This window comes from Cupriavidus sp. FW305-F7 (genome assembly GCF_058782875.1).
On sequence record NZ_JBYSYC010000021.1, the window covers coordinates 1 to 56,099 of the forward strand.

A 56,099-nucleotide genomic window follows, 5' to 3' on the forward strand; every position below is an offset into this window, starting at 1 on the left:
CGCCGAAAGGACGCCGACGGCGTCCGCGCTATCCTTCTCCGGCCTAAAGGCCGAGGCTTGCCGCGCACCTGGTCAAGCGGCGGAGCTCCTTCCGTCAACGGGTAGTGCTATCGGTCAGCGCGTCGCAGCTGCGCTCGCAGGCCTGCCCTGCGATGCGGGCAGAAGTCAGGGACTGGCGCATCAATCCTTGTTACGGTCTCTGCCGCGACCGTTGCCACCGTCGGCATCACGATTCCGCCCACGGTCATCACCGCGGTTACCGCCACGGTCATTGCCCCGGTCCTCGCCACGCTCGCCTCGCCGGTCCCGGCCGCGATTCTCCGCGCGCACATCGCCGCGATTCCATCCACGCTTCTCGCCGCGGTTTTCACCTTGATCTCCGCCACGGTTCCAGCCGCGGTTATCACGATCGCTCCAATCACGGCCCCTGTTTCGCTTCTCGTCCCGGTCCCAGCCCCGATCCCAGTCACCGCCCCACTTTCGGTTGCCGCCGTAGTACCTCGCGCCGTCCCAATCGGAGTAACCGCCGCCGTAAATGGGACGCGAGTAGCCGCCGTGGTAGTAGCCGTCATCATAGGGAGCGATGGCGCAGCCGGTGAGAAGTGCTGCCGTGGCTACGGTGAGCACAAATAGGGATTTCATGGTGACCTGCGCTTGCAGTTGGCGAATTTGCCGCAAGGATACCGACGGGCACCTCCCCCGGTTGTAAGAAATGGTGTCCCACAGCGCGGGGGCGGAGCTAGCTGTAGTCGTCAACCCGCGCCGATGACGGCAGCACCGGTCGCCAGCGTGCCTGAGATGGCGAGCCAGTCGGCGAAGGAATCGAAGCGATTTGGGGTAGCCGCATGGGGCTACAAGCCGGTCTTGGTGTTCTCGACGCAAGCCTTTGCGTAAGCGATTGCTTCGGTCATTGCCTCGTCCTCGCTATTGAACGAGGCTTTGATCTTGTGCCGCAAGCCTGGGACAAACTCGTTCGCGTGATCGATTCTTCGCTCGAACAATACCGATGCATCCCAGGTCCCGGATTTGGACTTCCAGACCGTGCAGTGGCAGTAGTACTCCCCTTCTTCGACCCAGGCATGGCTCGACATGGCGACCTCCCATCGTTTCGAGGAATCCTAGCATGACAAAAGACGCCTCATCCGGCATCAACTGCGGCGGCGCATAGGCTGCCAATCCGTAGGTCTGGGGGTCGATTTCAGAGGGGTTCAGCCGTGATCATCTACCCACGCTTTCGCCCAGGCAATGCCGGCTGCCGCAGCACGCTCAAACGAGGGGTAGTACCCCAAGGGATCCGATCCTTCCTCGATGCGGCCGTCCTTCTCAACTGCACCGGATGCCTCGAAGGATCCGTCGCCAAGCTGCTTGGCAAAGCCGCGGACGATGTAGCCCTGGTAGCTTTCGATTGTCATGACGACCTCCGATTCAGATAGGAAAATCGTAGCATGAAGACACCGGTCAACCCGCAGTGCGCGCTGTGCATCAAGCGCGCCGGACGATACGTGTCCTGACGGAAATGGGGTTCACACGCTGCAGGGAAGCTACACTGGCAAGCTCGGGCTCTATCTAACTCACGCTTGGAGGAACCACGATGGCAAAGCTGATGGTGCTATACAAGAAGCCTGCGGACACGGCGGCGTTTGATTCCTATTACTTCTCGACCCATGTTCCGATCGCCAAGAAGATCGCCGGCCTGCGAAGCTACGAGGTCAGCAGCGGCCCGGTTGCAAGCCCAGCCGGCGATTCGCCGATTCACCTGGTTGCGGTGCTGAGCTTCGATTCGCTGGCGGCTCTCCGGCAGGCAATGGCTTCGCCTGAGGGCGCCGCCGCAGCAGCTGACCTGGCCAATTTTGCCCAGGCCGGCGTTGACATGCTGATATTCGACACGAAGGAAGTTTAGGTCGGCGCTTCGCGGCCCCACTGCGGCACAGAGGAGGCGAGAGATCGGCGGCGGTGCAAAGCACATGGCCGCCTCCAGCGCTCCACCTCTTCTGGCTTTCCAGGAGCCAAAGCCGACTTAATTTGCAGCCGCCTTTGAGGCCTGTGCCGCACGACGTTGCATGCCTTTCGAGGCCACCTGCGCAGCAGTATTGAAGCTGCTCTCGGCCACTTGCACGGCCTGCTTTGCCGTCGTTTGCATCGACTCATAGAGCGTAGTGGTCGCGTTGACTGCCTCCTGCCAGGCAGCCAATGGCGCCGCCGCCGTGCCGGCTGGCGTTTGGCTCACCACGCTTCCAAGGAAGTCTTGCAGACCCTGCTTGCCTGCCGTGTATTGGACCTCGGCGACCTTCTCGAACTCCGCCCGGGTGGCGGCGAGGATGTCGTACAGTTGACGGCGATACGCCAAGACATTGTCGGCTGCGGGTTGAAATAGCTCGATTTGCAATTCGACCAGTTCTTGCGGGTCCTTGGCTGAGAGCGCTTTCCTGGCGCCTTCTCGTGAATCAGCCAGCGCCGTCTTCATCGTTTGCAGATTCAGCTCCAGCAGTTTTTCGAAGCCCTCAAAGGCCTTGCCGGTCAGCCCGGTCAGGGCTTCAATGCCTGCCATCTGGACCTTCATGAATTGCTCGGGGGACCACTGAGTCATCTTGCGTCTCCTAAGTACGACCCGCCACCTGAGCCATCCGATGAGAGCTCCGACGGGACGTGAATCGATTGGAAAACGATGGCTGCATTGTGACCCTGGCAGGCCACGCCGATCAGCCGAAAGCGCGCCAACGTCCGCAGTCACTACCAGCTAAAGCAATACGCTCATAAGCAGGCCTGGCGAGCCTGACCTTCCCTTGCGCGAACTCGGCCGAGGGATTTCAGAAAAGCGTAGCCCTGGATTGTCACCTGAGGGCGGCTTTGGTTTGGCCCAAGGCGCTCAAGCGTAACCAGTTGATACGCGAGCAGCGTATCCATATCCGCGCGGTCCAGCTCCGTTGGGTCGGAGCTGCCGCTTACCAGCACAAGCGTGGCGAATTCATGATGACTCAGCACAGTCGTCTCCCAAGCTGTAGGTTTACTTTTGCTACGGGACTTCACTACCGTCCGTGACAGCCGGCCTGGTTTGCACAGGCCGCTTGTTTCGCCTCGGACGCGAGGTTCTGGCTGGCGGGTGCTTGTTCTCGCACCCGGAACGTTCATCTTAGTTGCTCGCCACCTTGTGTTCAATATGATTGGAAGCATGTCTGACGTAATCCCCAGTATTTTCTCCATTGCCAAAACGTGCGCAGGGGAAGCTCGACGAATATCGCAACGTGATATGCATCCAGGTTCAGGAGCATTCATTCGCCGACCGGCCGGACGGCTTGCATTAGCACCACTCGGCGAGGTCCGCTACCAATATGCCGCTGCTGGGGAAAGGCATTGAGCTTCAGGCCGAATGAGGACCACTCTGTGTCAAAAAAAAACCCGCGTCGCCGGAGCGGTTGCGCGGGTGGTGGTAGCAGGACTACAGGGCGATTCTATATTGACTTAGATTTTTCTTACGTCAGAATTAAGCAGGATCTTGACTCCAAATCTGAAGCCAAGAGTCATGAGCGGGGCGACGTGGCGTTGAGTTCAGTAGCACGTTGAAGCAGGCCGGCGACCCCCGCGCGGGAAGGTGTGAGTGGAGGCAGAAATGACAACGGCTCGGGCTGGAACCAAAGGGGAAGCTATCAGGCTCCTGGAGGCAGAGGGGGTCGCGCTGGTCGAGCTCGACTATGAGTCAGGCTGGCAGGATGCCATTGAGCTCGGGCGCCTGGGTAATAAGGTAGGGATACGGGTGGAGTATCGCGGACACGAAAGCATCGCCGTGAAGTCCCTCGCGGCGCTCATTGCCGGCCTCAGCCGGCCGAAGGTGTCCTTCCGGCAACGGAACCTTTACTGCCAGTTTGCATTGGACCAGCTGGCAGCCAACGAGTTGGTGGCCCTGGAGACAAAGGCCATGAAGGCTGGCGACTACATCCTGGCCGGACACCTGTTGCGGGACGTCGATGCCGTCTGGACTGAGTAAGCCTGGATCGGGGGGATTTCCTCGGATTCGGCGCTCGGAAATTTGCGCACCCCGCCCGTATCGCGACTCGCCCGCCTCATCTTCAGCGCTCTCACCCAGAGGTTAACCCGCAGATACTGCCCGCCCTCCTCTTCGGTATGCTAGGGGTTCGGCGCGCCGTATCGCGTTCAACCATATTCTGGCGACGGGGCGATTCTGGGGCGGGACTTCTCAGCACGCAACCTGTGTGCACTAAATGTCGAGGACGAGATGGCGACTGGCATCGTGAAGTGGTTTAACAGTGAAAAGGGTTATGGGTTCATCACGCCGGATGATGGCGGCAAGGACTTGTTTGCCCACCACAGCGAAATCCAGGGCACCGGGTTCAAATCGCTGGAGGAAGGCGCGAGGGTGGAATTTGAAGTCACGCAAGGTCAGAAAGGCCCACAAGCGTCACAGATTCGCCCGCTATAGTCGCCCTGCGCCGCCTGACGGCCTGAATTGACAAAGCCCTCCACGAATTGCGAAGGGCTTTTCTGCTTTCCGGCTCGTGGCGACCCCATCCTGGGGATCGCTATTTCCTGCGCCAATATCGACTGACAACAGCATTCCGGGCTCAGCGCGACAGGTCTCGGGCTCATGGCGACGGAGGTAGTCGACCACCGTTGCGAGTTTCAAACGGAGCCGCTTGCCGCCCCGTGTAAACTCCTGCATCGGCGGATCGCCAACCATCCCCTATTGAGGAAGAACATGACTCGACAATCACTTCGTACGCTGTGCCTGACCCTGCTGCTAGCCGCTGCCACCACACCGGCGCTGGCCGATGACCTGAAGAACGCCGTGGGAGGCGGTCTGGGCGGTGCCGCGGGCGCGGCCGTCGGTGGCGCACTGGGCGGCAGCACGGGTGCCGTGATCGGCGGCGCGGTGGGCGGCGGTGCGGGCGGCGCGGTGACTGCCAACAAGAAGGAACGGACTGGCGCCGTCGTGGGTGGCGCGCTGGGCGGTGGCGCCGGCGCGGCGGCCGGCAATGCCCTGGGCGGCCGGACCGGCGGCATCGTCGGTGCCGCGGCCGGTGGTGCAGCGGGTTCGGCGCTGGGCGGCAATGTGTCGCGCAACAACTATGCCGATGACCACAGGAACGGCAATGTGTCGCGCAACAGCTATGGCGACGACAAGAACGGCAATCGGGGCAAGCACAAGGGCCAAAAGAAGCATCGTCACGACGACTGAGCGAGGCGACGCGCGATGGCGCCCGTCATTGGGGCATCTGTCCCATCGCGCGCTTGACCGCGTCGCGCGCCGGGTTCCGGACGGCCGCCGCTGCGGTCGACCGGCTCGGGTCGCGCTGCGTCGGCGGAAGCTGTGAAGGCGAATTTCGCGTCCGCCAGCGTCGGCGTCAAAACCTCCAGAACAGGAAGTGCCGATGCTGTTGCGCCTGGACCTTGCGAGGAGCCCTGGTCTCAGGGGTGAGCCGCGCGTCCGGATCGATCACCCGCGCACGCAGCGCCATATCGTAGAACGCGCCCACCATCGGCAGGGCGCTATGCGCGCCCTGGCCCCAGTCGTTGCCGAGCGTCACACGTCCATCGTCAAAACCCACCCACGCGCCCGCGACCAGTTGCGGATGCATCAGGATGAACCAGCCATCCGCGTTGTCCTGCGTGGTGCCCGTCTTGCCGGCCACGTCGGCGCGAATCCCGAAGCGCGTCCGGATACCTGCGCCGGTGCCCCGGATAACGACGTCGCGCATCACATCGACGAGCGTTTGCGCGGCGGCGGCGGGCAGTGCCTGCTCCGGCGCTGCGCTCGCAAATTCGGCGAGCACCTTGCCGTCGTGATCCTCGATGCGGGTAACCATGCGCGGCTCGACATAGGCGCCACGGTTCGCGATCGTGCTGTACGCCGATACCATTTCCTTGAGCGTGACCGGGCTCGTGCCGAGCGCGAGCGACGGCACCGCTTCGAGCGGACTGTCGCGCACGCCCATCGCGCGCGCAAGCCGTGCGACCTTCTCGGGGCGTTCCTTTTGCATGAGCTGAGCGGTGACGCGGTTGCGCGAATACACTAGCGCGTCGCGCAGCGTCATCGGTCGGTCGGTGGGCGGCGCCGCGTCGGTAGGCCGCCAGGTCGCCTGGCCGGCCAGTGGAATGGCGACGTTCCGGTCTACGATCGTATCGCTTGGCCGCGCGCCGTCCGCGAACGCCGCCCCGTAGACGAACGGCTTGAAAGTCGAACCCGGCTGGCGCCGGGCCTGCTGAACGTGATCGAACGGTGCGTCACTGAAGTCGCGACTACCGACCCATGCCTTGATATCGCCGTTGCGCGGATCGATCGCGACAAAACCCGCCTGGACCTGAGTCTTGCTCCGGCAGAGTGCGCGGACGAACGTCGGGTTGGTGCCGAGTTTCCTGAGCGCCGCCTGATCCGATTGACCAGCATCGCGTGCGGCGCGATAGTCGGGCGTTTGCCGGATGAACGTCCGGAACAGGTCGTTGCCAGGCCAACAGCCCGTGCGTTCGTTCCACGCCCCGTTCGCGATCCATTGCAGCTGGCTCGCCTGCCAGTCCATCGCCTGCACCGCCATCGCCTGCAGACGGTAATTCATGGTCGTGCGCACGACCAGCCCGTCGGCGTATATGTTGTAGCCATTGCGGCTGGCCCATGCGATCAGCCATTTGCGCAGCAGCGCGGAAAAATGCGGCGCCGCGCTTCGTGGCGCGGTCTGCAGTTCGAAATTGACGTTAAGCGGTTGCCGGCTCAACCAGGAGTAAGCATCGGGCTTGAGCTTGCCGTACTTGTTCATCTGCCCGAGCACCGTGTTTCGCCGCTCCAGTGCGCGCTCGGGATTCAGGACCGGGTTGTAGGTGCTGTTGGCCTTCAGCATGCCGACGAGTGTCGCGCTTTCGAGGATGTCGAGCTGATGCGCCGATTTGCCGAAGTAGGTGCGTGCGGCCATTTCCACGCCGTAGGCGTTATACAGGAACGGCACATTGTTCAGGTACGTCTCAAGGATCTGGTCCTTGCTGTACACGGCTTCGATCTTGAGCGCCGTGATCGCTTCCCTGATCTTGCGCGCGAGGGTCGGCGCGCGGCCGACTTCGTCGGGATACAGGTTGCGCGCGAGCTGCTGCGTGATCGTCGAGCCTCCCTGCCGGTCGCCAGAGAACGTATGCAGCGCGGCCGACGCGGTACGCAGCCAGTCGATCCCGTAATGCTCATAAAAGCGGCGATCTTCGGTGGCGACCAATGCAGCCACCATGTGCGGCGAGATCTGCCCGAGCGATACCCACTCGCGATTGACCGGTTTGAATTCGTCGATCACTCTGCCGTCGGCCGATACGATCAGCGCTGGGCGGTCGATGCGGGCTTTGCGGATGTCGCCGATGCCCGGCGTAAACGGCACGAGCGCCAGCACGTACAGCAGAAACAGCGCCGGCACTGCGGCGAGCGTCAGCATGATGCCGCGTCGCGTCGGGTGGCGAAGCCGGCGCAGCGCGCCGGGAAAGACGCGCCTGGCTATCGTGACGCTGGCAGCGGCCAGCGATTGGATGCGGATGAGCCACCGTGCGCAGTACTCACGACAAAACAATAGACAGCGGCGATTCACGGTGGCGGGACGCTTTGCGGAAAGAGCGGGATCGTACCAAAGCGGAAGGAAGCATCTGTTGTCAATACGGGGCTGCGCGGGCGGCATTAACAAACGATTACATTTGTTTCGTACGGCCAACGTGCGCTACCTGTGCTCCTGGCTTTGCGGCGGTCATTTTTGCGATCAATGCCGGCGGGCGGCGTATGGCATGCGAGCGCGCGTCGGCGATCCGAACGCCTGCGCTCGATCGCATAGCGAACTGAGGTAGTGAAGCAATCGCCTGACCTCTGACGCGCTTCAGCGGCCCATGCGGCGGTTGTAGCTGCGCGAAATGCGCGCCATCAACGCCGGATCAGGTGCAGCCATGCCGTCGAATTCCACCCGTACGAAGCCGTCTGCCTGCTGGTGAACTCCGGCCATCACCGTGCTGGTATCCAGACTGCCGACGACCACGCCATTGACCGGGTCCTCGACGCTGATCGCCAGGCCCTGGTCGCGCATTGCCTCGGCGGCTGCGGTGAAGGTGCGATCGAAGCTGGCCGGCCCCATGACGGTAAAGGCGCCTGTTCCGGCCGGCTCCAATGTACATGCCGAAAGCGCCAGCATGGCGCCGCAGACTATCAGTGAGAGTCGCATGATGATGACTCCTTCTGCCAGCCCCGGATCGAAAATGTACGCGTTGCGACTTCAGGCGAGTTTTCCACTCCCCGGTCGCTAAATTACAAGATTAGGCGACGTCGGCGCATAGACACAGCTTGCCAGGTGCGCGCCCGCACCCTGCGGACGCCGACCTGCTCACCTGACCGGCTGCCCGATCGCCGCCAATGCCAGCGCCAGCCTTGCCCCCACCTCGGCGTTGTGTTTTACGAGCGCGATGTTTGTCGCCAGGCTGCGTCCGCTCGTCAGCGCCTTGATGCGAGCCAGCAGGAAAGGCGTCACGGCCTTGCCGGTGATCCCCTGCGCCGTGGCCTCGGCGAGCGCCTGCTGAGTCAGCGCGTCGATCTCCCCGGACGTCATCGCTGCCGCTTGCGGCACCGGTGTGCTCAACACCACGCCGCCCGCCAGGCCCAAGTCCCACTTGGTGCGGATGAAGCGCGCCTGCTCCGCCGCGTTGTCCAGCCTGAAGTCAGCACGAAAGCCGCTGTCGCGCGTGTAGAACGCAGCAACATTGTCTTGCTCACAGCTGAGCACCGGCACGCCGTGTGTTTCCAGGTATTCCAGCGTGAGTCCGATGTCCAGGATGGACTTCGCCCCGGCACAGACCACCACCACCGAGGTCCTGGCCAGTTCCTGCAGGTCGGCCGAGATGTCAAAGGTCTCCTGCGCACCGCGGTGCACGCCTCCAATCCCGCCGGTGACGAAGACCTCAATGCCCGCCAGCGCGGCACATATCATCGTGCCGGCCACTGTCGTGGCGCCGAGCCCGCCACCGGCCAGCACGGCTGGCAGGTCGCGGCGGCTCACCTTGTGCACCCGGTCCGAGCGCCCGAGCAGTTCCAGTTCGTCGTCCGAAAGCCCGATGCGGATTCGTCCGCCAATCAGCGCGATCGTCGCAGGCTCGGCTCCCAGGTCGCGGATCAGCGCCTCCACTTCGCGCGCAGTGCGAACGTTCTCCGGGTAAGGCATGCCGTGGGCGATGATGGTCGATTCCAGCGCCACGAGCGGGCGGCCGGCAGCCTGTGCAGCGGCCACAGGCGCACTGAAGGTCAACCAGGAGCGGGCAAGGTCGGCAACCATGTCGATGCTTTCGATGGCGGGAGCCGCATAGTGTGCAGCACAAGGCTGGTCCATGAGGGGCAAGCGCGGGACCACCTCAAGGCACCAATGGTACAGCGAGCCCCGGGCCTGGAATATCGTTTCATAGCCGGGCGGGTGCTGCCGGAAACCTCACGCTAAGGTATGCTGCCGCTTTCGGATCGATTCTCTCCAGAGGGGCAAATGCGGCGCGTCGTCTTCAATCAGAAGGGTGGGGTCGGAAAATCGACCATTGTATGCAATCTCGCGGCGATCAGCGCCAGCGAGGGCTTGCGCACCCTGGTCATTGACCTCGATGCACAAGGTAACTCCACCCAGTACCTGCTTGGCGCGCAGGCCGCGGAGGCAAGTCCGACCGCGGCCAATTTTTTCGAGACCTCCCTGACCTACAACTTCAGGCCGGTGGAATTTACGTCCTTTGTCCACCCGACGCCGTTCGAGAACCTAGATGTGATGCCGGCGCATCCTGACCTGGATTCCCTCCACGGCAAGCTCGAGTCCCGCTACAAGATCTACAAGCTACGCGACGCCTTGCTCGAACTGGAGGCAGTCTATGACGCCATTTACATCGACACGCCACCGGCCCTGAATTTCTATACCCGCTCCGCACTGATCGCCGTGGAGCGCTGCCTGATCCCGTTCGATTGCGATGACTTCTCGCGCCGTGCCCTCTACACGCTGCTCGATAACGTGAAGGAAATCCAACAGGACCACAACGACGGGCTGCAGGTCGAGGGGATCGTGATCAACCAGTTCCAGCCGCGAGCCAGCCTGCCGCAGAAGCTCGTCGACGAACTGGTAAGCGAGGGCCTGCCGGTACTTGAATCGCGGCTGTCTGCATCGGTGAAGATCCGCGAATCGCATCAGCATGCCACCCCCATGATCCATCTGGATCCGCGCCACAAGCTTGCGCAGGAATACGTGGCGTTGCACCGCGAGCTGGCTGGTTGAAGACGAGACCCTCGCGCGAACCTAAACCGCAATTAAAACAAGTAGATAGGAAGGGATTTCGGGAGAAACCCCAGACGGCCCTGCGACAGCCTGAATGTGTCGGAGCCGGCTCGCGGATGTGGAGGCGTGCGATGCGTGGGATGGGCCATCCGGCTCACTCTTCCTCCCACCGCAACGCCCCCAGGCAAGCAACCAGCGCCGTCACCACATCATCGTCCACCGCCTGCCGCCGCCACATCACCCCCACCGGTGGCAGATCCCAGCTAAGCGCATGCGGCAACGCAGTCGCCCCCTTGGAATCGGCCAGTTCGCTGGCCACCGCCTTCGGCACGATGGTCGTTGCCGCCGGATGCTTGCGCATCAGCGTAGCCATGGTCTTGATCGAATAGGTCTCGACGATCGGCGTGGGCTGCGCCACCCCCGCCACCGCAAAGATGGTGTTGATGGTGCGCCGGATCGGCGTGTTGGGCGGTGGCAGTATCCAGTCGCGCTCGGCCAGCTGGCGCCAGTCGAGCGGGCCGCGCGCCAGCCGGGCCGCTGCCGCGGTGGGCACAACCAGCGCCGGTTCTTCGCGATACAGCGGCTGCTGCGCGATGTCCGCGCCCGGCGCATAGAAAGTGCGCGCCACCACGCAGTCCAGTTCGTGCTCGCGCAGTGCGCTGACCAGTTCGTCGGTGGTGCCTTCGCGTACCAGCACCGAGATCCGCGGTGTCTGGGCCAGGCCGAAGGTGCAGGCGGCGTCGAGCACGCTGCGGCTGATGTACGGAATCACGCCGATGCGCAGCCGGCCCGACAGCCCGGACTCGATCGCTGCCAGTTCGCGCCCCAGCGCATCGGCATCGGACAGCGTCAGCCTGGCATGCGCCAGCACCGCACGGCCGGTGGGCGTGGGCTCCAGTCCGCGCCGGGTGCGGGTGAACAGCGGCGCCATGAAGATGTCTTCAATCTCGCGCAGGGTCTTGGTGACGGCCGGCTGCGACAGGTTGAGCTCGGCAGCCACCCGCGACACCGAGCGCTGGCGCTCCAGCGCCAGCAGCAGCGGCAGGTGCCTGAGGCGCAGGCGGGACACCAGGTTGTGGACCAGCTTGTCGGGGGCGATAGACACGGGGCCTTCCTGCAATGGAGGAGCAAGTCGCATTACCGGATGGTAATACCACAATAACCAAAGAGGCACTGCTGGTTATTCGCCAATCCTATACTGGCTAGCATCACAGGAGCTGCAAGCCATGTTCACCACCCGTCCCGAGATCGTTGGCACCTTTGGCGTCGCCGCCTCCACGCACTGGCTGGCGACGCAGACCGCCATGGGCGTGCTCGAGCGCGGCGGCAACGCCTTCGACGCCGCTGTCGCCGCCGGCTTTGTGCTGCAGGTGGTCGAGCCTCACCTGAACGGCCCCGGCGGCGAAGTGCCGATCGTCTACTGGAACGAGCGCGAACGCGCCATGCGCACTGTCTGCGGCCAGGGCCCGGCCCCGGCGCTGGCCGATCCGGGCGCGCTGCGCGCCATGGGCCTGGACCTGGTGCCCGGCATCGGCCTGATACCTGCCGCCGTGCCCGGGGCCTTCGGTGCGTGGCTGACGATGCTGCGCGAGCACGGCACGTGGTCGCTGGCCGACGTGCTGGCGCCCGCCATCGGCTATGCCCGCGACGGCTTCCCGCTGGTGCCGCGCATCTCGCGCGCGATCCTGGCGGTGCAGGCACTGTTCCGCGACGAGTGGCAAAGCTCGGCACGGACGTGGCTGCCGGACGGCAAGGTGCCGCGCCCCGGCAGCCTGCATACGATGCCGGCGCTGGCCGCCACCTACACCCGCATCATCGAGGAGGCCCAGCGCCACAGCGACACCCGCACCGGCCAGATCGATGCGGCGCTGGACTGCTGGTACCGCGGCTTCGTCGCGCAGGAGATCGACGCGTACTGCCGCAATACGCCGGTGCGCGATACCACCGGCGACAAGCACACCGGCCTGCTGCGCTACGACGACATGGCCAGCTGGGCGCCGGAGATCGAGGCCCCGGTCACGCTGGACTTCGGCCGCTACACCGTGGCCAAGTGTGGCGTCTGGAGCCAGGGGCCGGTGTTCCTGCAGCAGCTGGGCATGCTGCGCCACGCCGCTCTGGAGCAGCACGCGCCAGACTCGCCGGAATTCGTGCACCGCATTGCCGAGGCCACCAAGCTGGCCATGGCCGACCGGCTGGCGTGGTATGGCGATCCGCATTTTGCGCCGAGCCCGCTGGCGGCGCTGCTCGACGATGGCTACCTGGCGGCGCGCGCGCAACGCATCGGCACACGTGCGGCGTTGTCGCTTGACCCGGGCATGGTGAACGGCATGGCACCGCGCCTGCCCGACCTGGCCGCGGCCGAGCGCACGCTGCAGCGCGCCGACGTGCGCTTCGGCGTGGGCGAGCCGACCTTTGCCGAACTGCCGCCGGTAGCTGAATGGGCCGAGCAAGAAATCTTTGTCGGCGATACCTGCCATATCGACGTGATCGACCGCCACGGCAATATGGTCGCGGCGACGCCGTCGGGCGGCTGGCTGTCGTCGAGCCCGACCATTCCGTCGCTGGGCTTTGCCCTCAATACCCGCCTGCAGATGACCTGGCTGGAGCCCGGCCTGCCCAACACCCTCGCACCCGGCCAGCGGCCCTGCACCACGCTGTCGCCATCGCTGGCGCTGCGCGACGGCGAGCCATACATGGTGTTCGGCACGCCGGGCGGCGACCAGCAAGACCAGTGGTCGCTGGCGTTCTTCCTGCGCCATGCCGTCCACGGCATGAACCTGCAGGAGGCAATCGACGCGCCGGCCTGGCACATCGATCATTTCCCGGCATCATTCTGGCCGCGCCAGACGGTGCTCAACCGCATCAGCGTCGAATCGCGCTTTCCCGAGGCGACCCTGGCTGCACTGCGTGAGCTCGGCCACGAAGTGCGTATTGGCGAGCCCTGGTCGGAGGGGCGCATGTCCGCCTGCTCGCGCGAGCGGGACCCCCGCGGCCGGCTCGTGCTGCGTGCCGGGGCGAACCCGCGCGGCATGCAGGGCTACGCGGTCGGACGCTGAACGGCAACCATTAAAGGCCGGCTGTACCTGACAGCCAGGCCAGACATCAAGGAGAAAACCCATGAAGTGCGTCGTGAAATCCCTGCTGCGCGGCATCGTCGTGCTGGCGCTTGGCGTCGCCGGGCTTGCCCAGGCAAGCGAAGCCTATCCGCAAAAGCCGATTACGCTGATCGTGCCTTGGGCGGCGGGCGGCTCGACGGATATCCTGGCGCGCGTGCTGTCCGAGCACCTGACCCGCTCGCTCGGCCAGCCGGTGATCGTCGACAACAAGCCGGGTGCCTCGGGCAACATCGGCTCCGCCATGGTCGCCCGTGCCAAGCCCGACGGCTACACCCTGCTGGTCGGTTCAATGAGCACGCACGCCATGAACCCTGCGCTGATGCAGAACATGCCGTTTCGGGGCGTCGAGGATTTCACCCCGCTGGGGCTGCTGGCGTATGTGACCAACACAATGGTGGTGCACCCGTCGGTGCCCGCGCAGAACGTGAAGGAACTGATCGCCTACGCAAAGGCCAATCCCGGCAAGCTGGCCTATGCCAGCGCCGGCTCTGGTTCCACCAACCACCTGAGCGCCGCGCTGTTCGAAAAGCTGGCCGGCGTCCAGCTGCTGCACGTCCCGTACAAGGGGGGAGCGCCAGCCGTGGTCGACACGGTCGCGGGCCAGACACAGCTGCTCTTCTCGGCCGGCACCCAGACGCTGCCGCATGTGAGGGCTGGCAAGCTGCGCCTGCTCGCCGTGACGGAGTCCAGGCGCTCACCGCTGCTGCCCAACGTGGCTACGGTGGCAGAGACCCTGCCCGGCTACGAGCTGGCGGTCTGGTACGGCGCCTTCGGCCCGAAGGGGATGCCGGCCGACCTGACCGCGCGCCTGAACCGCGAGATCAATGCCGTCATGTCGATGCCCGAGGTGAAGGCGAAGATGAATGCCATCGGCGTCGAAACGACCACATCGACACCGCAGCAGTTCGGCACCATCCTGCGCCGCGATGCCGACCGCTATGGCAAACTGATCCGCGAACTTGGCATCCAGGGGGAGTGACGTGGAAGCAATTCTCGGCAATCCACAGCAGTTGATCGCGCAGGTGAACCGCCTGTGTGATGCCTTGCAGCGTGCGGCAAGTCCGCTTGCAACGCTCGACGCCATTGGGCACGCGACCATGGAGATGCTTGGCCCGGGGTTGCTGACCATCAATGCCTGGTATGCCGATGCCGCGCAGATCGAGCGGCTCTGGTCATCGAGTACTACCGCCTACCCCGTAGGCGGCCGCAAGACCAAGGGCGACAGCCCGTGGAAGCGTCAGCTGCTGGAGCGCGGTGAAGTCTTCGTCGGTGAAGGTGACGCGGCGCTCGCCGAGGTGTTCGACGATATCGACACCATCCGCTCGCTGGGCTGCAGGGCTGTTGTGAACGTGCCGCTCTGCCACGCGGGCAGGGTGATCGGGACGTTCAACTACCTAGCGGATCGGTCGGTCTGGTCTGGCGCCGAACTGGCCGCGTTGCGCACCATGGCCAACCTCACCGTACTGGCGGTCAAGACGCGGCTTGCATCCACCGAATGACCGAGGCGCGTCAAGGCCGTGCCAGGCATTGCCTGAATGAGATGGCATGCGCGGAAGCTGCATGCCGGTGCACTGGTGAGCATCACAGCCCGCCCTACTCGGTAGTCGTGCCTGCGGCGAATCGCCCTCAATGACCTTGAGGGCTATCGCTCGCTTAACGCCCAGCCTTGTCCTGCGAGACGTCCATGATCATCCGCGTCAGCAGGTACAACCGCGGCGTGACCGAGTTCAGATCGACATACTCGGCATCATTGGAGTGAGCACCGAAGCCTCGCAGCCCGAAGCGCTCGATCACCGGCGCCTTGGTGTCCGCAGCCGCGAAGGCGGCATCGGTGCCTCCGCCTTCCGCGGTGTCGTGGACCTGGAGCGTTTCACCGATCTCCGCATAGATGCCTTGCGCATGCGCGGCGAGCTTGCGTGCTGGGTCGCTTACCTCCAGCGGGGGACGGCGGCGCTCGAATTTCACGTCAACCTTGGTGTCGGGAATGAGCTGCTTGCGGATGCGTTCCTGCAGCGTTTTCTCGAGGCTATCGTAGTCAGCGGTGCGCAGCACGCGTACGTCTGCCTGCGCGGTAGCGGTGGCCGGGATCACGTTGCGATTGGTGCCGGACGAGGAGACTGTCCAGTTGACCTTGAGGCCGGTGGCGGGATTGGAGAGGTCGCGCATCTGCAGGACCTGGTGCGACAGTTCATAGAGCGCATTGCGGCCCTGCTCGGGCGCACTGCCCGCGTGCGACGCCTTGCCCTGCGCCGTGAGATAGATCGAACCGATGCCACTGGTCGCCAGCGACAGGCGGTCGCCGGTGACGCGGCTGGCCTCGCATGAGAACACGGCATCCTGCTGTGCGCCCAGCCGGGTCAGCACGGCCCGCGCACCGGGCGAGCTGATTTCCTCGTCGCCGTTGATCAGCACCGTCAGCGTGCCGTAGTCCTTGAACTTCATCTTCTGCAGGATGGCGATGGTGTGCAGGATCACGGCCACGCCGTTCTTGTCGTCGGCGATGCCCAGCCCGTAGGCGCGGTCACCCTCGATGCGGAAGGGCTGCTGGGCCAGCATGCCGCGCAGGTACACGGTGTCCATATGGGCGATCAGCATGATGTTCCGCTTGCCGCTGCCCTTGAACTGCGCCATCACCATCTTGCCCACTTGCTTGGGCGTGTCTTCCATCCGGTAGATTTCGGCTGGCTCGACCAGCTTGGCTTCGGTGGCTCCCAGTGCCGCCAGCCGGTCCCGGATCAGCGTGGCGATGCGGTCCAGCCCTTCGATGTCCTTGCTGCCGGACTCGATCGACACAAGGTCTTTCAAGGTCGCGATGAGTGCGGGCTTCTCCTGTCGTGCGAACTGATGAACCGGCTCGACCGCGGTGGCTGCGGCGGTGCCGGCAAGCGTGGCACCGGCGATGAACAGGACGGCAGCGCGCAGAGAAAAAATGCGGCAAGGCATGGGTAGGGTCTCCTGGGTTGCAGGTTACGGAGCGAAAAAGGCGGGAAAGCAGACAATGTCCCAACGGCCGGCATACAGCGCGCACGAGCATAGCGCGTCGCCGTATGGCGCACAACGGCGGGTACGCAGCCATGGAAGGATCCGCGGAAGCTTCGCACAGCCCCGGGTGGCTCGCCGAAAGCGGCGTAGGTCGGCACATCCGTCACGTACAGCAGTCCATGCAGGGAAAACATAGGGGTCATATGCCCCGTCGATGGCGGCGGGCAGACCCTCTCAGGACTTACCCGCAGGCCAGTGCCCTGCTATTTCGCGGTGCGGAATACTCCGCCGCTTTCCTTGACGGTGCCGCGAAGCCTATGCAACAGTCGGTGAAAACGAACGATCGTGCGGGAACACTCCCGACACCTCGTCACCGGGTCGCAACGCCGCCGTCCTCGTCGACGCGGCCAGTGCCCGGCTTGCCTGGCGGCCATCGCGCCGCATCGCACAGGAGACAACCATGCAGTACCTGCAACACGCATCTGCGCACCCGCACCGTGACCGCCACGGCGCGCCCTGGGCCAGGCCATCCCGCCCGCGCATCGCCGCGCGCGAGCCGGCACCGCCGCCCGCCTGAGTTCCGCCCCCGACTTCCTGACCGTGGCCGCGCCTGGCGCCGCCGCGATGGAACACGCACGGCCCTTGCCGCTGCGTGCCTGGTTTCACGAACCGCACGAGGTACCCCTGTGGCATTGTTCCTTCAACAGTTCCTGAACGGCCTGACGCTGGGAGGCGTCTACAGCCTGGTGGCGCTTGGCCTGACGCTGGTCTACGGCATCCTGCACGTGCCCAACTTCGCGCACGGCGCCTTCTACATGGCTGGCGCCTATGTGTCGTACTTCCTGATGACATCGCTGGGCGTGAACTACTGGCTGGCGATGCTGGGCGCGGCGCTGGCGGTGGCCGTATTGTCGATGGCTGCCGACCGGCTGGTGTTCCACCCGCTGCGCAACTCGCCCGAGTTGCACGACATGATCGCCGCGATCGGCATCCTGCTGTTCCTGGAAGCCGGCGCGCAGGCGCTGTGGGGCGCGGACTTCCACCGCATGCCCACGCCCTATGGCCAGATCGTCGACGTGTTCGGGCTGACCGCGCCGCTGCAGCGCCTGCTCATCATCGGCGCCGCCTTTGCGCTGATGGTGCTGCTGCACCTGTTCCTGACGCGCACCATGACCGGCGCCACCATCATGGCCATGGCGCAGAACCGCGAAGGCGCCGCGCTGGTCGGCATCGACGCCACCCGCGTGACGCTGCTGGTGTTTGCCATCTCCGGCGCGCTGGCCGCAATCGCCGCCACGCTCTACGCCCCGATCAACCTGGTCTACCCCAGCATGGGCAACCTGGTGATCACCAAGGCCTTCGTCATCATCATCCTGGGCGGCATGGGCAGCATCCCCGGCGCCATCGTCGGCGGGCTGATCATCGGCATGGCCGAGAGCTTCGGCGGCTTCTACGTTTCCACCGACTACAAGGACATCATCGCCTTCGTGCTGCTGGTGGTGATCCTGTCTATCCGGCCGCAGGGCCTGTTTGCCGGCAAGGCAGCCTGAGGAGACTCCAGACATGAAAGCACTGCAAGGAAAAACCGGCTGGACGCTGCTGCTGGCGCTGGCCATCGCCTTCCCGCTGATCACGCCCAACAGCTATTACCTGACCGTGATGACGCTGGCCTTCATCTACGCCATCGCCACGCTCGGGCTGAACCTGATCACCGGCTACACCGGGCAGCTGAACCTGGCCCATGGCGGCTTCATGGCCATCGGCGCCTATACACTGGGCATCCTGACGGTGGACCACCAGGTGCCGTTCTGGCTGGCATTCGTGCTGGCCGGCGCGATCTGCATGGTGCTGGGCTATGTGATCGGCGTGGTGTCGCTGCGCCTGAAGGGCCATTACTTCTCGATCTTCACCATGTGCGTGGGCTACATCATCTACCTGCTGATCGAGAAGTGGGAAAGCCTGACGCATGGCACGGTGGGCCTGATCGGCATCCCGGTGCCGGCCGCGATCGGGCCGCTCAGCTTTGACAGCGTGCAGGCGCAGTACTACCTGGTGCTGTTCTTCCTGGCGGTCGGCACCTTCCTGATGCACCGCATAGTCACCTCGCTGCTGGGCCGCAGCTTCATGGCGGTGCGCAACAGCGACGCCCTGGCCGAGGCGCTGGGCATCAACCTGATGCGCACCAAGGTACTGTCGTTCGTGCTGTCGGTGGGCTACGCCGGCTTTGCCGGTGCGCTGTACGCCGGGCAGGTGCGCTTCCTGGGGCCGGATATCGCCCGCACCGACCTGACCTTCGACATGGTGATGTCGATGCTGGTGGGCGGCATCGGCACCATCTTCGGGCCGCTGCTGGGGGCGGTGCTGGTGCCGTGGATCACGCAGTCGCTGCAGTTCATGCAGGACTACCGCATGCTGGTGTTCGGCCCGGTGCTGATCCTGCTGATCATTTTCGTGCCGGACGGCATCGTGGGTTCCTGGCTGAAGAAGCAGGCGCGCAAGGCAGCCGCCGCACGGCGCGGCAAGCCGGCGCAGAACGCCAGCGCCCCTGCAGTATCGACCACCCGCGCCGGAGCCGACCATGCTTGAAATCCGCAACCTGACCAAGAAATTCGGCGGCCTGACCGCGGTGCACGATGTCTCGGTGACCTTCGAGCAAGGCCATATCAACGCCATCATCGGCCCCAACGGCGCCGGCAAGACCACCTTCTTCAACCTGGTGGCAGGCACGCATGCGCCCAGTTCCGGCCAGATCCTGTTCAAGGGCCAGGACGTGGCCGGCCTGCGCGCCGACCAGATCGCGCGCCTGGGCGTGGCCCGCACCTTCCAGGCCACGGCGCTGTTCGACCGCGCCACGGTGCTCGACAACCTGATCGTCGGCCACCGCCTGCGCACCCACTCGGGCCTGCGCGACGTGCTGTTCAACACGCGCCGCCTGCGTGAAGAAGAGCGCCTGTGCCGCGACAAGGCCGAAGCCGCGCTGGACTTCGTCGGCCTGTCGCACCTGGCGCATGAGGTCGCCGCCGACATCACGCAAGAGGCGCGCAAGCGCGTGGCCTTTGCGCTGGGGCTGGCGACCGACCCGGAACTGCTGCTACTGGACGAACCAGCCGGCGGCGTGAACCCGGAAGAGACCGTGGGCCTGGCCGAGCTGATCCGCAAGATGGTGCGCCATGGCAAGACCGTCTGCCTGATCGAACACAAGATGGACATGATCATGCGCCTGGCAGACAAGATCATGGTGCTGAACTACGGCGAGAAGATTGCCGAAGGCACGCCCGCGCAGATCCAGCAGGATCCGCATGTCATCGAGGCCTACCTGGGAGCCGACCATGTTGCAGCTTGAACGCGTCTCGCTGTCGTACGGCAGCTTCCGTGCCCTCGACAACATCACCCTGCACGCCCGCGCCGGCGAGCTGGTGGTGCTGCTGGGTGCCAACGGCGCCGGCAAGAGCTCGATCTTCCTGGCGATGAGCGCGATCCACCGCATCAGCGGCGGCAGCATGCGCTTTGACGGGCGCGAGCTGTCGGGCATGAAGCCGTCGCAGATCGTTCAGGCCGGGCTGGTGCACTGCCCGGAGGGCCGCAAGCTGTTCCCGGCGATGAGCGTGGAGAAGAACCTGGTGCTGGGCGCCTACGTGCACCGGCGCGATGGCGCGGGCATCCGCAAGACGCTGGAAGAGGTCTATGAACTGTTCCCGATCCTGCGGCAGAAGAAGGACGATGCGGCCGGCTCGCTGTCCGGCGGGCAGCAGCAGATGGTGGCACTGGGCCGCGCCCTGATGAGCCGCCCGCGCGCGCTGTTGCTGGACGAACCGTCGCTGGGTCTGGCGCCGCTGGTGGTTAAGCAGATGTTCGAGATCATCCAGCGAATCAACCGCGCCGGCACCACCGTGCTGCTGGCCGAGCAGAACGCCTACGCGGCGCTGGGGATCGCGCATCGCGCCTATGTGATCGAGAGCGGGCGCATCGTGATGGAAGGGGATCGGGATACGTTGCTGAAGGATGAGGGGATTCGGAAGGCGTATATCGGGGGGTAGGTTCAGAGGAGCCGGCCCGCGACAGCAAGACACAACCAGACCTAGCAAGCGCAGTACTTTCAGGAGACAAGACAATGCAAAGCAAGATCATGCGCCGTATCTTCCCGCTGGCCGCCACCGCCGTGGCCGCCATGCTGGCCTCTGGCACCGCACTGGCGCAGGAAGTGGTCAAGATCGGCTATACCGGGCCGCTGTCCGGCGGCGCCGCGCTGTATGGCAAGAACGTGCTGTCGGGCGTGCAGATGGCGGTGGACGAGATCAATGCATCCGGCCTGGAAGTCAAGGGCAAGAAGGTCAAGCTGGAGGTGGTGGCGCTGGACGACAAGTACTCGCCCGCCGAGGCCGCCATCAACGGGCGCCGCCTGGTGCAGCAGCACAAGACCCCGGCGGTGTTCGTGCCCCATTCGGGCGGCATCTTCGCGCTGCAGGCCTTCAATGAGCAGGAGAAGTTCCTGGTGATGGCCTACTCCAGCGTGCCGCGCATCACCGACGCCGGCAACAAGCTGACCATCCGCATCCCGCCAGCGTACACCGGCTATATCGAGCCCTTCGTCAAGGCGCAGATGAAGCGCTACGGCAAGAACGTGGCGCTGGCCCCGGCCGACCACGACTACGCCAAGGCCTGGGTGCAGGCCTTCGTGCCGGCGTGGGAATCGGCCGGCGGCAAGGTGGTGGCCAACAATCCGATGTCATACACCAAGGCCACCGACTTCTACAGCGGCGTGTCGCGCGCGATGAGCGAGAAGCCGGACGTGATGTTCGTCGGCGGCCCGTCGGAGCCGACCGCACTGGTGGTCAAGCAGGCGCGCGAACTGGGCTTCAAGGGCGGCTTTATCGTGATGGACCAAGCCAAGATGGATGAAATGGCCAAGGTCACCAACGGCCTGGGCATGCTGGAAGGTTCCATCGGCGTGCTGCCGCTGGTCAACGACAGCCGCCCCGCCGCGCAGAACTTCAACGCCAGGTACAAGAAGCTGCATGACGGGCGCGATGCCACCACCGAGATGTCGCTGAACTACACCATGGTGTACGCGCTGGCCGGTGCGATGAAGCTGGCCGGCACCACCAGCGACGCGGCAGCGATCCGGGCGAAGATGCCCGACGCGGTCAAGGGGCTGGCCAAGGAGGTCAACCCCAACGAAGTCGATGGCATCGACGCCAAGGGCGGGTCGATGGCCGACACCATCGTCGGCTGGGTGCAGAACGGCAAGATTTCGCAGGTCCGGTTGTCGGAGCTGGCGAAGTAAGCCAGGCTGGGGCGCCGCCCGCGCGGCGCCGCGCAAGAACAAACCCCCGCAGGCCGCGAGGCCTGCGGGGGTTTCTGCCTTACGGGCTCCGTCAAGCGGGCCGTGCTACTGCCGGCGATCGCCGTCGCGCCCGTTGCGCGCCTCCATCCGCCCGCGTCAGTTCTGGGCGCGCTGTTGCTGTTGCTGCTGCTGGCGCTGCTGCTCCATCTGCTGCCGCTGGCGCTCCTGCATCTGCCGTTGCTGGTCCTGCTGGTGCCGCTGCTGCTCCTGCGTCGCACGCTGCTGCTCCTGCGCGGCACGCTGCTGCTCCTGCATGTGGCGCTGCTGCTGTTCCGCCTGCTGGCGCTGCATGGCCTGCTGCCGTTGCTGCTCCTGCGCCTGGCGTTGCTGCTCCTGCATCTGCCGTTGTTGTGCCATCTGCTGGCGCTGGGCCGCCTCGGCCTGCCGCTGCTGCGCCTCCTGCATTTGCCGCTGCTGCTCGGCCATCTGGCGCTGGCGCTCCACCTGCTGGCGCTGCTGGTCGGCGGCCTGGCGTTGCTGGGCTTCGGACTGGCGCTGTTGCTCCATCTGCTGGCGCTGGATGTCCTGCGCCTGGCGTTGCCGCGATTCCTGCATCTGCCGTTGCTGCTGGGCTTCGGACTGGCGCTGTTGTTCCATCTGCTGGCGCTGGGTGTCTTGCGCCTGGCGCTGCCGCGATTCCTGCATCTGCCGTTGCTGCTGGGCTTCGGACTGGCGCTGTTGCTCCATCTGCTGGCGCTGGACGTCTTGCGTCTGGCGCTGCCGTGATTCCTGCATCTGCCGTTGCTGCTGGGGCTCCTGCATCTGGCGCTGTTGCTGGGCATCCTGCATCTGCCGTTGCTGCTCAAAGCGCTGCCGCTGCATGTCCTGCGATTGCCGCGCCGGATCGGGACGGTCCTGCCCATCCGCCCACTGGCGCTGTTGCATGCGCTGCTGATCCTGCTGGCGCTGCTGGTCGCGGGCCTGGTCCTGCCACTGGCGTTGCTGGGCGTCGCGTTGCTGGGCCTCGTGCTGTTGCCGCTGCAGATCAGGCCCCTGCCGCTGCTGCTCGCGCAGCGCGCGCTGCTGTTCCCGCTGCTGTTCCATCTGCTGGCGCTGCAAAGCCTGCTGCTGTTCGCGCTGCATGCCCTGCGCCTGCCGTTGCGCGTCGGCCGGTCCGCCCGGCTGGCCCGGCTGGCCAACAAAGCCGCGCGCTTCGTCGGGCCGGCTGCTCTGGCCGCGGCCGTTGCCGCGCCAGGGTTCGCCCGGGGCGTTCGAATAGTTGCGATCGCCGCGATCGCCACGTGCGGGGCCATCGGCATCGCCGCGGCCGGCGCGCGGCTGCGGCGGCGTGTGGTCGCGCGCGGCGATGGCTGCCTGGCTCATGCGCACATCGGGTGCCCGCTGCACATCGCGCCCGGGCCGCCGTTCATTGCCACCGCGCCAGGCTGGGCCGGCGCCGGGCACAACCCCGCCCTCACGCGCGAAGCGGCGGGCCAGGTCGTCCGTGGCGGGCCGGCCCGGCGGACGGGCGGCGATGGCCTGGCGCTCGAAGCCAGGGCGGGCCTGCGGCGGCAGCGGCCGCATCGGGGCCGATCCCACCAGACTGCTCTTGACCGGCGCCACCGGCGGCGCCCCCCTGGCCTCGCCTGCCGGCAGGTTGCGCCATTCGTCGCGATGCATGCCGTGCGCCGGGCGGCCTTCGACGAAATTGCGTGCCGGCATGCCGGTGATGGCGCCGGGCACGTTGCGGTTGGCGTAAGGCGGAGGCCGGCGGTCGCCCATCACGATGTTGTTAACGGTGACCCGGTTGATGCGGGCGACATAGGTCGGGCTGGCACGATAGACCGGCCGGTACGCGTCGCGCGGCCCCAGCGGATACCAGGCCACGCCCGGCCCGCTGCCAACGCGCACGCTCCAGTTCGGCCCGCTGGCGCCGACAAAGGCCACCACCGCCGGGGCGTAGCACGGGCGCACGCGCGGGCCCGGCACCCAGCCCCAGCGCGAGCCCACATAGGCCCAGCGGCCGTAGTGCGAAGGCGCGAAGCCCCAGGGCGCGTCGTCGATCCAGGTCCAGCCCCACGGGGCGATCCAGGCCCAGTGCCCGGCGCTGTACGGTGCCCAGCCGGCGCTGACCACGCGCGGGAACCAGACCGCGCCGTAGCCGGGGTCTTCCTGCCAGTCGCCGTAGCCGTCCAGCGCGGCGTAGCCCGGCATCTCGCGCGGCACGTAGCGGGCGGACGGCGAGGCGTCTTCGCGCGCATCGCGTGCCGCGGTCCAGCGGTCGAAGGCATCTTCCGGCGCGCCGCCGCCACCGGCGTCGGCCAGGTCGGTGCCGGCAAAGCGCATGCGATCGCCTCGCTGCAGCTCGATCGAGCGGCTGTCGCCATAGACCACGGCGCTGCCGTGGCGCATGGTCACGGTAGTGGTGCTGCCGTCCGGCGCCACGTCCAGCCGATAGTCGCCCGGCTCGCGCGGCACGAAGGCCAGGTTGGGGGTGTCGACCTCGACTGTCTGGCCCGGCGGCAGCGCGCGCACGCGCAGCTGCAGCGTGCCCTGGGTCAATTTAACCTGCGTGGCGCTGTCGTCCAGGTTCAGGATGCTGGCCGCGGTGGCGCCGCCCAGCCGGACCGCCACCGTGCCGGCGTGCAGCTCGGCACGGCCGCCGTGGTCCAGCCAGAGCCGGTCGCCGGTGGTGATGGGCCGGTTCAGGCCGGCGGCAGCCCAGTCGTCCGAGCCTGCCGGCGCAAAGCTGAGGTTGCCGTCGACGGCGGTCAGCGTGGCAATGCGCGAGGAAGGATCGGCTTGCTGGTACTGGCCGTCAGTCGCCGGCGCATCAAGATAGACCTCGCCGGGGGGGCCGGCGGGCACCTGGGCCAGTGCAGCAGCCGCCACCGCCAGGCCGGCGGCAGCGGCCAGGGCCGTCAGCGCCAGCCTGCCACGGCGTTGGACATGAGCAGGGGGGACAGATTGGGAAGAATCGAACATGGAAGTCAGGGCCGGGACAAAACGCATAACGCACCGGGGCGGCCGGCCGATGTCAGCGGCAACCCTAATGTCACCATACATTGCCCCGGATGCCGCGGCACGCCCGGCGCGGCAGACTTTGTAAGTTCGTATTTCGCCATGCGGCAATGCAGCGCAGGCCGCAGCGCTGTCCCGGGCAGGCTGCGGGCCGGCGGGGGGTCAGCGGGTGCCCGGGACGGGCAGGCTCGCCGTCAAAGGTGGAAACAACTTCCCTGGCAGCGCGGGGAGCGGAGACGGGCGGAACGGGGGCAGAGGCGGCTCAGCGGCCGGACTGCTGGCGCAGCATTTCGGTCAGGCGCTCGGCCGGCATCGGGCGGCCGTACAGGTAGCCCTGCGCCTCATGGCAGCCGTTGGCCAGCAGGAAGTCGCGCTGCTCGGTCGTTTCCACGCCTTCGGCGACCACGCCAATGTGCAGGCTTGCGCCCACGCTGATCACCGAGCGCACGATTGCGGCATCGACCGGGTCTTCGGTCACGTTGCGGATAAAGGACTGGTCGATCTTGAGCCGGTCCACCGGGAACGACTTCAGGAAGCTGAGCGAGGCATAGCCGGTGCCGAAGTCATCGCAGGTCAGCGTCACGCCGTCGCGGCGCAGCGCCTGCAGCTGGTCCGCGACCTCGTCGCCCTGCTGCAGCGCGATGGTTTCGGTGATCTCGATCTCCAGGCAGTCCGGCGCCAGTTCCAGCGCGCGCAGCACGTGGCGCACCTCGGTCAGCAGCCGGCTTTCGGACAGCTGGGCCGCGAACAGGTTGATGGCCACCCGCGGCGGTTGGGGAAAGGCCAGCGACCACGCGCGCGCCTGGGCGCAGGCAGTCTGCAGCAGCCACATGCCGACATCGCTGGCGATGCTGCTGCCGGCCAGCGCGTCGATGAAGGCGGCGGGCGGCAGCAGCCCGCGGGTCGGATGGCGCCAGCGCATCAGCGCCTCGGCACCGTGCACGCGGCCGTCGCGCAGGTCGACCTGCGGCTGGTACAGCAGCTCGAACTGGCGCTGGGCATAGGCTTCGTGCAGCGCCTGCACCAGCGACAGCCGCGTGGTCACGTCCGAGCGCATCTGCGGCTTGAAGAAGCGGATGGTGCGGCCGCCGTCGTGCTTGGCGCGGGCCAGCGCCAGGCTGGCCGCGGCCAGCACGTCCGAACCCTGTTCGCCGGCGGCGGGGATCACGCAGGCGCCGATGCTGGCCAGCACATGGTGGCGGCGACCGGCGCTCTCATGCGGGGAGGACAGCATCGAGAGGATCGCCGCACCAACATGGCGCACCAGCGTGGGATCGGCAATGGAGGGGAGCAGCACACCGAACTCGTCGCTGCCAATGCGGCCGATGGCGGCGTCGCGCGGCGAGGCGTCGCGCAGGCGGCGCGCCACGCGCTGCAGGATCAGGTCGCCTTCGGCATGCCCGTGCATGTCGTTGAAGGCGCGGAAATCGTCAATGCCGATCAGCAGCAATGCACAACGGGGCACCGCCTCGCTCTGCAGGCGTGCCTCCAGCCGCTTCAGAAATCCCTGGCGATTGTCAACGCCGGTCAGCGGATCGAGATCCGAGCCTGGCGAGGCGCCAGCCGCCTTCGCCCCCGACTTGGCCACCATCCCTGCCCCATCTGTAATTGTCGACATTGTTACCTGCTAGCAATTTAGCAAGTGTGACGAAAACTTGGAAAAAATCAAGCAGTTCCGATTGCGGCGGGACCGGCTATGCGGCCGCGCAACGGCGCCGCATTGCGCGTTGAATCGGTTCCCGGCTTACAGTACCCTACCGCGCATCAGGCCGCCCCCGCCGCCCCGCGACCTCCTGCTTGCCCCGGAGCGGCGCCCCTGAGGCGGCTTTGCGGGGAACGGCCGCTCCTGAACAAGAACATCACCGGGACCTCACCGTGAACGAATGGACCATCCGCACGCGCATCCTGGCAAGCTTCTCGCTGATCCTGCTTGTCATGGCACTGATGGGCGTTGTTGCCTACACCCGCCTGAGCGCCATCGAACGCGAAACCACGCTGATGCTGCAGGACGCGCTGCCCGGGCTGAACTACAGCACCGGCATCCGCGGCGTCTGGGGCGAGCGCTATGTGCTGGCGTGGCAGACCATCAATGCCACCGACCCGGCTGAGCGCCGCGGCTTCCAGCAGCAAGGCCAGGACGCCGCCGGCCGCCTCGACAAGCTCGAGCAGCAGTACGAGACCTCGATCACGCGCGACGAAGACCGCGTCGCCTTCAAGGCCTATCGGGACGTGCGCGCGCGCTACGAGCAGGCCTCCGACATCCTGTCCCGCCAGGGCGAGTGGAACGGCGCCGCCACCGCGGCAGCGCTGCGCGGCGAAGCGCATGACCGCTGGGTCGAGGCGCGCAAGGCGGCCCAGCACCTGGTGGACGACAACAGCGCGGTCAATTCGCGGGCGGCGCGGGGTATCGACGATGCCGTCGGTGCCGCCAAGATCGGCATCGAAGCGGCGCTGATCGTGGCCCTGGTGGTCGCCGTGGTCTGCGGCTACCTGCTGCTGCGCGCGATCACGGTGCCGATGCAGTCGATCGTCAACCTGCTGTCCGGCATCCGCGGCGGCGACCTGCGCCTGCGCATGGCGCTGCGCCGCAAGGACGAATTCCATGAAGTGGAGGAAGGTTTCAACCAGATGACGGGCGAGCTGACCTCGCTGGTGGGCCAGGCGCAGCGCACCGCGATCCAGGTCACCACCTCGGTCAACGAGATCGCCGCGACGGCGCGCCAGCAGCAGGCCACCGCCACCGAGACCGCCGCCACCACGACGCAGATCGGCGCGACCTCGCGCGAGATCTCGGCCACCGCGCGCGACCTGGTGCGCACCATCCATGAAGTCTCGAGCGCCGCCGAGCAGGCGGCCGGGCTGGCCGGCACCGGCCAGGTGGGGCTGTCGCGCATGGAAGGCACCATGCAGCATGTGATGGACGCCGCCGGCTCGGTCAATGCCAAGCTCGCCACGCTCAACGAAAAGGCCGGCAATATCAACCAGGTGGTGACCACCATCGCCAAGGTGGCCGACCAGACCAACCTGCTGTCGCTGAACGCCGCGATCGAGGCCGAGAAGGCCGGCGAGTACGGCCGCGGCTTTGCCGTGGTGGCGACCGAGATCCGCCGCCTGGCCGACCAGACCGCGGTGGCCACCTACGATATCGAGCAGATGGTGCGCGAGATCCAGTCGGCGGTGTCGGCGGGCGTGATGGGCATGGACAAGTTCTCGGAGGAAGTGCGCCGCGGCATGTCCGAGGTCACGCAGGTGGGCGACCAGCTGTCGCAGATCATCGCGCAGGTGCAGTCGCTGGCGCCGCGCGTGCTGATGGTCAATGAAGGCATGCAGGCCCAGGCCGGCGGCGCCGAGCAGATCAACCAGGCACTGATGCAGCTGTCCGAGGCCGCGCAGCAGACCGTGGAGTCGCTGCGCCAGTCGAGCCAGGCGATCGACGAACTGACGCTGGTGGCCAACGACCTGCGCAGCGGCGTATCGCGCTTCAAGGTCTAGGGCCTGCGCCCCGCCGCCATGAAACTCTTCCTGCTGTTCCGCCTCGGCGCTGACCACTATGCGCTCGATGCCGCCGAGGTGGCCGAGGTGCTGCCGCTCACGCGGCTCAAGCAGATCCCCGGCGCGCCGGCCTGGGTGGCGGGCCTGATGGAGCGCCGCGGCCAGCCGGTGCCGGTGATCGACCTGCCGGCGCTGGCCACCGGCGTGCCGGCGGCGCTGCGCACCAGCACGCGCACGGTGCTGGTCCACTACCGCCGCCATGGCGGCGAGGCCAGCCGGCTGCTGGGCCTGCGCCTGGAATCGGCCACCCAGACCCTGCGCTGCCCGGCGGAATCGTTTGTCGACGGCGGCATCGGCGGGGCCAGCCCGCGCTACCTGGGGCCGGTGCGGCACGACGCGCGCGGCCTGCTGCAGTGGGTGCGGGTCGAGGCCCTGCTGCCGGACGACGTCCATGCCATGCTGTTTGCCGACACCGCCGGGGAGGCCGCGGCATGAGCACTGCCACGCACATCGAGGCCCTGCTCAAAGCCCGCATCGGCCTGGACGCGGGCGCCATCGGCACCGGCGCAGTGGCACGTGCCGTGCGTGAGCGCCAGCAGGCACGGCAGGCGTCGGACACCCAGGCCTACTGGGACTTGCTGCACGGCACCGCCGATGAATTCCAGGCGCTGATCGAGGCCGTCGTGGTGCCCGAGACCTGGTTCTTCCGGCATCGCGAAGCGCTGCTGGCGCTGGGCCGCCTTGCCGCCGAGCGCGCCTTTGCCGACGGCAGGCGCACGCTGCGCGTGCTGAGCCTGCCCTGCTCCACCGGCGAAGAGCCCTACTCAATCGCCATGGCCATGCTCGATGCGGGCGTGCCGGCGGGCCGCTTTGCCATCGATGCAGTGGACATCAGCGCCCGCGCGCTGGCCCGCGCGCGCCTGGGCGAATACGGCGCAAACGCCTTTCGCAGCGCACCGCTGGATTTCCGCGACCGTTATTTCACGGCCACGCCCACCGGCTATGTGCTGGATGCACGCGTGCGCGCGCAGGTGCGGCTGCTGCAGGGCAACCTGGTCGATCCCGGCCTGCTCGCCGGCGAGCCGCCCTATGACTTCGTGTTCTGCCGCAACCTGCTGATCTACTTCGACGCGCCGGGGCAACGGCATGCGGTGCAGACGCTGGCGCGGCTGGCCGCTGCCGACGGCCTGCTCTTTGTCGGGCCGGCCGAAGCCAGCGTGCTGAGCTCGCAGGGCCTGGAGCCGGTCGGCTTGCCGCTGACCTTTGCCTTCCGCAAGCCGTCCGCCGTGCCAGCCGCCAGGGCGGCGCCGCGTGTGCCCGTGCACGCGGCCCAGCCGCCCCGCATGGCCGCACCGCCACGGCTGCCGAGGCCACCAGCCTCGCTGCGGCCTGCCCCGCTCACGCGCCCACCCCTGCGGCCCGCCGCGCCCGCGCCTGGCAACGATCAGCGCGCCGCGCTGGCTGTCATTGCCGCCCAGGCCGATCGCGGCGAGCTGGAGGCCGCCACCGCCGCCTGCCTGGCGCTGCTCGAGCGCGCCCCGGATGCCAACGCCGACGCCTATTGCATGCTGGGCGTGCTGCACGACGCCGCCGGCCGCACCGCGCAGGCCCATGCCGCCTACCGCAAGGCGCTGTACCTGGACCCGGCGCACCAGGAAAGCCTGTACCACCTGGCCGCGCTGCTCGATACCGAAGGCGATCACGATGGCGCCATGCGCCTGCGCCAGCGCGCGCAACGCCACACCCGCAAGCACCATGGCTGAGCCCCAAGGCATTGCCCTGCGCACCGAAAACGTCGACGACTGCTGGCGGCGCATCGGCGTGCGCGGCGACGGCTCGTGCCCCGCGCTGGCCGAGCACGCGCACTGCCGCAACTGCCCGACCTACGCCCAGGCCGCGGCCATGCTGCTGGACGCGCAACGGCTGGACGTCGTGCCGGACGCACTGCCCGATGCCGCCACGCTCACCGACGATGACGGGGCCTTGCCGGCCGAACGCGGCATCGCGCTGGCCTGCCTGGTGTTCCGCATCGGCGATGAATGGCTGGCCCTGCCGACCGCCGCGCTGGGCGAAGTCACCGCCCCCTGCCCGATCCATTCGCTGCCGCACCGCCGCGATGCCGCCGTGCTGGGGCTGGCCGCCGTGCGCGGCAACCTGCTGGCCTGCCTGTCGCTGGCGCGGCTGTTCGACGCGGGCGCCGGTGAAAGCGCCAGCGGCAGCCGCTTCCTGATCCTCGGGCAGGGCCGCGCCGCGATTGCGCTGCCGGTGGCCGAGGTGTCCGGCATCGCCCGCGTTCCGCAGCCCGCGCTGCAGCCGCTGCCCGCCACCCTAGCGCGGGCGTCGGCGCGCTATACGCAGGCGCTCTTCCTCGACCAGGGCCGCAGCGTCGGGCTGCTCGATGCCGCACTGGTGCGCCAGGCGCTGGCCAGGAGCCTGGCATGAATCCCGAGCAACTGCGCGACGCCTCGCTGCTGGAACTGTTCGCGCTCGAGGCCGATGCCCAGGCCGAAGTCCTCAATGCCGGCCTGCTGGCGCTGGAGCGCAACCCGGCAGCGGCCGAGCAGCTCGAAGCCTGCATGCGTGCCGCCCACTCGCTCAAGGGCGCTGCCCGCATCGTCGGGCTCGATGGCGGCGTGCGGGTGGCACACGCCATGGAAGACTGCCTGGTCGCCGCACAGGGCGGCCTGCCGCTGACCGCCGCGCATATCGACGCGCTGCTGCAAGGCACCGACCTGCTGCTGCGCATCGGCCATCCGCCCGGCGGCGATCCGGGCTGGGCCGAGCATGCGGGCCGCGCCGAGATCGATGCAGTGGTGCAGCGGCTCGGCATGGTCGATGGCGGTGCCGGGGCGCTGGTCGTGCCGGCACCGCCAGCGCCGGCCCCGGCCCTGTTACCGGAACCAGCGCCCGCGATACCGGCAGACGACACCCAAGAGCGCATGCTGCGCGTGAATGCCGATGCGCTTGACCAGCTGCTGGCGCTGTCCGGCGAGGCCATGGTCGAGTCGCACTGGCTGCGCCCCTTCGGCGCCTCGCTGCAGAAAGCAAGGCGGCAACAGGCACGCGCACTGCGCGCCGTCGATGCGCTGCAGGAAGCCTTGCGGGACGCACCGGACGGCAACCCTGGCGCGGCTGCGCACACCGCACTGGCCGAACTGCGCCAGCTGCTGGACGAAGGCCACGACCAGCTGGCCGCGCGGCTGGAAGAGTTCGAACAATACGATCACCGCGCCACGCGGCTGGCGCGCCGGCTCTATGACAGCGCGCTGGCCTCGCGCATGCGCCCGCTGGCGGACGCGCTGACCGGCTACGCGCGCATGGTGCGCGACCTCGGGCGCGCGCTGGGCAAGCCGGTGCACCTGGAGCTGATCGGCGCCGGCACGCAGGTGGACCGCGACATCCTGGAAGCACTGGACGCGCCGCTGGCGCACCTGCTGCGCAACGCGGTCGACCACGGCATCGAAGCGCCCGGGGTGCGCGCGGCGCAGGGCAAGCCGGCGGAGGGCAGCGTCACGCTGCAGGCGCGCCACAATGCGGGCCGCCTGGTCATCGAGATCTTCGACGACGGCGCAGGCGTCGACCTGGATGCCCTGCGCCGCGCCATCGTGCGGCGGCGGCTTGCGTCCGAAGAGACCGCGGCGCGGCTGTCGCAGGCAGAGCTGCTCGACTTCCTGCTGCTGCCGGGCTTCAGCATGCGCGACACGGTCTCCGAGGTCTCCGGCCGCGGCGTGGGCCTGGACGCCGTGCAGGAGATGGTGCGCCGCGTGCGCGGCAGCCTGCGCCTGACGCAGCAGCCGGGCCAGGGCCTGCACTTCCGGCTGGAGCTGCCGCTGACGCTGTCGGTAGTGCGCACGCTGCTGGTGGAAGTCGCGGGCGAAGCCTATGCCTTCCCGCTGGGCCGCGTGCTGCGCGCGACCTCGGTGGCGCGCAGCGAGATCGAGCAGACCGAAGGGCACCAGCATTTCCGCCACGAAGGCCGCGCCATCGGGCTGGTCAGCGCCGCGCAGGTGCTGCAACGCCCCGAGGGCGACGCTGCCAACGTGCGCGAGCAAGTGCCGGTGGTGGTCATCGGCGAGGCCGAGCGCATCTATGGCATTGCCGTCGACCGCATGCTGGGCGAGCGCCTGCTGGTGGTGCAGCCGCTGCCGGCGGCACTGGGCAAGGTCCGCGACATTGCCGCCGGCAGCCTCACCGACGACGGCACGCCGGTGCTGATCTTCGATGTCGAGGACGTGATCCGCTCGGTCGAGAAGCTGGTCTCCGAGGGCCGCATCGAAGGCGTGCGGCAGGCGGCCGTGGCCAGCGTCCAGGCGCGTGCGCGGCGCGTGCTGGTGGTGGACGACTCGCTCACCGTGCGCGAGCTGCAGCGCAAGCTGCTGGCCGGGCGCGGCTACGATGTGGCGGTGGCGGTCGATGGCATGGACGGCTGGAATGTGCTGCGCGCCGAGCCCTTCGACCTGGTCATCACCGACATCGACATGCCGCGCATGGACGGCATCGAGCTGGTGCGCCGGATCCGGCAGGACGCCGCGCTGCGGCAGCTGCCGGTGATGGTGGTGTCGTACAAGGACCGCGAACAGGACCGCCAGCGCGGCCTGGAGGCCGGCGCGGACTATTATCTGGCCAAGGGCAGTTTCCACGACGCCGCGTTGCTCGACGCGGTCCAGGACCTGATCGGCGAGGCACGTTCATGAAAATCGGCATCGTCAATGACTCGGCGCTTGCGGTAGCCGCGCTGCGCCGCGCGCTTGCGCTGGATCCGTCGTTCGAGATCGCCTGGGTCGCCGGCGACGGCGAACAGGCGGTGCAGATGGCCGCGCGCCAGACCCCGGACCTGATCCTGATGGACTTGCTGATGCCAGTCATGGACGGGGTCGAGGCCACGCGCCGGATCATGGCCGCCACCCCCTGCGCGATCGTGGTAGTGACCATGGACCTGGGCCGCAACGCCTCGCAGGTGTTCGACGCGATGGGCCACGGCGCCATCGACGCGGTCGACACCCCCACGCTGGCCGAGCCCGATGCCCAGCTTGCCGCCGGGGCGCTGCTGCGCAAGCTGCGCAATATCGGCCGCCTGCTGGCGGGCCGCGTGGCCCCGCAGCACACACTGACGGCGGCGCCGCGCGCAGTGGCTGCGCCGCGGCTGGTGGCAATCGGCGCCTCGGCCGGCGGCCCGGCCGCGCTGGCCACGCTGCTGGGGGCGCTGCCGGCGGACTTCGGCGCCGCCGTGGTCACCGTGCAGCATGTGGACGAGGCCTTTGCCGCCGGCATGGCCGACTGGCTCGACGGACAGTGCGCGCTGCCGGTGCGCATTGCCCGCGCCGGCGACGCGCCCCAGGCCGGCACGGTGCTGCTGGCCGGCACCAACGACCACCTGCGCCTGGCCAGCCCCACGCGCATGTCCTACACCGAGCAGCCCTGCGACTACCTGTACCGCCCCTCCATCGATGTCTTCTTCGAAAGCGTGGTAGAGCACTGGCGCGGCGACGTGATCGGCGTGCTGCTCACCGGCATGGGCCGCGACGGCGCGCTGGGGCTGAAGGCCATGCGCGAGCGCGGCTTCCTGACCATCGCGCAGGACCGCGCCACCAGCGCCGTGTATGGCATGCCCAAGGCCGCCGCAGCCATGGGCGCGGCCGCGGAGATCCTGCCGCTGCCGCGCATCGCGCCGCGGCTGGTGCAGGCATGCGGCGGCGCCGCGCTGCTTTGACCCAATGCAATACGTCCCGGCCGGCACCGGGACCGTGACACCAGGAACTGAACATGCAACCCGAATCACCCAACCAACCCGCAGCGCCTGCATCCGACAAGGACTACCTTGCCATGGTGCTGCTGGTGGACGACCAGTCCATGGTCGGCGAAGCGGTGCGCCGCGCGCTCTCCACCGAGCCCGACATCGACTTCCACTACTGCTCGCAGCCCGACGAGGCCGTGGCGGTGGCGCAGCGCACCAAGCCCACCGTGATCCTGCAGGACCTGGTCATGCCGGGCGTGGACGGCCTGACGCTGGTGCAGCGCTATCGCGAGAATCCCGCCACGCGCGACATCCCCATCATCGTGCTGTCGACCAAGGAAGAAGCCGCGACCAAGGGCGCGGCGTTTGCCGCCGGCGCCAACGACTACCTGGTCAAGCTGCCCGACAGCATCGAGCTGATTGCGCGCATCCGCTACCACTCGCGCTCGTACCTGAACCAGCTGCAGCGCGACGAGGCCTATCGCGCGCTGCGGCAAAGCCAGCAACAGCTGCTGGAAACCAACCTGGAGCTGCAGCGTCTGACCAATTCAGACGGCCTGACCGGCTTGTCCAACCGGCGCTATTTCGATGAGTACCTGGGCGCCGAATGGCGTCGCGCACAGCGTGAGCAGACCCAGCTGGCAATGCTGATGATCGATGTCGATGCGTTCAAGGCCTACAACGACACCTACGGCCACGTGGCCGGCGACGAGGTGCTGCGCCGCGTGGCCGCGGTGATCCGCGACAATTGCGCGCGTGCCGCCGACCTGCCCGCGCGCTTCGGCGGTGAAGAGTTCGCGATGGTGCTGCCGGCGACCTCTCCGGGCGGCGTGCGCCTGCTGGCCGAGAAGGTGCGGCGCGCGGTGCAGGCGCTGGCCATCGCCCACAGCGGCTCGCCCACCAGCGACTGCGTCACTGTCAGCATCGGCGGCGCGGTGCTGGTGCCCCAGCCTGGCGATCCGTCGGACCGGCTGGTGGAGACGGCTGATGCCGGCCTCTACCAGGCCAAGCGCAATGGCCGCAACCAGGTGGTGATGATGTCGCAAGGCTGAGTCACGGCAGCAGCACAGCTGCAACAACCAGTTACACACTGGCAGCCACCCGGCCAACCGCGCCACCTGGCACGCCCACCTCCGCCGAGGCCCCGCGCCTGCGGGCCTGGCCGCCCCGCCGCGCACGCACGCGTCATCGCATGTCGGAATCGTCCGACATGCGATTCGGAACCCCGTGGCTGTCTCGCCCCTGGGTTGATGCCTATCTTTGCATCACGGCAAGCGCTTCGCCGCGCCTGCACGCCAAGCAAGCAGATAGCGAACTGGCCTCGCTACCGGCGCGCCCGCGCGGGCATGGGCCAGCACGTCCCTGAATCCAATGAACGGTAAGAGGTGATCCATGTTCCGATCCAAGACACTTTTGATAGGCCTGGCGCTGGCCGCCACGGCGGTGCTGTCGGCCTGCGGCGGCGGTGACGACGATCTCGGCGACCGCATCGGGCTGAGCAAGCCGACCATCCGCGTGATCCACGCCATCACCGGCGGTCCCAATGTCGACGTGCTGCAGAACGGCGTGAAGACCAGCTTCGTGAACAAGCCGTACAAGTTCGTTTCGACCTACTTCAACGTTGAAACCGGCAACCAGCTGATATCGTTCAACACCGCCGGCACGCAGACCGAACTGGCCCGCGCCACCCTGGTCGCCGCCACCGGCCACAAATACACCGTGGTGGCGCTGCCGGGTGCCAGCGCCGCAGAAACGCTGACGATCGACGATCCGTTCGAAAAGGGCCTGCTGTCCAACAAGGCCCGCGTGCGCTCCCTGAACGCCTCGTTCAACGCGCAGAACGTCGATGTCTACATCACCATCCCGGCGATCGACCTGAATTCGGTGGCGCCGACTTTCGGCGCGGTGGGATACAAGCAGGCCTCGCCGGCTTCAGGCAAGGACTCTCTTGACCTGGACGGCGGCACTTATCGTCTGCGTATCACTACGGCGGGCACCAAGACGGTGATCTTTGACTCGGGCGCGCTGACGCTGGCGAACAATGCCGACTGGCTGATCACCACGATCCCGGTCGACGGCATCGGCGGGCTCACGCCGAACAAGATCAAGGTGCTGGTGGCGCGTGGTGATGACGAGTCGCAAGCTGGTCTTGAGCTCGTAACGCAGTAACAGCGTGCTTGCAACTAGCTGCCTGCGGCAGGCGGGCAGCATGCAAGAGGCCGGTCCGAAGGATCGGCCTTTTTTGTCTGACGGGTGGCGGCTGACTGCCCTACGCTTCCTCCCCCGGCTCCAGCTCCGCCTTCAGCACCGCCAGGTGCGACATATAGGCCTCCAGCTCCGCCCGCCCCTGCTCGGTGATGCAATAAACGCGGCCACTACCTTCAACCAGCTCGGCAGTAATGGCCCGCGCCATCATCAGGCTGCGCAGGATCGGCCGCAACGAGCGGATATTCTTGTCGATACCCCGCTCGCGCAGCCGGTCGACCAGGCTCAGGACCGTGGACGGGCTCGACTGGACGAGCTTGAGCACATAGATACGTGAGAAAAACCGGTCAAAGATAGGCGGTTTCATGGGCGCTGTCGGCGCACCCGACGGTGCGGGAATCCTGATCATCATGCGCAGCCCATGACTGCTGCCGCAGTCGGGCACTCTCTGGTATGGATGACGGGCGGACGCGCAGCGCGATCGGCCCGCGAAAGCAAACGGGGTGCGCGAAGGCACCCCGAATGCTTGCGTTGCGTGCGCCGTCCGGCATGAGCCAGGCCGGCGCCATCCCGGGAGCGCGCGTGGCGCTATTCTTCCTGGAACGCTTCTTCGCGCTTGGCCTTGATCGACGGCAGGGCCACCACGGCAACCAGGGCGGCGGCTGCGATCAGCAGGCCCAGCGACAGCGGGCGCGTCACGAACACGCTGAAGTCACCGCGCGAGAGCAGCAGCGAGCGGCGGAAGTTCTCTTCCATCATCGGTCCCAGCACGAAGCCCAGCAGCAGCGGTGCCGGTTCGCAGCGCAGCTTCAGGAACAGGTAGCCGATGATGCCGAAGCCCGCAGCCATGAACACGTCGAAGGTCTGGTTGTTGACCGAGTACACGCCAATGCCGCAGAACACCAGGATCGCCGGGTACAGGAAGCGGTACGGCACGGTCAGCAGCTTCACCCACACGCCGATCATCGGCAGGTTCAGGATGATCAGCATCAGGTTGCCGATCCACATCGAGGCGATCAGGCCCCAGAACAGCGCCGGGTTGCTGGTCATCACCTGCGGGCCGGGCTGGATGTTGTGGATGGTCATCGCACCGACCATCAGCGCCATCACCGCGTTGGGCGGAATGCCCAGCGTCAGCAGCGGGATGAAGGAGGTCTGCGCCGCGGCGTTGTTGGCCGACTCCGGACCGGCCACGCCTTCGATCGCACCCTTGCCGAATTCATGCGCGTACTTCGAGGTCTTCTTTTCCAGCGAGTAGGCCGCGAACGAAGCCAGTGCCGCGCCGCCGCCCGGCAGGATGCCCAGGGCCGAGCCCAGGAACGTCCCGCGCAGCACGGCCGGGATCATGCGCTTGAAGTCTGCCCTTGTCGGCCAAAGGTTCGTCACGCTATCGGTGAACGTCTCACGGGCTTCCTTCTGCTCCAGGTTCGCGATGATTTCCGCGAAGCCGAACATGCCCATGGCCAGCGCCACGAAGTCGATGCCGTCGGTCAGTTCCGGCACGTCGAACGAGAAGCGCGCGGCGCCCGAGTTCACGTCGGTGCCGATCAGCCCCATCAGCAGGCCCAGCACGATCATGGACACGGCTTTCGGCAGCGAGCCGGAAGCCAGCACCACGGCGCCGATCAGGCCCAGCACCATCAGCGAAAAGTATTCGGAAGGGCCGAACTTGAACGCCAGTTCCGACAGCGGCGTGGCAAAGGCGGCCAGGATCAGCGTCGCCACGCAGCCGGCGAAGAACGAGCCGAGACCGGCGGTGGCAAGTGCCACCCCCGCTCGCCCTCGCCGCGCCATCTGGTAGCCATCGATGGTGGTCACCACCGAGGACGATTCACCAGGCAGGTTCACCAGGATGGCGGTGGTCGAACCACCGTACTGGGCGCCGTAGTAGATGCCGGCCAGCATGATCAGCGCGGCCACCGGCGGCAGCGTGTAGGTCACCGGCAGCAGCATGGCGATGGTAGCCAGCGGCCCCAGGCCCGGCAGCACACCGATCAGGGTACCCAGCACGCAGCCCAGGAAGGCGTAGGCCAGGTTCTGCAGCGACAGGGCCGTGGAAAAGCCCAGCGCAAGGTGATCAATCAATTCCATGGTCGGCGCTCCTTAACCGGTGATAAAGGCCGGCCACACCGGCATCTGTAGGTTGATGCCGTAGACGAATGCGCCAAGGCTGATCAGCACCAGCACCACGGCGTTGAGCAGCGCACCCTTCCAGCTGAATTCATGGCTGGCCATCGAGGACACCATCACCAGCACGAACACCGACAGCACCATGCCCAGCGGCTTGAGCAGCAGGCCGAACAGCACCACCGAACCGAGGATCCACAGCAGCGTCTTCAGGTCCCAGCGGGCGAGATGGTCTTCCTCCCCCCTGGACGACAGCGAGGACAGCAGCACCACCGCCCCGAGCACTGCCAACACCAGTCCCAGCAGGAATGGAAAATATCCGGGTCCCATCTTCGCGGCCGTTCCCATGGAATAGCCGCGAGCGACCCAGGAAAAGCCCAGACCGACCAGAACGAACATCAGGCCGGAGGCAAAGTCCTTTTGGCTGCGTATGCGCAAAACGATTCTCCTCAAAGTTCACGAAATGCCGTGCCGGGGGGCGCGCACTGGCTCGGACGGCAAGGCATGCGCCCTGCATGCTCCCCGACGGTTGACCCGAACCTTAGAGACGTGATCTTTCAGGTGCCTTTCATTTGTCTTGTTTTAGGGGTATTCACCGATACCCCTTGAAAACAAGGCAATTCCAGCCGATGCGCACAAGTAAATGCATCACAACGTGATGTATTTACTTGTGAAGAATCCGGGAGTAAAGGCGACGGGAATGTCAGACGAACAAGACGGCACGCGCACTTGCGTCAAGGCAAGGCGCGGCCGGAAAGACGCGCACGCCTGCTCTGGCCAGGCAGGCGACGCGTGCGCTGGGAGGGAGTGCCAGCGATGGCACGATGACACACCGATCTTTCGAATGGCTTTCAAAGCCGGCGACACGATCACGGGCCGCTGCAGGTCAGCGCACGCCTGCGGGCTCGGGTGTTGCCGGGGCGGCCTCCTCGACGACCTCGCCCGCGTCTTCGCAGGGCGTTCCCATGCTGGTATCGGGCGCCTGCCCCACGGCTTGCGCCGGGTGCGGCACGGTGGGCAGGATATGGCTGCGGCGCCAGTTGCCGAAGCGGTAGTAGCCAGCCGCCAGCACCAGCGACACCACCGAGCCCAGCGGAAAGCTCCACCAGACCGCCTCGGCGCCGATGCGCGGGCCCAGCGCCCACGCGAACGGCAGCCGGATCACCCACATCGACAGGAACAGGATCACCAGCGGCGCCATCACCGCGCCGGTGGCGCGCACCGTGCCGAAGATGACGATGGTGAAGCCAAACAGGATGAACGACCACAGCACCACCACGTTGATATGCTGCGCGATGCCGGTGGCCACGCCGTCAGTGCCCAGGAACAGGCCGAGCGAATGCCGGTTGAACAGATAGATCAGCGCGACCAGCGCACCGGTCATCACCACATTGATCAGCAGGCCCACGCGCGTGATGCGCGACACCCGCTGCCACAGCTCGGCGCCGACGTTCTGCGCCACCATCGACGACACGCTCGCGCCTACCGCCAGCGCGGGCATCTGCACATAGGTCCACAATTGCGAGGCCACGCCGTAGGCGGCGGTGGTCTGCGAGCCATAGGCATTGACCAGCGCCATCATCACGATCGCCGACGACGAGATCACCACCATCTGCAGGCCCATCGGCAGGCCCTTGACCACCAGCGCCCGCAGGATTGCCGGATCGGGCCGCAGCAGTGCAAGCTGGCCACGGTGCAGCAGCAGGAAATGGCGGCGCCGGTACAGCAGCACCATCATCGCCGCCAGGCTCACTAGCTGCGCGATCAGCGTGGCCAGCGCCGAGCCCGCGATGCCCAGCGGGGGGATCGGACCCATGCCGAAGATCAGCACCGGGTTGAGCGCCACGTCCAGCACCACGGACAACAGCATGAACCAGAACGGCGTGCGCGAATCGCCCGCGCCGCGCAGCGTCATCATCACGAAGTTGTAGAAGTACATGAACGGCAGCGCCAGGAAGATGATGCGCAGGTAGCTCACCGCCAGCGGCGCGGCGTCTTCCGGCGTGTGCATCGCCGCCAGGATGGCCGGCGTATAGAAATAGCCAAGCGCCGAGGCCAGCACCGACAGCCCGACAAAGAAGGTGGTGCTGGTGCCGACCACGCGGCGCGCCTCGTCCAGGTCGCGCGCACCCACGGCCTGCCCGATCATGATGGTGTTGGCCATGCTGATGCCGAACACCACGCCCGGCAGGAAGAACAGGATGATGTTGGCGTTGGAGGTTGCCGTCAGCGCGGCCTCGCCCGGGAAGCGGCCGACCCAGACCGAATTGATCGAGGCATTCAGCGGCTGCAGGATGTTGCTGCCGAGCACCGGCAGCGAGAACAGCAGCAGGGTGCGGCCGATCGGGCCGGGTGGTCAGTCTGGCGTCTGGCTTCATGAGGCGTTGCGCATGGGGAAATCCGCCCAGTCTATTCCTGCCCGGAGGCGGCTACAAGGACACGCGGCCGGCCACGGTACCGCGCTTTTTACCTGAATGAGTTATTCCCCTCCAGTTGCGGCCCCCTGCATACTCGGCGCGGGAGCACCGCGTCCCAGGCCGGCTGCCGGAAGGAATGCCCGGCATGCGCGTGCGCCCTTCAGTCGCAGTCAAAACGAAGAGGTGGGGTCATGTTTGTCGGTTTCCAGCCTGTTTCCGGCGCCCTGGTGCCGTTTGCCTATGACTGGCCGATGGTGGGCCTGTCGTTCCTGATCTCTGTCTGCGGCGCCTACGTTGGCCTGCGCTGGTCGCGGCGCGTGCGCATGCCCGACGGCCGCCTGGATGTGGACCGGCTGTTGTGCGCCAGCGTGGCGCTGGGCGGCGGCGCGGTCTGGTCGATGCATTTCATCGGCATGGTGGCCTACCAGACCCCGACGCACCGCGAGTTCGGGCTGTTCATGACGCTGGCTTCGCTGGTGGTCGTGATGGTGCTGGCCGGCGCCGGGCTGGCGATCGCCTCGCGCCCGCGCGGCAGCCGTACCGACAACGTGTTCAAGGGCGGCGTGCTGACCGGGCTGGGCGTGGTGGCGATGCACTACACCGGCATGGCGGCGATCCGCTCCAACACCCGCTTCGACTGGGACCTGGCCATCATCGGGCTGTCGGTGGTGATCGCGGTGGTGGTGTCGGTGGTGGCGCTGTGGCTGGCGACCACGGTGAAGACCCGCGGCAAGCAGCTGGCAGCGGCGGTGGTCATGGGCATTGCCGTCTGCGGCATGCACTACACCGGCATGTCGGCGGGCACGATGATCTGCACCAGCCCGACCTACGCGCCCAGCCTGTTCGCCATCGAGGGCGACAGCATCGGCTATGCGGTGTTCGCCCTGACGCTGATCACGCTGCTCGTGATCCTGGTGGTGGAAGCCACCCGCACCGGGGCTGAAGTCCTGCCCGTGGCACGGACGCGCGATACCGCCTGATATCGGCTGCACCGGTCGCGGGGACATTCCCGCACATTCCTCCCGGGAACGCACCCGGCGCGCTGCATGAACGCGGCCGCCGGGTTAAGCTTGCGGTTTCACCGCCCACCAGGAGAACACGCATGTACCAGGATCTCGCCCTCTATATCGACGGGGAATTCATCAAGGGAGGCGACCGGCGCGAGCAGGATGTCATCAACCCGGCCACGCAGGAAGTGCTGGGCAAGCTGCCGCATGCCAGCCGCGCCGACCTGGACCGCGCGCTGGCCGCCGCGCAGCGCGCCTTTGAAACCTGGAAGAAGACCTCGCCGCTGGAGCGCGCCAGGATCCTGCGCCGCGTGGGCGAGCTCACCCGCGAGCGCGCCAAGGAGATCGGCCGCAATATCACGCTGGACCAGGGCAAGCCGCTGGCCGAGGCCGTCGGCGAAGTGATGGTCTGCGCCGAGCACGCCGACTGGCACGCCGAGGAATGCCGCCGCATCTATGGCCGCGTGATCCCGCCGCGCCAGCCCAATGTGCGCCAGATCGTGGTGCGCGAGCCGATCGGCGTGTGCGCCGCCTTCACGCCGTGGAACTTTCCGTTCAACCAGGCCATCCGCAAGATCGTGTCGGCGCTGGGCGCCGGCTGCACGCTGATCCTGAAGGGCCCGGAAGACTCGCCCAGCGCGGTGGTGGCGCTGGCGCAGCTGTTCCATGATGCCGGCCTGCCCCCGGGGGTGCTCAACATCGTCTGGGGCGTGCCCAGCGAGGTCTCGACCTACCTGATCGAATCGCCGATCGTACGCAAGATTTCGTTCACTGGCTCGGTGCCGGTGGGCAAGCAGCTGGCGGCGCTGGCCGGCGCGCATATGAAGCGCGTGACCATGGAGCTGGGCGGCCATTCGCCGGTGCTGGTGTTCGACGACGCCGACATCGACCCCGCCGCCGAGATGCTGGCCCGCTTCAAGCTGCGCAATGCCGGCCAGGTTTGCGTGTCGCCGACGCGCTTCTACGTCCAGGAGAAGGCCTATGACCGCTTCCTGGCGCGCTTTACCGAGGTGATCGGCTCGATCAAGGTGGGCAACGGCCTGGAAGACGGCACCCAGATGGGGCCGCTTGCGCATGAGCGCCGCGTGCTGTCGATGGAGCAGTTCCTGGACGATGCCAGCCAGCGCGGCGGCAAGGTCGTGGCAGGCGGCTCGCGCCTGGGCGACAAGGGCTACTTCTTTGCGCCCACCGTGGTCACCGACCTGCCCGACGACTCGCGCCTGATGACCGACGAGCCGTTCGGCCCGGTGGCGCCGGTGACGCGCTTCAAGGACACGGCCGAGGTGCTGCGCCGCGCCAACAGCCTGCCCTTTGGCCTGGCGTCGTATGTGTTCACCAACTCGCTGAAGACCGCGACCGAAGTGTCCAACGGCCTGGAAGCCGGCATGGTCAATATCAACCACTTCGGTATGGCGCTGGCCGAGACCCCGTTCGGCGGCATCAAGGATTCGGGCATCGGCAGCGAAGGCGGTCAGGAGACCTTCGATGGCTACCTGGTGACCAAGTTCATCACCCAAGCCTGACCATCCTGACGCTGGCGCCGTTCACGCTTGCGTGAGCGGCGCCAGCGCCCTTCTTCCCCCGTTCGGCCCCCGCTCACCCTCCCCGCGCCTCGCGGTAATCGTCCGCATACGCCTTCCACTGCGCCACCGACACCGCGCAACCATGCCGTGCCAGCCGCAGGACGCCGGTGCGCCAGCGGGTGCCGCCGGCAAACGCCTGCAGCTGCTCGATCCGGTCCGCGGCCTGGTGCCCGCAGCCACGCAGATGCGCCCATGCCGCGGCATGCGCCATGGTGCCCAGCAACTCGCGTAGCGCTGCAAAGTTGCTGCAATGCGCCAGGTCGACGCGGTCGGCAGTTGGCTGCAGGCTCTTGACCAGATAGGAAGCCTTGCCCATGTCGACAGCCGACAGCAGCGCCGGCGAAGCCGCCTGCATGACTTGCTGCACCGCCGCCACCCGCTTTGCATCGCTGCCCCAGGGTGGCAGGGACAGGCTGGGCAGGTCCTGCCATGGACTCGGCGCGGCGCGCTTGATGTCGACCAGTCGCTGCATGCCGCTCAGTTCGTCCCGCGCCAGCACCATATAGCGTTCCAGCCCGAGGCTGCCAATGCCCGCCACGCGCCGCGCGGCATCGTCGAGGGCCAGGCGGTGGCCATGATGGCCCTGCTTCGAGTAGGCCGCAAGGATCGCGCGAGCGCGCTCACGGGCCGGCTTGTCTGCCGCAAGCGCATGGCGGCCGTTGCATACCAGGCGCCGTTTGCCCTTGCGCACCGTGGTGAGCTCGGCCAGCAGTGCGCCGCGCCTGCGGCCCTTGACCCGGCGCAGCAGGGTGGCCACCAGGCCGACCGCCGTGGCACGCTCGAGCCAGCGAGGCTTGCCTGTCTGCAGCACGGCGGCATAGGTGGACAGCATGGCCTCGCAGGCGCGCATGGCGCCGGCCTCGGAAAGGCCCAGCTGGCTGGCGGCCACCAGCACGCTCGACAGCATCCGGACCACATCCACCGTAAGCGGCGCGACCAGGGCGTCGTCAAAGTCGTTCAGGTCGAAATAGACCAGCCCGTTGTCGCCCTTGAAGCTGCCGAAGTTCTCCAGGTGCAGATCGCCGCAGACGTAGGTGGTCGGAGCATCGCGCATTGCCGCCTCATCGCGCAGCGATGCGACATAAAGGTGGTTGGTGCCGCGAAAGAAGGCAAAGGGGTCCGCGGCGATCGCCGCAAGCTTGCGGGTCAGCCGCTCGGGATCGCGGCCATGGTTGAAGGTGAGGATGGCTTGCGTGGCGGCGTGCATGGGCTCGCCTTCCGTTCCGCGTTGACATCCGGCAGCGGCGCGGCCGGTCAGCGGAAGAACAGGCCGCGCGTGAGGAAAGTGTGATTGGCTTCTTCCGCCATCAGCCAGACCAGCACCAGCAGGCACAGCGGCGGTATCAGGATGGCGCAGATCAGCGCCATGCGCTCCCATGCCATGTGCATGAACACTGCCACGATCAGCCCCGCCTTCAGCCCCATGAACACCAGGATCAGCGTCCAGCGCAGGTAGCCGGTGACATGGAAATAATCGACCAGGTACGACAGCGTCGACAGCACGAACAGCAGCGCCCAGATCTTCAGGTACAGCCCGATGGGATGCTGCTGGCCGGAGTGCGCGGCATGCCCGGCATCCGGGCCGGAGCCATGCGCTGGCGTCACCGGGGTTGCGGGAGTTGCCGGATTCGATGCCATGGCCGCCCTCACCAGAGATAGAACAACGCAAAGATAAACACCCAGACCAGGTCGACGAAGTGCCAGTACAGGCCCGCGATCTCCACGATCTGGTAGTTGCCGGTGGCCTCGTAGCGCCCGCGCAGCACGCGCGTGGCCACGATCAGCAGGTACACCACGCCGCACGACACATGCAGGCCATGGAAGCCCGTGATCATGAAGAAGGTCGAGCCGAACTGCGCCGCCCCCATCGGGTTGGTCCACGGGCGCACGCCCTCGTCCACGATCAGCTTGGTCCATTCGAAGGCCTGCATGCCGACGAACATCATGCCGAACAGCGCGGTCACCAACATCAACAGCGCGCACTCGCGGCGCGCGCGCCGGTAGGCAAAGTTGACCGCCATCGCCATGGTGCCGCTGCTGCTGATCAGCACGAAGGTCATGATGGCGATCAGCAGCAACGGGATGTCGGCGCCGCCCACGTGCAGTGCGAACACCTCGCTGGGATTGGGCCACGGCACCGTGGTCGACATGCGCACGGTCATGTAGCCGGTCAGGAAGCAGCTGAAGATAAAGGTGTCGGACAGCAGGAAGATCCACATCATCGCCTTGCCCCACGACACCTTGAAGGCCTGCTGGTCCGACGACCAGTCGGCCAGCAGGCCGCGCACGCCGCCCACCTGGGGCGCAGGCGCCACGCCGGGTGTGCCCGATGGTGAAGACAATTGCGTTGACATGCCGGTCCTCCTTGCTGCCGCCGCCGCTAGGCCGTGCCGCAGATATAGCGCACCAGTTCGGGCGTGAGCCACCCCAGCGCCGCCAGCAGTACCACCCACACCGCCAGCAGGAAATGCCAGTAGCGCGCGCACAGCCGCATGCGCAGCACCACGGCCTCGCCGCTGCCGCGTGACGACATGGCAAAGCCCCAGCCGGCCAGGCCGCCCAGCACGTGCAGGCCGTGCATCGCGGTCAGCAGGTAGAAGAAGCTGCCGGCCGGGTTGCCGGCAGGCATCACCTGCATCGCGCCCAGCGCCTGCCAGGCCCACAGCTGCGAGGCGACGAAGCCGGCCGCGCCCAGACCGCCCAGGCGCAGCGCCAGCCTGGCCACGGCCATCTCGCCCCGGCCCGCGGCGCGCGACGCCACCGCCATCGCCACGCTGCCCGCGGCCAGCAGCGCGGTGGACAGCCACACCTGCCAGGGCAGCCCGATGCGGTGCCAGTCCGGGCTGTCCATGCGCAGCGCATAGGCGGTCAGGAACAGCGCAAACAGCGAGGTCACCACGCCCATGAACACCCACAGGCCGATGCTTGCGGGGGCGCGCCCGCGCGGCCGGTGGTTGGCGGCATTCTCGTCGGACGGGTTGCCGCCGAAATCGTCGCGGCTGACCTTGTACAGGGCTTCGGCGTTCATGCGACGGCTCCGCGGCTGGCATGCGGTTCAGGCTCGGCCCCGCCCTCTTCCGGCGGCGCGTTCTGCGCGATAAAGTCCTCACGCGCGCCCGGCACGCTGTAGGCATAGGCCCAGCGGTACACCACCGGCAGGTGCGGCCCCCAGTTGCCGTGCGCGGGCGGGGTCTGCGGCGTCTGCCATTCCAGCGAGGCGGCGCGCCACGGGTTGGCGTCGGCCTTGCGGCCATGCCACAGGCTCCACACCAGGTTGAAGACAAAGAGCAGCTGCGCCGTGGCGACGATGAACGCGGCCACCGAGATATACATGTTCATCACATGCGCAGATTCCGGGATAAAGGCGTAGTTCTCGTAGGCGTAGTAGCGGCGCGGCATGCCCAGCACGCCCAGGTAGTGCATCGGGAAGAAGATGGCATAGGTGCCGACGAAGGTGACCCAGAAATGGATCCGGCCCATGTTGTCGTCCAGCATCCGGCCCGTTACCTTCGGGTACCAGTGATAGATGCCGCCGAACACCACCAGGATCGGCGACACGCCCATCACCATGTGGAAGTGCGCCACCACGAAGTAGGTGTTGGACAGCGGGATATCCACGCTCACATTGCCCAGGAACAGCCCGGTCAGGCCGCCGATGACGAAGGTGCTGATGAAGGCGATCGCGAACAGCATGGGCACGGTGAAATGGATATCGCCGCGCCATAGCGTGATGACCCAGTTGTAAACCTTGATCGCGGTGGGGATGGCGATGACCAGCGTGGTGGTGGCAAAGAAGAAGCCGAAGTACGGGTTCATGCCGCTGACGAACATGTGGTGGGCCCACACCACCACCGACAGCACGCCGATCGCCAGGATTGCCCACACCATGGTGCGGTAGCCGAAGATGCTCTTGCGCGAATGCACGCTGACCAGGTCCGAGACGATGCCGAAGGCAGGCAGCGCGACGATATACACCTCCGGGTGGCCGAAGAACCAGAACAGGTGCTGGAACAGCAGCGGGCTGCCGCCCTTGTATGACAGCTGCTGCCCCATCGATACCATCGCCGGCATGAAGAAGCTGGTGCCGAGGGTCTTGTCCAGCAGCATCATCACCGCCGACACGAACAGCGCCGGGAACGCCAGCAGCGCCAGGATGGTGGCCATGAAGATGCCCCACACCGACAGCGGCATGCGCAGCAGCGTCATCCCTTCCGTGCGAGCCTGCAGCACGGTGGTGACATAGTTGAGGCCGCCCATGGTGGCCGCGACGATAAAGATCGCCAGTGACACCAGCATCAGGATGATGCCCCATTCATGGCCTGGGGTGCCGGCCAGGATGGCCTGCGGCGGATACAGCGTCCAGCCCGCGCCGGTGGGCCCGCCGGGCACGAAGAAGCTGGTCAGAAGCACGATCACCGACAGCAGGTAGACCCAGAAGCTGAGCATGTTGAGGAAGGGGAACACCATGTCGCGCGCCCCCACCATCAGCGGGATCAGGTAGTTGCCGAAGCCGCCCAGGAACAGCGCGGTCAGCAGGTAGATCACCATGATCATGCCGTGCATGGTGACGAACTGGTAGTAGCGGTTGGCGTCGATGAACTCGAAGCGCCCCGGGAAGCCGAGCTGCATGCGCATCAGGTTGGACAGCGCCACGCCCACCAGGCCCACCATGATCGCCACGATGGTGTACTGCACGGCGATCACCTTGTGGTCCTGGCTCCAGACATAGCGGGTCCAGAAGCTCTGCGGCGCGTGATGGGCGGCATCATCGGCGTAAGCCATGCGGGTCTCCTCACTTCCTGGCGGGCGCGGGCGCCGCCGAGGGCGGCACGGCCACGGCCGTCGAAGTCGTATAGGTGCCGGACGCAGCCCCGGGCGTGGCAGCGGGTGCCCCGGAGCCAGCGGTTGCCGTGGTAGCGGCGCTGGTCGCGGCGGCCGGGCCGGCGGGCACCTCCGCGGGAGCGACCGGCGCAACGGTTCCCGCCTCGGCCGCGCCGCTGCCGGCCGACTTGATATAGGCGGTCAGCGCCGCGACCTCGTCCTCGCTCATCGGCAACTTCGGCATCACCGGCCCGAAGCCTTTGACCAGGCGCGCATGCGGGTCGGTGATCTCCTTGTGCAGGAAGGCATCGTCCACCTTGGCGCTGCTGCCGTCGGCAAAGGTCTCGGTCTTGCCGTACAGGCCCTTCCAGGTCGGCCCCACACCCGGATTGCCGTCGATGCTGTGGCAGCCGACGCAGCCCTTGCTCTGCGCCAGCGCGCGGCCCTTCTCGACGGTGCCGGCGTCGCCCGCTGCGCCCGGTGCGGCAGCGGCCATTGCCGCCGGCGGTGCCGCGGCCTTCGCCAGCGTCATGGCAAAGGTCTGCTGCTTCGCCAGCCATGCCTCGTACGCAGCCGGTTCTTCCACCACCACCGTGCCGCGCATGTTGTAGTGCCCCACGCCGCACAGCTGCGCGCACAGGACGTCGAAGCGGCCCGTCTGCGTCGGCGTGAACCAGAACGACGTCACCATGCCCGGCACCATGTTCATGCGCGCGCGGAACGGCGGCACATAGAAATCATGCAGCACGTCCTTGGAGCGCAACAGCACCTTGACCGGCTTGTTCAGCGGCAGGTGCACCTCCGGGCCGACGATCACGATATTGTCCAGGCCGCGCGGATCGTCGGGGTCCAGGCCGAGCGGATTCGCACCGGTGACAAAGCGCGGATCGGAAGCACCCAGCTGGCCGCTCTTGCCCGGAAAGCGGAAGGCCCAGGACCACTGCTGCCCCACCACTTCCATCACCATCGCGTCGCGCGGCGGGCGCACGTAGTCGGCGTAGACGAACAGGCCCGGCGCCAGCAATGCCACCACGCCCAGCGTGGTGCCCCCGATCAGCCACAGTTCAAGCTTGCTGTTCTCCGGGTGGTAGGACGCGCGGTGGCCGGTGCCGCCATTGGGGTGCGGCGCCTCATGCCGGTAGCGCCAGACGATGTAGCCGACAAACAGGTTGATGCCAATAAAGAAAATGCCGGTGATGACCAGGGTAATGGTCAGCGTGTCGTCCATCTGCTTCCAGTTGGACGCCAGCGGAGTCGCCCACCACGGGCTCAGGAAATGGAAGAGCACCGAAGCGACGACCATGACTACGAGTGCGATGGCCAACGCCATATCCACCCTCCTACTCGCGCGCGGCGAGGGATGTGCAAGTCACGCAGGTAGACATAAGACTAGTGCATGCCGTCAGGTCACTGCAAGGCGACATGCCAATGCATTGGTGTCGCACTGCACAAGCGCGCAGGGCGGGAAAAAGCGGCGGCGGGAACCCCTGGTTCCGGCCGCCGCAGACCTTGCGCGCGTATCCGCCCAGAGGCTGGCGCGCGCAATGCAACCGTCATGTGCGGGCGCCTCACCGCGCCCTGCCCCGATGCGATTGTCAGTGCGATACGTCCTTGCTCTCCAGCTTCCAGTAGCACGCCGCCGCGGCCATCCCGAAAATCAGGTGCCCGATAAACGTATGCCACCCACGCACCTCGACAAACCAGTGGAAGGCCCGCGTCATCACATAGAAATTGAAGAAATACACCACCAGGCCGAATACGGCACCCGCCAGCATTGCCATGCCCAGGCTCGAATCCAGCGTGAATGGCGCGATGATGGCCGCCAGGATCATGCCCAGCAGGGCACCCAGCACGAAATGGATCACCAGCGCCGCGGCCACGGTGCCGACGGTGAACGTTGCGCTCTGCAGCACGCTCTGGCCCATCAGGATCCCGGCGATCATGCGCGTGGCTACCCACGGGTTCACGCCCGACACCATCGACGACCAGAACAGCTCCAGCACCAGCAGCAACGCCCCGGCCGCCAGCCCCGAGACCGCTGCCGCGGTCCAGTCCGGCTGCCGCCGCACGTAGTGGTGCGATTGCATGTGAAGTTCCATAGCCACCTCCGTCTCTCTCGGTCTGCGGGGCATTGGACTGGAATGGGAACGGGGCCCCGCGTCTCTGATCAGCATAGGACACGTGTTTCCCGCTTCGGGGTTCGCATGGCGAAAAACGTGGGGCATGCGTACGCAGCGCAACGCCTGAACGGGCCTATGTGCGCGCATCGGTACCTGGGTGGCATCCACACCGCCCGGGCTCGGGACAATACCGATGCACGCAGCCGTGCATCGGGCACACACTGCCTATACTGGAATCACAAAAGAGAGACAGGAGACCACCATGCACTTCACCGCGCATGATCTTGTATTCCTGATTCCGATGGCGCTGGTAGGCGTGATCGCCATGGGTTCGATCCCGGTGACCGCCAAATTCCTGCGCATCAGTTGCCGCACCATGGGCGCCCTGATCGGCGCGCTGGTTGCGGTGTTGGTGCTAGAGGCATTACCGCTGCTGATCTGACCCCCAGAGGTCGGGCAGACGGTTTTTGGGGAGGAGGGCCGTTATGTCGATCGGCCTGCTCGCTGCCGTCATGGCGGCGCTGCTGTTCATTACCGTCCTGCGGGCCATCTGGCGCTGCAGCCATCCGTACCGGATGCGCTACCGGCGCTGCGCTGCGCAACGGCAACGCGCGGGGCTGTGCCGGCATACGCTGCGACGGCACGGCTAGCAGTAGCACGACCCCGCTTGCACCTTCCCCGGTACGCGAACCGGGCAATCGCCCGTCACGCCGTCGGCGCGCGCAACGCCGCCAGCGGCGCGTTCACTGACTCTCCCAGCCGCTCCATCAGCGAATAGCGCGCCACGTAGTGCCGAAAGTGCTCGAGGAACGCCGCCTCGGCCGGCGTCTGGCGCCGCTCCGGATTCCACAGCAGGTACATGTCGATATCGGCCACGCCCTCTTCGGGCGGCAGGCGCCACAGCCGTTGCTGGGCGACATCGTCGGCAACGATATGTTCCGGCAGGCAGCCAATGCCATAGCCCGCGAACACCAGGCGCCGGATTTCATCGAGGCTGGGCGAGGTCGCGACGATGCGGCCCGAAAAACCGTGCTGGTCGCGGAAAACGGCCAGTGGCGCCAGCACGTCGCCAAGCTGGTCGCTGCTGAACGACACGAAATTCTCGGCCAGCAGGTCGGCAATGGCCAGCCCGGTGCGCCCGAACAGCCGGTGATGGCGCCCGCAGAAGATGGCGTAGCGCTGGCGCAGGAACAGCATGTGCTCAAGCCCGTCGCCCGACTGCCGGCCCAACTGCCGGTACAGGCTCAGGCCCACGCCGGCAGCCTTCTGCGCGAGCGCGTCTGCGATCTCGGTGCTGCGCATCACGTCCACCTGCAGCGTGACGCGCGGATGCTGCCGATGGAACGCGGCCAGGCATTCGTCATAGACGCCGGAATGGATCCGGCTCACGGTCAGCAGCCGCAGCAGGCCGCTGACTTCATCCTGCTGCTCCGCCAGTTCCGCCCCCAGCCGCGCCACGCTGCCATAGACATCGGTGGCGATGCGCAGCACCTCTTCGCCGGCCCGGGTCAGGCGGAAATTGCTGCCGCGCCGCTCGATCAGCGTGTGTCCCAGATGCTCTTCGAGCCGGCGCAAGGCCAGGCTCACCGCCGGCTGGGTGATATGCAGCCGCACCGCGGCGCGGCTCAGGCTGCGCTCGTGGACGATGGTCAGGAATGTGCGCAGCAGGTTCCAGTCGAGCCGGTCGGTCAGCAGGGCCCGGTCCAGGGCAGAACGCTCCATCACGCCACCGTATAAATTCAGATTATATGAAAAATAAATATTAGAAATTTGACTGATGTTTGTCAACGGGCGATAACTCCTCCCACAGCTGCCCCTGATGCAGCGGCACAAACATAGTGAGGAGCCAGTCCATGCAAGTGTCCCCTTCCGGCACGCGCCAGCCCGTGCGCGCCGCCACGGCCGCCTTTGTCGGCACCATGATCGAGTGGTACGACTTCTACATCTACGCTACCGCCGCCGCGCTGGTGTTCGGCCCGCTGTTCTTCCCCGGCGGCGACCCCTTCCTGAGCACGCTGGCGTCATTCGGCACCTTCGCGGTCGGGTTCTTTGCCCGTCCGCTCGGCGGCATCGTGTTCGGCCACTGGGGCGACCGCATCGGCCGCAAGAAGGCGCTGATGACCACGCTCATGATGATGGGCGTGGCCACCATCGGCATCGGCCTGCTGCCGACCTACGCCACCGCGGGCGCCATCGCGCCGGTGCTGCTGGTGCTGCTGCGCGTGGTGCAGGGCATCGCCGTGGGCGGCGAATGGGGCGGCGCGGTGCTGATGGCGGGCGAGCATGCCCCCAAGGGCCGCCGCACCTTCTTCGCCTCGTTCGCGCAGCTCGGCAGCCCGGCCGGCCTGATCCTGTCGCTGCTGGCTTTCCGCGCGGTGACATCGATGGAGCACGACGTGTTCATGGACTGGGGCTGGCGCCTGCCATTCCTGGCCAGCGCGGCGCTGCTGCTGGTGGGCGTGGCGATCCGGCTGGGCGTGAACGAATCGCCCGAGTTCGCGCAGGTGCAGGCGCAGCGCAAGACCGCCAGGCTGCCGATTGCCGAAGTCTGGCGCACGGCCCGCGTGCCGGTGCTGCTGTGCATCGGCGCCAATACCATCGGCATTGCCGGGGTGTACTTCACCAACACTTTCATGATTGCGTACACCACGCAATACCTGTCGCTGTCCAGGACGCTGATTCTCGACTGCCTGTTCGCCGTGGCCATCATCCAGTTCCTGGCGCAGCCGCTGGCCGCCTGGCTGGCCGAGAAGCTTGGCGGCGCGCGCTTCCTCAAGCTGGCCGCGCTGCTGGCCATGGCTTCCCCCTATCCGATGTTCCTGCTGGTGCAGACGCGCCAGGCGCCGGCCATCGTGCTCGGCATCGCGCTGGCGGTGGTGTGCATGGCGAGCTTCTATTCGGTGATCGCGGGCTTTGTCAGCGGTGTCTTCGAAACGCGCGTGCGCTACTCGGCGATCTCGTTGTCCTACCAGGTCTGCGGCGCGGTGGCGGGCGGGCTGACACCGCTGGTGGGGACCATCCTCGCGCAGCGCTTCCAGGGCCAATGGTGGCCGCTGGCGGTGTTCTACACCTTGCTGGCCGGCGTGTCGCTGCTGTGCATCGCCAGCATCGATGCACGCCAGCGCCAGCAACCACAACCCGCCGCGCAAGCCGCGCAGGCCTGACGCCTTTCCACGGACATTGCCAACCCCATGCTGACGTTTTTCCATCCCGAGCAATTGCTGCACCATCCGCAGAGTTACTACTCGCGCGGCAAGATGCGCTCGCCGCAGGAGCTGCCCGCGCGGGCACAGCGGCTGGTGCAGGCGGCAGAGGCGCTTGGCTTCGCGCTCCACGCCCCCGCTGACCACGGCCTCGCGCCGCTCGCCGCCGTGCACGACCAGCCTTACCTGCAGTTCCTGCAGGACGCCCATGCCAGCTGGCGCGAGCTGCCGGAGGACTGGGGCGACGAGGTCATGTCCAATATCTTCGTGCGCGAGCCCAACGCCCTGCGCGGCGTGCTGGCGCAGGCCGCGCGCTATCTCGCCGACGGCAGCTGCCCGGTGGGCCTGAACACCTGGCGCTCGGCCTACTGGTCGGCGCAGAGCGCGGTGGCCGGCGCCCTGGCGCTGCTGGACGGCGAACGCAGCGCCTACGCCTTGTGCCGGCCGCCGGGCCATCATGCCCGGCGCGACGCGGCGGGCGGCTTCTGCTACCTGAACAATGCCGCGATCGCCGCCCAGGCCCTGCGCGCGCGCTTTGGCCGCGTGGCCATCCTCGATACCGACATGCACCACGGCCAGGGCATCCAGGAGATCTTCTACGACCGGGCCGATGTGCTCTACGTGTCGATCCACGGCGACCCGACCAATTCCTATCCGGTGGTCGCGGGCTTCGACGATGAGCACGGCCGCGGCGCAGGCGCCGGCCACAACCTCAACCTGCCGATGCCGCACCGTTCGCCCGAGTCAGTCTTCTTCGACAAGCTGGACACGGCGCGCGGCGCCATCGAACGCTTCCAGGCAGACGCGCTGGTGCTGTCGCTTGGCTTCGACATCTACCGCGAGGATCCGCAGTCGCTGGTGGACGTGTCCACCGAAGGCTTCGGCCGCCTCGGCCGCGCCGTTGCCTCACTTGGCCTGCCCACGCTGATCGTGCAGGAAGGCGGCTACCACCTCGATTCGCTCGCCGCCAATGCAAAGGCCTTCTTCGGCGGCATCCAACAGTCAGGAACGGGCGCATGAACGCAATCACGATCAATGGCGAACGCCTGTGGCAAGCGCTGATGGACCTGGCGCAGGTCGGCGCCACGCCCAGGGGCGGCAATGCGCGCCTGGCCCTGACCGCGCTGGACGGGCAGGCGCGCGACCTCGTCACCGGCTGGATGCGAGAGGCCGGCCTGACCGTGCGCATCGACCGCGTGGGCAATATCTTCGGGCGCCGGGCGGGCTGCAACGACGCGCTTGCCCCGGTGACGACCGGCAGCCATATCGACACCCAGCCCACCGGCGGCAAGTTCGACGGATGCTATGGCGTCATGGCCGGACTGGAAGTCATGCGCACGCTCAATGACCACGGCGTGACCACCGAGGCGCCGCTGGAACTGGCGATCTGGACCAATGAGGAAGGCGCGCGCTTCGTGCCGGTGATGATGGGATCGGGCGTGTTCGCCGGCGTTTTCCCGGAGGCCACCGCGTTGGCGGCAGCGGACAACGCCGGCAAGTCCGTTGCCGGCGAACTCGCGGCGATCGGCTATGCGGGCACCGCCCCGGTCGGCCACAAGGTTGGCGCGTACTTCGAGGCGCATATCGAGCAAGGCCCGATCCTCGAGGCCGAGGACAAGGTCATCGGCGTGGTGACAGGGTCGCTTGGCCTGCGCTGGTATGACGTCACGGTGACTGGCATGGAGGCGCATGCCGGCCCCACCCCCATGCCGCTGCGCCGGGACGCCCTGCATGGCGCGTCGTTCCTGTTCCAGGAAGTGACGAAGATCGCGAATGACTTTGCCCCCGATGGGCGGGGGACGGTCGGGGTGGTCAATGTCCACCCGTCTTCACGCAACGTCATCCCGGGGCGAGTGCAGTTCAGCGTCGACCTTCGCCATCTCGATGGCGGCCAGCTTGACCGGATGGAAGCAAGGCTGCGCGCGGCGTGCGCGGCGCTGGCCAGCGGCAGCACGACAGGTGCCGCGCTGGCGGTGGAAGTCGAAGCGATCCAGCGCTTCGAGCCGACGCCCTTCGCGCCCGAGCTTGTGGCGCATGTCCGGCAGGCGGCCGCGGCGCGTGGCTACCGGCATTGGGACATCGTTACCGGCGCGGGCCACGACGCGGTCTACCTGGCCAGGGTGGCGCCGACGGCAATGATCTTCGTGCCGTGCAAGGACGGCATCAGCCACAACGAGATCGAGGACGCCAGGCCCGAGCATCTCGAGGCGGGCGCCAATGTGCTGCTTGCTGCCATGCTGGCGCAAGCCCAGGGCTGAGCCTGGAAGGATCAGCCGGACAGGGAAGTGCCTGCGGCGTTACAGCTCGATCATGGCGAATTCGGCCTTGCCGACGTCGCATTCCGGGCAGCGCCAGTCCTCGGGGATGTCTTCCCAGCGCGTGCCGGGGGCGATGCCGTCTTCCGGCCAACCCTGTTCTTCGTCGTAGACCCAGCCGCAGATCACGCACACCCAGGTCTTGTAGGCGACGGCGGCTTCCAGTTGATCCTGCTGCAAAACACACTCCTGAATCGGCTATGGAACGGATTGTCCGGGCCGAATCATACCGGTTTTCGCGGCCTTGATTGCTGCGCCGCCGCGCGGTGCGCCGCCGGCTAGTCAGCCCGAGAATTGTCCACGATCCGGAAATCCGCCCTGAGCGGGTGTTTCCCGAAGCCACCGCTTATTTTCTTCAGTCGTTATTTCCGGTTTGCGAGCAAATGTATGGTCGCTGTTTCGCGCCGGGATCGTTT

The 56,099-nt window shown here is 66.9% G+C and carries 51 protein-coding genes and 1 pseudogene; 28 read left to right on the forward strand and 24 right to left on the reverse strand.

The window, feature by feature from the left end; genetic code table 11:
* Positions 1-180: 180 nt before the first annotated feature.
* The 3 genes from AC3WL8_RS19950 to AC3WL8_RS19960 all read right to left on the reverse strand — a co-directional run bounded on the left by AC3WL8_RS19950 (position 181) and on the right by AC3WL8_RS19960 (position 1,412).
* A complete protein-coding gene (locus tag AC3WL8_RS19950) occupies positions 181-642 on the reverse strand; it encodes a transposase (RefSeq protein WP_013953605.1) in 462 nt (153 codons plus the stop codon).
* Between the two features lie 209 nt (positions 643-851).
* A complete protein-coding gene (locus AC3WL8_RS19955) occupies positions 852-1,091 on the reverse strand; it encodes a hypothetical protein (RefSeq protein WP_013953606.1) in 240 nt (79 codons plus the stop codon).
* A 117-nt stretch (positions 1,092-1,208) separates the two neighbouring features.
* Positions 1,209-1,412 carry a hypothetical protein gene (locus AC3WL8_RS19960; RefSeq protein WP_010812739.1) on the reverse strand — a complete coding sequence of 68 codons (204 nt, stop codon included), beginning with the start codon at positions 1,410-1,412 and terminating at the stop codon, positions 1,209-1,211.
* A gap of 179 nt (positions 1,413-1,591) precedes the next feature.
* Here AC3WL8_RS19960 and AC3WL8_RS19965 point away from each other — a divergent pair, with 179 nt between their 5' ends.
* Complete coding sequence (locus tag AC3WL8_RS19965) at positions 1,592-1,900, forward strand: EthD family reductase (protein WP_013953608.1); 309 nt, start codon at positions 1,592-1,594, stop codon at positions 1,898-1,900.
* 117 nt (positions 1,901-2,017) lie between these two features.
* On the opposite strand, the gene phaP4 is transcribed toward AC3WL8_RS19965, so the two are convergent.
* Entirely contained in the window at positions 2,018-2,587 is a 570-nt protein-coding gene (gene phaP4, locus AC3WL8_RS19970) for a TIGR01841 family phasin PhaP4 (protein ID WP_436224944.1), read from the reverse strand.
* Positions 2,588-3,607: 1,020 nt separating this feature from the next.
* On the opposite strand from phaP4, the gene AC3WL8_RS19975 reads away from it, so the two are divergent.
* The 3 genes from AC3WL8_RS19975 (at position 3,608) to AC3WL8_RS19985 (ending at position 5,191) form a co-directional block, all read left to right on the forward strand.
* Positions 3,608-3,982 (forward strand): hypothetical protein, encoded by a 375-nt coding sequence (locus tag AC3WL8_RS19975; protein ID WP_010812735.1) that lies wholly within the window; start codon positions 3,608-3,610, stop codon positions 3,980-3,982.
* 249 nt (positions 3,983-4,231) lie between these two features.
* Positions 4,232-4,435, forward strand: coding sequence for a cold-shock protein (locus AC3WL8_RS19980; RefSeq protein ID WP_013953610.1), 204 nt, complete (start codon positions 4,232-4,234; stop codon positions 4,433-4,435).
* Between the two features lie 276 nt (positions 4,436-4,711).
* Positions 4,712-5,191, forward strand: a complete 480-nt coding sequence (locus AC3WL8_RS19985) for a YMGG-like glycine zipper-containing protein (protein WP_013953611.1) — start codon at positions 4,712-4,714, stop codon at positions 5,189-5,191.
* A gap of 166 nt (positions 5,192-5,357) precedes the next feature.
* Here AC3WL8_RS19985 and AC3WL8_RS19990 read toward each other — a convergent pair whose 3' ends face one another.
* The 3 genes from AC3WL8_RS19990 to AC3WL8_RS20000 all read right to left on the reverse strand — a co-directional run bounded on the left by AC3WL8_RS19990 (position 5,358) and on the right by AC3WL8_RS20000 (position 9,287).
* Positions 5,358-7,418, reverse strand: a complete 2,061-nt coding sequence (locus tag AC3WL8_RS19990; protein WP_249221314.1) for a penicillin-binding protein 1A — start codon at positions 7,416-7,418, stop codon at positions 5,358-5,360.
* 429 nt (positions 7,419-7,847) lie between these two features.
* A complete protein-coding gene (locus AC3WL8_RS19995; protein WP_013953613.1) occupies positions 7,848-8,186 on the reverse strand; it encodes a hypothetical protein in 339 nt (112 codons plus the stop codon).
* A 159-nt stretch (positions 8,187-8,345) separates the two neighbouring features.
* On the reverse strand, positions 8,346-9,287 hold the full coding sequence (locus AC3WL8_RS20000; RefSeq protein WP_211982007.1) for a pseudouridine-5'-phosphate glycosidase: 942 nt from the start codon (positions 9,285-9,287) through the stop codon (positions 8,346-8,348).
* A gap of 201 nt (positions 9,288-9,488) precedes the next feature.
* On the opposite strand from AC3WL8_RS20000, the gene AC3WL8_RS20005 reads away from it, so the two are divergent.
* Positions 9,489-10,256: a ParA family protein gene (locus tag AC3WL8_RS20005; RefSeq protein ID WP_013953615.1), complete on the forward strand. Its 768-nt coding sequence runs from the start codon at positions 9,489-9,491 to the stop codon at positions 10,254-10,256.
* Positions 10,257-10,410: 154 nt separating this feature from the next.
* Here AC3WL8_RS20005 and AC3WL8_RS20010 read toward each other — a convergent pair whose 3' ends face one another.
* Positions 10,411-11,361 carry a LysR family transcriptional regulator gene (locus tag AC3WL8_RS20010; RefSeq protein ID WP_249221315.1) on the reverse strand — a complete coding sequence of 317 codons (951 nt, stop codon included), beginning with the start codon at positions 11,359-11,361 and terminating at the stop codon, positions 10,411-10,413.
* Positions 11,362-11,482: 121 nt separating this feature from the next.
* On the opposite strand from AC3WL8_RS20010, the gene AC3WL8_RS20015 reads away from it, so the two are divergent.
* From AC3WL8_RS20015 to AC3WL8_RS20025, 3 genes are all read left to right on the forward strand, one after another.
* Positions 11,483-13,312 (forward strand): gamma-glutamyltransferase family protein, encoded by a 1,830-nt coding sequence (locus tag AC3WL8_RS20015; RefSeq protein ID WP_492378680.1) that lies wholly within the window; start codon positions 11,483-11,485, stop codon positions 13,310-13,312.
* A 61-nt stretch (positions 13,313-13,373) separates the two neighbouring features.
* Positions 13,374-14,351, forward strand: a complete 978-nt coding sequence (locus tag AC3WL8_RS20020; RefSeq protein ID WP_013953618.1) for a Bug family tripartite tricarboxylate transporter substrate binding protein — start codon at positions 13,374-13,376, stop codon at positions 14,349-14,351.
* 1 nt (position 14,352) lies between these two features.
* The gene (locus AC3WL8_RS20025) at positions 14,353-14,871 is read left to right on the forward strand and encodes a GAF domain-containing protein (RefSeq protein ID WP_013953619.1); all 519 of its coding nucleotides are present in this window, start codon (positions 14,353-14,355) and stop codon (positions 14,869-14,871) included.
* A 154-nt stretch (positions 14,872-15,025) separates the two neighbouring features.
* Here AC3WL8_RS20025 and AC3WL8_RS20030 read toward each other — a convergent pair whose 3' ends face one another.
* Entirely contained in the window at positions 15,026-16,315 is a 1,290-nt protein-coding gene (locus AC3WL8_RS20030) for a M20/M25/M40 family metallo-hydrolase (RefSeq protein WP_013953620.1), read from the reverse strand.
* Positions 16,316-17,040: 725 nt separating this feature from the next.
* Between AC3WL8_RS20030 and AC3WL8_RS20035 the strand changes: the two genes are divergently transcribed.
* From AC3WL8_RS20035 to AC3WL8_RS20055, 5 genes are all read left to right on the forward strand, one after another.
* Positions 17,041-17,904 carry a branched-chain amino acid ABC transporter permease gene (locus tag AC3WL8_RS20035; RefSeq protein WP_114134973.1) on the forward strand — a complete coding sequence of 288 codons (864 nt, stop codon included), beginning with the start codon at positions 17,041-17,043 and terminating at the stop codon, positions 17,902-17,904.
* A 13-nt stretch (positions 17,905-17,917) separates the two neighbouring features.
* Entirely contained in the window at positions 17,918-18,940 is a 1,023-nt protein-coding gene (locus tag AC3WL8_RS20040) for a branched-chain amino acid ABC transporter permease (RefSeq protein ID WP_013953622.1), read from the forward strand.
* A complete protein-coding gene (locus AC3WL8_RS20045) occupies positions 18,933-19,697 on the forward strand; it encodes an ABC transporter ATP-binding protein (RefSeq protein WP_013953623.1) in 765 nt (254 codons plus the stop codon). The genes AC3WL8_RS20040 and AC3WL8_RS20045 overlap by 8 nt, the downstream gene beginning before the upstream one ends.
* Positions 19,684-20,391: an ABC transporter ATP-binding protein gene (locus tag AC3WL8_RS20050; protein ID WP_013953624.1), complete on the forward strand. Its 708-nt coding sequence runs from the start codon at positions 19,684-19,686 to the stop codon at positions 20,389-20,391. Before AC3WL8_RS20045 ends, AC3WL8_RS20050 begins: the two co-directional genes overlap by 14 nt.
* Before the next feature lie 74 nt (positions 20,392-20,465).
* A complete protein-coding gene (locus tag AC3WL8_RS20055) occupies positions 20,466-21,638 on the forward strand; it encodes an ABC transporter substrate-binding protein (RefSeq protein ID WP_013953625.1) in 1,173 nt (390 codons plus the stop codon).
* A 156-nt stretch (positions 21,639-21,794) separates the two neighbouring features.
* Here the strand turns inward: AC3WL8_RS20055 and AC3WL8_RS20060 are convergent, their stop codons facing one another.
* Positions 21,795-24,623, reverse strand: coding sequence for a DUF6600 domain-containing protein (locus AC3WL8_RS20060; protein ID WP_211982010.1), 2,829 nt, complete (start codon positions 24,621-24,623; stop codon positions 21,795-21,797).
* A 298-nt stretch (positions 24,624-24,921) separates the two neighbouring features.
* Entirely contained in the window at positions 24,922-26,250 is a 1,329-nt protein-coding gene (locus AC3WL8_RS20065; RefSeq protein WP_013953627.1) for a putative bifunctional diguanylate cyclase/phosphodiesterase, read from the reverse strand.
* Positions 26,251-26,534: 284 nt separating this feature from the next.
* Between AC3WL8_RS20065 and AC3WL8_RS20070 the strand changes: the two genes are divergently transcribed.
* The 8 genes from AC3WL8_RS20070 (at position 26,535) to AC3WL8_RS20105 (ending at position 36,054) form a co-directional block, all read left to right on the forward strand.
* Entirely contained in the window at positions 26,535-28,151 is a 1,617-nt protein-coding gene (locus AC3WL8_RS20070) for a methyl-accepting chemotaxis protein (protein WP_211982011.1), read from the forward strand.
* Positions 28,152-28,169: 18 nt separating this feature from the next.
* On the forward strand, positions 28,170-28,646 hold the full coding sequence (locus AC3WL8_RS20075) for a chemotaxis protein CheW (protein WP_013953629.1): 477 nt from the start codon (positions 28,170-28,172) through the stop codon (positions 28,644-28,646).
* Positions 28,643-29,914: a CheR family methyltransferase gene (locus AC3WL8_RS20080; protein ID WP_153953360.1), complete on the forward strand. Its 1,272-nt coding sequence runs from the start codon at positions 28,643-28,645 to the stop codon at positions 29,912-29,914. Before AC3WL8_RS20075 ends, AC3WL8_RS20080 begins: the two co-directional genes overlap by 4 nt.
* Positions 29,907-30,593, forward strand: coding sequence for a chemotaxis protein CheW (locus tag AC3WL8_RS20085; protein ID WP_013953631.1), 687 nt, complete (start codon positions 29,907-29,909; stop codon positions 30,591-30,593). The genes AC3WL8_RS20080 and AC3WL8_RS20085 overlap by 8 nt, the downstream gene beginning before the upstream one ends.
* Positions 30,590-32,845 carry a hybrid sensor histidine kinase/response regulator gene (locus tag AC3WL8_RS20090; protein ID WP_211982012.1) on the forward strand — a complete coding sequence of 752 codons (2,256 nt, stop codon included), beginning with the start codon at positions 30,590-30,592 and terminating at the stop codon, positions 32,843-32,845. Before AC3WL8_RS20085 ends, AC3WL8_RS20090 begins: the two co-directional genes overlap by 4 nt.
* Positions 32,842-33,861, forward strand: coding sequence for a chemotaxis response regulator protein-glutamate methylesterase (locus tag AC3WL8_RS20095; RefSeq protein ID WP_013953633.1), 1,020 nt, complete (start codon positions 32,842-32,844; stop codon positions 33,859-33,861). Before AC3WL8_RS20090 ends, AC3WL8_RS20095 begins: the two co-directional genes overlap by 4 nt.
* A gap of 53 nt (positions 33,862-33,914) precedes the next feature.
* The gene (locus AC3WL8_RS20100; protein ID WP_013953634.1) at positions 33,915-34,937 is read left to right on the forward strand and encodes a diguanylate cyclase; all 1,023 of its coding nucleotides are present in this window, start codon (positions 33,915-33,917) and stop codon (positions 34,935-34,937) included.
* 340 nt (positions 34,938-35,277) lie between these two features.
* Complete coding sequence (locus AC3WL8_RS20105) at positions 35,278-36,054, forward strand: DUF4397 domain-containing protein (RefSeq protein ID WP_013953635.1); 777 nt, start codon at positions 35,278-35,280, stop codon at positions 36,052-36,054.
* Positions 36,055-36,154: 100 nt separating this feature from the next.
* On the opposite strand, the gene AC3WL8_RS20110 is transcribed toward AC3WL8_RS20105, so the two are convergent.
* The 4 genes and pseudogenes from AC3WL8_RS20110 to AC3WL8_RS20125 form a co-directional block, all read right to left on the reverse strand.
* A complete protein-coding gene (locus AC3WL8_RS20110) occupies positions 36,155-36,457 on the reverse strand; it encodes a helix-turn-helix transcriptional regulator (protein ID WP_153953357.1) in 303 nt (100 codons plus the stop codon).
* Positions 36,458-36,678: 221 nt separating this feature from the next.
* Entirely contained in the window at positions 36,679-38,181 is a 1,503-nt protein-coding gene (locus tag AC3WL8_RS20115) for a tripartite tricarboxylate transporter permease (RefSeq protein WP_013953637.1), read from the reverse strand.
* Positions 38,182-38,193: 12 nt separating this feature from the next.
* Positions 38,194-38,655, reverse strand: coding sequence for a tripartite tricarboxylate transporter TctB family protein (locus AC3WL8_RS20120; protein WP_153953356.1), 462 nt, complete (start codon positions 38,653-38,655; stop codon positions 38,194-38,196).
* 448 nt (positions 38,656-39,103) lie between these two features.
* Positions 39,104-40,595, reverse strand: a pseudogene (locus AC3WL8_RS20125) (MATE family efflux transporter).
* Between the two features lie 230 nt (positions 40,596-40,825).
* Between AC3WL8_RS20125 and AC3WL8_RS20130 the strand changes: the two are divergent.
* Together AC3WL8_RS20130 and AC3WL8_RS20135 are read left to right on the forward strand one after the other, a co-directional pair.
* A complete protein-coding gene (locus AC3WL8_RS20130; RefSeq protein WP_211982014.1) occupies positions 40,826-41,614 on the forward strand; it encodes an MHYT domain-containing protein in 789 nt (262 codons plus the stop codon).
* A gap of 122 nt (positions 41,615-41,736) precedes the next feature.
* Positions 41,737-43,164 (forward strand): NAD-dependent succinate-semialdehyde dehydrogenase, encoded by a 1,428-nt coding sequence (locus AC3WL8_RS20135; RefSeq protein WP_011617618.1) that lies wholly within the window; start codon positions 41,737-41,739, stop codon positions 43,162-43,164.
* A gap of 73 nt (positions 43,165-43,237) precedes the next feature.
* Here the strand turns inward: AC3WL8_RS20135 and AC3WL8_RS20140 are convergent, their stop codons facing one another.
* From AC3WL8_RS20140 to AC3WL8_RS20170, 7 genes are all read right to left on the reverse strand, one after another.
* A complete protein-coding gene (locus AC3WL8_RS20140; RefSeq protein WP_492378681.1) occupies positions 43,238-44,431 on the reverse strand; it encodes a DUF2252 domain-containing protein in 1,194 nt (397 codons plus the stop codon).
* A gap of 47 nt (positions 44,432-44,478) precedes the next feature.
* A complete protein-coding gene (locus AC3WL8_RS20145) occupies positions 44,479-44,862 on the reverse strand; it encodes a cytochrome C oxidase subunit IV family protein (RefSeq protein WP_153953353.1) in 384 nt (127 codons plus the stop codon).
* A gap of 8 nt (positions 44,863-44,870) precedes the next feature.
* Positions 44,871-45,578 carry a heme-copper oxidase subunit III family protein gene (locus AC3WL8_RS20150; protein ID WP_013953643.1) on the reverse strand — a complete coding sequence of 236 codons (708 nt, stop codon included), beginning with the start codon at positions 45,576-45,578 and terminating at the stop codon, positions 44,871-44,873.
* A 26-nt stretch (positions 45,579-45,604) separates the two neighbouring features.
* The gene (locus AC3WL8_RS20155) at positions 45,605-46,252 is read right to left on the reverse strand and encodes a cytochrome c oxidase subunit 3 family protein (protein WP_013953644.1); all 648 of its coding nucleotides are present in this window, start codon (positions 46,250-46,252) and stop codon (positions 45,605-45,607) included.
* Positions 46,249-48,006 carry a cytochrome c oxidase subunit I gene (gene ctaD, locus AC3WL8_RS20160; protein WP_013953645.1) on the reverse strand — a complete coding sequence of 586 codons (1,758 nt, stop codon included), beginning with the start codon at positions 48,004-48,006 and terminating at the stop codon, positions 46,249-46,251. Before ctaD ends, AC3WL8_RS20155 begins: the two co-directional genes overlap by 4 nt.
* Positions 48,007-48,016: 10 nt before the next feature.
* A complete protein-coding gene (locus AC3WL8_RS20165; protein ID WP_211982018.1) occupies positions 48,017-49,375 on the reverse strand; it encodes a cytochrome c oxidase subunit II in 1,359 nt (452 codons plus the stop codon).
* 265 nt (positions 49,376-49,640) lie between these two features.
* Complete coding sequence (locus AC3WL8_RS20170; RefSeq protein ID WP_211982020.1) at positions 49,641-50,144, reverse strand: LptF/LptG permease family protein; 504 nt, start codon at positions 50,142-50,144, stop codon at positions 49,641-49,643.
* Positions 50,145-50,427: 283 nt separating this feature from the next.
* Between AC3WL8_RS20170 and AC3WL8_RS20175 the strand changes: the two genes are divergently transcribed.
* The gene (locus AC3WL8_RS20175) at positions 50,428-50,607 is read left to right on the forward strand and encodes a hypothetical protein (RefSeq protein WP_041228702.1); all 180 of its coding nucleotides are present in this window, start codon (positions 50,428-50,430) and stop codon (positions 50,605-50,607) included.
* Between the two features lie 43 nt (positions 50,608-50,650).
* Entirely contained in the window at positions 50,651-50,815 is a 165-nt protein-coding gene (locus AC3WL8_RS20180) for a hypothetical protein (protein WP_010811070.1), read from the forward strand.
* A gap of 55 nt (positions 50,816-50,870) precedes the next feature.
* Here the strand turns inward: AC3WL8_RS20180 and AC3WL8_RS20185 are convergent, their stop codons facing one another.
* Positions 50,871-51,887, reverse strand: coding sequence for a LysR family transcriptional regulator (locus AC3WL8_RS20185; RefSeq protein WP_211982022.1), 1,017 nt, complete (start codon positions 51,885-51,887; stop codon positions 50,871-50,873).
* A gap of 131 nt (positions 51,888-52,018) precedes the next feature.
* Here AC3WL8_RS20185 and AC3WL8_RS20190 point away from each other — a divergent pair, with 131 nt between their 5' ends.
* The 3 genes from AC3WL8_RS20190 to AC3WL8_RS20200 are packed head-to-tail and all read left to right on the forward strand — an operon-like array spanning position 52,019 to position 55,626.
* Entirely contained in the window at positions 52,019-53,329 is a 1,311-nt protein-coding gene (locus AC3WL8_RS20190) for an MFS transporter (RefSeq protein WP_013953650.1), read from the forward strand.
* A gap of 27 nt (positions 53,330-53,356) precedes the next feature.
* The gene (locus AC3WL8_RS20195) at positions 53,357-54,388 is read left to right on the forward strand and encodes a histone deacetylase family protein (protein WP_013953651.1); all 1,032 of its coding nucleotides are present in this window, start codon (positions 53,357-53,359) and stop codon (positions 54,386-54,388) included.
* Entirely contained in the window at positions 54,385-55,626 is a 1,242-nt protein-coding gene (locus tag AC3WL8_RS20200; protein ID WP_153953352.1) for a Zn-dependent hydrolase, read from the forward strand. The genes AC3WL8_RS20195 and AC3WL8_RS20200 overlap by 4 nt, the downstream gene beginning before the upstream one ends.
* Before the next feature lie 39 nt (positions 55,627-55,665).
* Here the strand turns inward: AC3WL8_RS20200 and AC3WL8_RS20205 are convergent, their stop codons facing one another.
* Positions 55,666-55,863 carry a rubredoxin gene (locus AC3WL8_RS20205; RefSeq protein ID WP_011617624.1) on the reverse strand — a complete coding sequence of 66 codons (198 nt, stop codon included), beginning with the start codon at positions 55,861-55,863 and terminating at the stop codon, positions 55,666-55,668.
* Between the last annotated feature and the right edge of the window lie 236 nt (positions 55,864-56,099).

What these genes read in the sequence shown, in the direction of transcription:
- AC3WL8_RS20190 (WP_013953650.1), top strand. Translation starts at nt 52,019, where the DNA reads ATGCAAGTGTCCCCTTCCGGCACGCGCCAGCCCGTGCGCGCCGCCACG.
- AC3WL8_RS20005 (WP_013953615.1), top strand. Translation starts at nt 9,489, where the DNA reads ATGCGGCGCGTCGTCTTCAATCAGAAGGGTGGGGTCGGAAAATCGACC.
- AC3WL8_RS20200 (WP_153953352.1), top strand. Translation starts at nt 54,385, where the DNA reads ATGAACGCAATCACGATCAATGGCGAACGCCTGTGGCAAGCGCTGATG.
- ctaD (WP_013953645.1), bottom strand. Translation starts at nt 48,006, where the DNA reads ATGGCTTACGCCGATGATGCCGCCCATCACGCGCCGCAGAGCTTCTGG.
- AC3WL8_RS20155 (WP_013953644.1), bottom strand. Translation starts at nt 46,252, where the DNA reads ATGAACGCCGAAGCCCTGTACAAGGTCAGCCGCGACGATTTCGGCGGC.
- AC3WL8_RS20015 (WP_492378680.1), top strand. Translation starts at nt 11,483, where the DNA reads ATGTTCACCACCCGTCCCGAGATCGTTGGCACCTTTGGCGTCGCCGCC.
- AC3WL8_RS20050 (WP_013953624.1), top strand. Translation starts at nt 19,684, where the DNA reads ATGTTGCAGCTTGAACGCGTCTCGCTGTCGTACGGCAGCTTCCGTGCC.
- AC3WL8_RS20080 (WP_153953360.1), top strand. Translation starts at nt 28,643, where the DNA reads ATGAGCACTGCCACGCACATCGAGGCCCTGCTCAAAGCCCGCATCGGC.
- AC3WL8_RS19975 (WP_010812735.1), top strand. Translation starts at nt 3,608, where the DNA reads ATGACAACGGCTCGGGCTGGAACCAAAGGGGAAGCTATCAGGCTCCTG.
- AC3WL8_RS20145 (WP_153953353.1), bottom strand. Translation starts at nt 44,862, where the DNA reads ATGGCATCGAATCCGGCAACTCCCGCAACCCCGGTGACGCCAGCGCAT.
- AC3WL8_RS19950 (WP_013953605.1), bottom strand. Translation starts at nt 642, where the DNA reads ATGAAATCCCTATTTGTGCTCACCGTAGCCACGGCAGCACTTCTCACC.
- AC3WL8_RS20045 (WP_013953623.1), top strand. Translation starts at nt 18,933, where the DNA reads ATGCTTGAAATCCGCAACCTGACCAAGAAATTCGGCGGCCTGACCGCG.
- AC3WL8_RS20140 (WP_492378681.1), bottom strand. Translation starts at nt 44,431, where the DNA reads ATGCACGCCGCCACGCAAGCCATCCTCACCTTCAACCATGGCCGCGAT.
- AC3WL8_RS20185 (WP_211982022.1), bottom strand. Translation starts at nt 51,887, where the DNA reads ATGGAGCGTTCTGCCCTGGACCGGGCCCTGCTGACCGACCGGCTCGAC.
- phaP4 (WP_436224944.1), bottom strand. Translation starts at nt 2,587, where the DNA reads ATGACTCAGTGGTCCCCCGAGCAATTCATGAAGGTCCAGATGGCAGGC.
- AC3WL8_RS20020 (WP_013953618.1), top strand. Translation starts at nt 13,374, where the DNA reads ATGAAGTGCGTCGTGAAATCCCTGCTGCGCGGCATCGTCGTGCTGGCG.
- AC3WL8_RS20090 (WP_211982012.1), top strand. Translation starts at nt 30,590, where the DNA reads ATGAATCCCGAGCAACTGCGCGACGCCTCGCTGCTGGAACTGTTCGCG.
- AC3WL8_RS20170 (WP_211982020.1), bottom strand. Translation starts at nt 50,144, where the DNA reads ATGGAACTTCACATGCAATCGCACCACTACGTGCGGCGGCAGCCGGAC.
- AC3WL8_RS20030 (WP_013953620.1), bottom strand. Translation starts at nt 16,315, where the DNA reads ATGCCTTGCCGCATTTTTTCTCTGCGCGCTGCCGTCCTGTTCATCGCC.
- AC3WL8_RS20180 (WP_010811070.1), top strand. Translation starts at nt 50,651, where the DNA reads ATGTCGATCGGCCTGCTCGCTGCCGTCATGGCGGCGCTGCTGTTCATT.
- AC3WL8_RS20135 (WP_011617618.1), top strand. Translation starts at nt 41,737, where the DNA reads ATGTACCAGGATCTCGCCCTCTATATCGACGGGGAATTCATCAAGGGA.
- AC3WL8_RS20065 (WP_013953627.1), bottom strand. Translation starts at nt 26,250, where the DNA reads ATGGTGGCCAAGTCGGGGGCGAAGGCGGCTGGCGCCTCGCCAGGCTCG.
- AC3WL8_RS20060 (WP_211982010.1), bottom strand. Translation starts at nt 24,623, where the DNA reads ATGTTCGATTCTTCCCAATCTGTCCCCCCTGCTCATGTCCAACGCCGT.
- AC3WL8_RS20100 (WP_013953634.1), top strand. Translation starts at nt 33,915, where the DNA reads ATGCAACCCGAATCACCCAACCAACCCGCAGCGCCTGCATCCGACAAG.
- AC3WL8_RS19995 (WP_013953613.1), bottom strand. Translation starts at nt 8,186, where the DNA reads ATGCGACTCTCACTGATAGTCTGCGGCGCCATGCTGGCGCTTTCGGCA.
- AC3WL8_RS20195 (WP_013953651.1), top strand. Translation starts at nt 53,357, where the DNA reads ATGCTGACGTTTTTCCATCCCGAGCAATTGCTGCACCATCCGCAGAGT.
- AC3WL8_RS19960 (WP_010812739.1), bottom strand. Translation starts at nt 1,412, where the DNA reads ATGACAATCGAAAGCTACCAGGGCTACATCGTCCGCGGCTTTGCCAAG.
- AC3WL8_RS20150 (WP_013953643.1), bottom strand. Translation starts at nt 45,578, where the DNA reads ATGTCAACGCAATTGTCTTCACCATCGGGCACACCCGGCGTGGCGCCT.
- AC3WL8_RS20000 (WP_211982007.1), bottom strand. Translation starts at nt 9,287, where the DNA reads ATGGTTGCCGACCTTGCCCGCTCCTGGTTGACCTTCAGTGCGCCTGTG.
- AC3WL8_RS19965 (WP_013953608.1), top strand. Translation starts at nt 1,592, where the DNA reads ATGGCAAAGCTGATGGTGCTATACAAGAAGCCTGCGGACACGGCGGCG.
- AC3WL8_RS20095 (WP_013953633.1), top strand. Translation starts at nt 32,842, where the DNA reads ATGAAAATCGGCATCGTCAATGACTCGGCGCTTGCGGTAGCCGCGCTG.
- AC3WL8_RS20165 (WP_211982018.1), bottom strand. Translation starts at nt 49,375, where the DNA reads ATGGCGTTGGCCATCGCACTCGTAGTCATGGTCGTCGCTTCGGTGCTC.
- AC3WL8_RS19980 (WP_013953610.1), top strand. Translation starts at nt 4,232, where the DNA reads ATGGCGACTGGCATCGTGAAGTGGTTTAACAGTGAAAAGGGTTATGGG.
- AC3WL8_RS20075 (WP_013953629.1), top strand. Translation starts at nt 28,170, where the DNA reads ATGAAACTCTTCCTGCTGTTCCGCCTCGGCGCTGACCACTATGCGCTC.
- AC3WL8_RS20105 (WP_013953635.1), top strand. Translation starts at nt 35,278, where the DNA reads ATGTTCCGATCCAAGACACTTTTGATAGGCCTGGCGCTGGCCGCCACG.
- AC3WL8_RS20115 (WP_013953637.1), bottom strand. Translation starts at nt 38,181, where the DNA reads ATGGAATTGATTGATCACCTTGCGCTGGGCTTTTCCACGGCCCTGTCG.
- AC3WL8_RS20085 (WP_013953631.1), top strand. Translation starts at nt 29,907, where the DNA reads ATGGCTGAGCCCCAAGGCATTGCCCTGCGCACCGAAAACGTCGACGAC.
- AC3WL8_RS20175 (WP_041228702.1), top strand. Translation starts at nt 50,428, where the DNA reads ATGCACTTCACCGCGCATGATCTTGTATTCCTGATTCCGATGGCGCTG.
- AC3WL8_RS20110 (WP_153953357.1), bottom strand. Translation starts at nt 36,457, where the DNA reads ATGAAACCGCCTATCTTTGACCGGTTTTTCTCACGTATCTATGTGCTC.
- AC3WL8_RS19990 (WP_249221314.1), bottom strand. Translation starts at nt 7,418, where the DNA reads ATGCTGACGCTCGCCGCAGTGCCGGCGCTGTTTCTGCTGTACGTGCTG.
- AC3WL8_RS19955 (WP_013953606.1), bottom strand. Translation starts at nt 1,091, where the DNA reads ATGTCGAGCCATGCCTGGGTCGAAGAAGGGGAGTACTACTGCCACTGC.
- AC3WL8_RS20040 (WP_013953622.1), top strand. Translation starts at nt 17,918, where the DNA reads ATGAAAGCACTGCAAGGAAAAACCGGCTGGACGCTGCTGCTGGCGCTG.
- AC3WL8_RS20130 (WP_211982014.1), top strand. Translation starts at nt 40,826, where the DNA reads ATGTTTGTCGGTTTCCAGCCTGTTTCCGGCGCCCTGGTGCCGTTTGCC.
- AC3WL8_RS19985 (WP_013953611.1), top strand. Translation starts at nt 4,712, where the DNA reads ATGACTCGACAATCACTTCGTACGCTGTGCCTGACCCTGCTGCTAGCC.
- AC3WL8_RS20055 (WP_013953625.1), top strand. Translation starts at nt 20,466, where the DNA reads ATGCAAAGCAAGATCATGCGCCGTATCTTCCCGCTGGCCGCCACCGCC.